Genomic DNA, 57,671 nt, shown 5'->3' on the forward strand with positions numbered 1-57,671 from the left:
TGCAAAAGCGATATAGACATTGAGGAGTTTGTAAAAGCCTTCCATATTATATTTGGCGGACAAACCTATTACAGCAATAAAATACAGAAATCTTTAAAAGACCGCACATTAAACAATTTTAACCTGGACAACTACGACAGGCAAATTTTAATGCGCATGACCGAAGGTATACCGGCCAGCAAAATACCTAACTATGTACCGCTTTCGTTACCGGTTATAGAACGCCGTATAGCCCATGTTAAGAGCCTTATATTAAAAGCAGGCGACGAAGACAACGACGAGGCTCTTGCCGAGGCCGTTAAAAAGCTTGGTATATTATAAGGTATAAATATAACCAGACGAATGGTCGCGGTCAGCACCTGTTACACTACTTAGCACATTAACTTCATTACGTAAGCGCAGTACACCAAGTAGCGCAAATATAAGTGCCTCCTTATATTGTATGGTTTTATCATCCGGGATAACAATTTCCACTTCTGGCAAAAGGTTACGCATACTTTCTATAAGATAAGTATTGTAAGCCCCACCACCGGTTACAAGCATCTTTACGTTAGCCGATTTCCGCTTATGCAACACAAATGCTACCTGGCGCGCTATATGCCTCGTAAACGTGCGCAGCTTATCCTCGGTTTGTATATTATATTCCTCCATTAACGGAAGTATTGTGCTCTTTACATACTCGAAGCCTAACGATTTAGGATAAGGCAGCGCGTAGTACGGCAGCGCATCGAGCCTGTCCAGTAGCACGGGGTTAATCCTGCCGCCACGCGCTATACTGCCGCCCGCGTCGTAGGGATAACCCAGCCGGTTTGCATAGTGGTTAAGCACTGTATTTACAGCACATATATCAAATGCAATCCTATTACCGCCTTCTTCAAAAGAAATATTACTAAAACCACCCAGGTTAAGGCAGTACTCATAATCCGAAAACAGCAATCGGTCACCTATAGGTACTAAGGGCGCACCCTGGCCTCCTAACGCCACATCCTGAACCCTAAAGTTACACACCACCGGCACGTTTATAAGCGTTGCCAGTTCGGGCAGGTTACCTACTTGTAGTGTAATGCCGTTATGTGGTTGGTGCAGCACCGTATGACCATGAGAACAAATCGCATCTAAGCCGGAAATAGAATGACTCGCTATAAAATCGCTAATCATTTTACCCAGCAGGGCGGTGTACTCTTCGTTTAACTGTTGCAGTTGGGTTTCAGAAAAATCTACGGCGTTTTTAAAGCGCTCTACCCACTCTTTAGTATAGGGTATGGTATCGGCTTCATAGATTTCATAATCCCATACCCCATTATTTTCGGCAAGTTCAAAGCGGGCTATATCGGCGCCATCCAGCGATGTACCCGACATAACTCCTAAAACGTTGTAGTTTTTCTTAGTCATGGGCTAAAATTACTCCTTTTTTTTGAAAGATTACCATTAAATGACTACATTTGGAGGTAATCAAACAAAAAAGCATTTTAATAATTATGGACTTTCAACTTACTGAAGAACATTTAATGATACAGCAAGCTGCGCGTGATTTTGCACAGCAGGAATTACTTCCGGGCGTTATAGAACGCGACGAAAAGCAGCAGTTTCCGTACGAGCAGATTAAAAAAATGGGCGAACTGGGCTTTATGGGAATGATGGTAGACCCTAAATATGGAGGAAGCGGCCTGGACACTATATCGTATGTACTGGCCATGGAAGAAATCAGTAAAATAGATGCTTCTGCCTCTGTAGTTATGTCTGTAAACAACTCCCTTGTATGCTGGGGGCTTCAAACCTTTGGTACAGAAGAACAGAAACAAAAATACCTTACCCGCCTTGCTACCGGCGAAATCATTGGTGCATTTTGCCTTAGCGAACCAGAAGCCGGCAGCGATGCTACTTCTCAAAAAACAACCGCTATAGACAAAGGCGACCACTACCTGCTAAACGGTACCAAAAACTGGATTACAAATGGTGGCACTGCAGATGTATACCTTGTAATAGCGCAAACGCATACAGAACTAAAACATAAAGGAATTAATGCGCTGATTGTAGAAAAAGGTATGCCGGGCTTTGAGATAGGCGCTAAAGAACAAAAACTGGGTATTCGCGGTAGCGATACACACTCCTTAATGTTTACCGATGTAAAGGTACCTAAGGAAAACAGGATTGGAGAAGATGGCTTCGGGTTTAAGTTTGCCATGAAAACACTTGCAGGCGGACGCATAGGCATTGCGTCCCAGGCACTGGGTATAGCATCAGGAGCGTATGAGCTTGCTCTTAAATACAGTAAAGAGCGCAAAGCATTTGGCAAGCCAATTTGCGAACACCAGGCCATAGCCTTTAAACTTGCCGATATGGCCGTAAACATAGAGGCATCGCGCCATCTTTGTTTAAAGGCTGCTTGGGATAAAGATAATGGGCATAATTACGACCTTAGTGGTGCCATGGCAAAACTATTTGCCAGTCAAACTGCAATGGACACCACAATTGAAGCCGTGCAAATTCACGGCGGCAACGGTTACGTAAAAGAATATCACGTAGAGCGCCTTATGCGCGATGCCAAAATCACGCAGATTTACGAAGGAACATCTGAAATACAAAAAATAGTTATATCGAGAGACATCCTGAAAGACTAAGCAAAATTTAAATAAAATGGGCGGTATTATTACCGCCCATTTTATTTTTAAAGAAGATTTTATTTACAAAAATATTTTTTAGTACACATAATCCTATACCGCACAGCAACTTACGGATACTCAAAAATAGATATTAATTAAATATTCAGATTATGTTTGCCTTTTAGCGGTTAAAGTACGTAGTACATCGAAAAAATAACGAAATATTCAGTACATAAATACCCTATTTTTATCTTTACTACAACAAAACAGGAAAATAGCTGTTAATCTTGCGTTTCGGGAGCAAAAATTGCTCAAGAAAAAGCTCTGGGGAAATAATTGAAAAATTATGGGCTGCAAGGAAAACCGTTTAACTGTTTTTTACGTACTAACGTACAAGTGTAATCCAACAAAAATTAAAGACCATGAACGTAATCGGGCAAAGAATTAAAAAACTTAGGGAAGAAAAAGGCATCACTCAGGAAGCTATGGCTACACAACTGGATGTTACACAAAGTAACTACGGACGCCTTGAAAAAGATGACAGAAGGCTTAACGTGGTAAAACTGCTTAAAATAGCCCGCATACTTGATGTTAACCTTATGTATCTGTTTAACGGTATTGCAGAAACCAGTGCACAAACCGCAGAAATGAGTATTAACCAAACCAATAAAGAGGTTTATGACATTTTAGTGGAAAGCCTTCGCTCTGAAATACAACATCTTAAAGAAGAGGTTAACTTTTTAAGGGTTATTGTTCGCAGCTAAAAAACTACTTTCATGCGGCGCTGCCATACTTTTATAAAGCTTATTTCGTTTTACTATAATTAAACGTTTTAAATTTTTAGTACCTTTATCTGGGTATGGTACAAAAGCCAAAATCTATAAAATATAAAGTAATAACAGGCTACCTGCTGCTTTCGGCGGTAGCCGTTATTTCTGTTTGGTTTGTTTATAACGAAATCAGGCACATTACCGCTAACACACGCCTTTCTGACGAAAACGCCAAGATAATACAGGTTAGTAACACCATTGCAGCACTGTATTCCAGCGAAGCCATAGGACGAAATGCCATACTTACGGCAGAAAAAAAAGAACTGGAAAAATACTACACGCTTACCGACAGTATTTTAAATGAAATCCAGAAGCTAAAAACTACAGCCGACGTACCGCTTAAAAAAAAGCTTAACCGCGTAAAGCAACTTATATCGCGAAAGCGCAACAGTATAACCGAAATTTACAACTTTCGCCAGGAGCACCCGGATGACGAATATTACACCAATTCGCTTGCCGGCCTAAAAACGGCAAAAGACTCGGTGTGGCGCAATACAAAGCCAGTTAAGAGCAACAAAAAAGACAACTGGGAAAAACTGGCGCAAGACCTCCTTGCCCCTACGCAATACGACTCTTTAAGTAAACTGGTGAGCGAAGACACCATTACCATAGCGTACGAGCGTATGCTTTCGTCATTACGGCAAAAAAACCTTAACAAAAACTCGGAGCTTTACAAAAAAGAGCAAAAAATGCTACAGGAAAACCGTATTATTTCGGATGAAATAAGGGTTATCCTTACCGCTATAGAAAAAGAGTTTGTAAAAAAAACCTATCAGGATATATACGAAACTACAAATGCGCTAAACAAAACAGTAAATAAGCTGGCATGGGTAGGTGCAGGTACATTTTTGTTATTGATTATATTGGCGTGGGTAATCATACGCGACCTGGGCATAAACCAGCGCTACCGTAAAGAACTGGAGCTGCTTAATGCCGAAAACGAGGAACTGCTGCGCACCAAGGGAATGCTCATGGCTACTGTAACGCACGACCTTCAAACACCGCTGGGCAGTATATTGGGATTTCAGGAGTTGCTTAGAAACTCAGGTGTAAATCCTCAGCAGAAAGAATACCTGAATAACATTAAGGAATCAGCCGGGTATATTGTAAAGCTGGTAAACGACCTCTTAGACTTCGCTAAATTAGAAAACAACCGCATTTCTATAGAGGAAGTACCTACCGCAATTAAAAACACCATAGAGAGCACCTGTAGCAGCCTGCTGCCCTTAGCCGAGCAGAAAGGTATAGAGCTATGGTGGGATATAGACGAAAACCTGGATGAAGGCTGTGTAACCGATCCGTACAGGATAAAGCAGGTACTTACAAATCTTATAAGTAATGCTATTAAATTTACGAACGACGGCTCTGTACAGGTAACCGCAAAACGAACCGATGAGCACGTTGTACTCTCTGTAATAGATACCGGTATAGGCATTGCAAAAGACAAACACGCTGCTGTGTTTAAAGAATTTACGCAGGCGCATGATGGTATTGAGAAAAAATTTGGTGGTACTGGGCTCGGCCTTACCATAAGCAAGCGTATTGTAGAACTTTTAAACGGCACCATAACGCTTGAAAGCGAGGAAGGCAATGGCACCATATTTACCATAACACTGCCGTGGGTTCCTTGTGAGCTTATTCCTGAAGATGAGATAGATACCGGGGATAGCCAGATAAACATTGCGGGGCAGAAAATCCTGGTGGTAGATGATGACACCACCCAGCTCAGGCTTATGAAAGAGCTACTGGAACGCGCCGGCACCCATGTTGTTACAGAAGCAAATAGCCTTACAGCACTGAAACTTATAAATGAACAGCGTTTTGACTGTATTATAACTGACCTGCAAATGCCGGTTTTAGATGGTTTCGGGCTTGTGGAGGAAATACGCCAAAATAGTGATGCTGCTGTAAACAAGCTACCTGTAATTGCACTATCGGGCAGGCGCGACCTGGATGATAACGCCTTTACCAGTAGAGGATTTACCGCAAGGCTTAATAAACCTGTAAATGTATATCAGCTTATAAAAGCTATAGGAGGTCAAGAAGCAAAAGCCACATCACCTGAAGTAAATGCAACCACAATAGCACCTAAACTGTACGACCTACGCAGCCTGGCACCATTTACGCAAAATGACCCTGCCTCTTTAAAACTCATAATAGATACATTTATAGAAAGTACTGCAGACAACTGCACAGAGCTAATGGCCGCTGCACGCGAAAATGATTTGGAAAGGCTGGGGTTAATTGCACATAAAATGATTCCTATGCTGCTGCAAATGGAAGTACAAAGTATTGCTGAGTTACTAAGCCCTCTTGAAGAAAAGAACATACTAGTGGAAACTTCAGAAATGATAAAATACTGTACAGATATAGAACAGCGTTTAAGCACTTTGTGCAACGCACTGCACAAAGAAGTGGCTGTGTAACCTATAAGTCTATATTATATAGCTTAAGCTTATTATAGAGCGTTTTCCTGTCTATATCCAGTAATTTAGCAGCTTTACTCTTATTGTAGTTGGTTTGTTCCAATGCTTTTTTAATAGCGTCTTCCTCAGTAAACTTGTTGTATATGATTTCCGGCTGTCCGCTTTCTTTTTCATTGCGCATTTCCACAGGAAGCACGGTTAGAGAAATGCTACCCGACTGCTCCAACAGCACCGACCGCTTAATTATATTCTTCATTTCCCGAAGGTTGCCGGGCCAACTGTACGTCATAAACAAATCCTCCACTTCGGCAGAAAAACCACGTATATTTTTTTCAAGCTCTGCATTTGCCAACGCAAGGAAATGATTAGCAAAACGCATAATATCATCTTTCCTTTCGGATAGCTTTGGCACCCTGATACAAAACTCATTTAACCGGTGGTAAAGGTCTTCCCTAAAATCCCCACGTTTCACTGCTTCGTATAAATCTTCATTTGTAGCTGCTACTACTCGTATATCCACCTCTACCTCATGGTTACTGCCCACGGGTTTTATCTTTCTTTCCTGTAAAGCACGCAACAACTGCACCTGTACTTCATAAGAAAGGTTACCCACTTCGTCTAAAAATAAAGTACCGCCGTTAGCCGCTACAAAATGGCCTGTTTTATCGTTTACCGCCCCGGTAAAAGATCCTTTTAAATGCCCAAAGAATTCACTTGAAGCAAGCTCTTTGGGAATCGCGCCGCAATCTACCGGGATATAAGGCTTATTGGCACGTTTACTCTTATCGTGTATGGAGCGCGCTATATGTTCTTTACCGGTACCGCTATCTCCTATTATTAGCACAGACATACCAGTAGGCGCCACCAAACCAATATGCTGCTGTAACTGTACCGAAACGGGGCTTCCGCCGGTAACAAAGCCTGCATTGTCTAAAGGCAAAGCAGGGCTTACTGTATCTTGCTTAACAGCTGATTTAAGGGGTTGCTCAGCAGTTTTAGCAGTAGCCTTATTTATCAGGTGTAGAATTTCGTCCGGATTTATGGGTTTGCCAACATAGTCAAAGGCACCCAGTTTCATGGCATTTACCGCGGCTTTAATATCTGTGTAACCGGTCATTAAAATCACAGCGGCATCAAGTCCTTTTTCACGAATAAAGCGTAATATCTGCATACCATCTGAATCCGGCAGGCGAATATCTGTAAGCACTACATCAAACCTGCCCTCATCAAGCGCTTGCTTTGCTGCCGCGCCCGTAAACGCGTTTACAACCTCAAAACCTTTTTTTTGCAGAAAGGTTTTAAGCATTACACAAAATGCGGTATCATCATCTACTACAAGTATCTTCGCGCTCATGAAACGTATTAAGGATATTATTTACAAATGTAAGGCAAAACAAGCAGCTGAGATGTTAATAAAAAACAAAAGGGAGCACCTTGTGCTCCCTATCGCCGAAGAATAAAATTCTTCAAATCACCTTACTATATCTAAAATCTTTATTTCTGTTCTTTAACAAACTCAGCGTTTGCGTTGTAATAAACCGTAACGGCAGACTTGCCATCGGCAAGCATAAGTTTGTACTCCTTATCTGTAGAAACAAACGCCTGTGTTACCGAAAAACCGGGATACTTTTCAGTAATCTCCTGCAGTATGGCTACCGGCACTTCTTTCACATCTATCTTGCTGTAGGTTTTCTCCTGAAAAGATACCACAACGGCTTCAGACACATTCATACCGTAAACCATTCCACCTATCGTGCCTCCAAATATCATTATTGCTAAAACAACTTTCTTCATAGCTACTGGTTTTGATGTTTAGTATAATGAAAAGAATGTGCCAAAGACTGTAATAACACACAAACAGCAATAAAATACTGATTATTAAGCCTAAATTAAAAATTTAAAAAGTTCAGAATAAAACAAAAAGTGTAGAACCGCCACATTTATAGTGTGGCAATTCTACACTTTTCTACATTTCTTCAGTGGAAAGGAAGTTATCTTATGAGCGAAAAATGTCCTTTAAAAATACGTTCATCTTGACGTACGACTACAAACCAATAATCGGTAGAGGGCAGTGGATGTCCGTTTAGTGTACCATCCCACCCTTCACTTTGCGATGGGAAACCTGTAATAAGCTTTCCGAAGCGGTCATAAATATATACCTGTAAATTTGGCTCCAACGATGAGAACCTTATGCGCCACTTTTCGTTATAACCGTCGCCATTCGGGGTAAAAAACTTAGGATAATTAAGCAACGCCACGACCCGCTTTGTAGCGTTACAAGCCTGCCTGTCCCGTACATATACCGTGTAAATTCCGGTAGGCAAACCTTCAAAGGTGTTGCTTTCCTGATACGTAATGTCGTCTATAGAATACACATACATATCTGGGAACGCCGTTAACACTGTAAAGCCATTGTCCTCCACAGTCCAGTCAAAAATTTCTATGGACTGAATCTCAGGCGGAGCTACCGGCAATACTGTAATGGTTTTAGTATCTGTACATCCGGCAGCGGTTACTGTAACGGTATAATCTCCCGGCTGTGTAACAACAATTTCAGGAGTAGTTTGCTTACCGGGCTCCCATAAGTAGCTGCCAAAGCCAAGTCCCGCACTTAGAGTAAGCGTACCCATATCGTCGCACAAATACTGTTTTTCATCAACGGTTAAAACCGGCACATTTGCCTCCCAAACATTAAACGAAACAATATCCGGACAAAGGTTTATATATACCTGATTCATTTTTGCAAAAAGCATTTGCGGATTTGCATCGGGTACAAAAGCAGCCGGATTACTTATTGCATTTGTACCAGCTTCTGCGTCTTCCCTTGTTTTATAATACGTAATGCTGTACTGGCTGGCGATGGCACCATTAAGAATAGTGGTATTTTGCTGTGTAAGATTTAAGGGCTGCGTAAGTGGTGAGCCGGCAGGTACACAAAGGTTGATATCAGGAGGAACCGCGGCGTTTACCACATCGGGTAAATCAGCAACGTCTACAACCTTATATTTAAACTGCCCGCAGATATTTTCTACCTTAAACTTATAACTCCCCAATGGCAGATTAGTAAAGACAGGGTTAGAGCCATTGTCATAGATAACAGTACGATTATCGACAGGGTCTACTATAGAATAGTGAAGGGGCGCAAGGCCGGATGCCTCAACATATACATCGTCCAGATGGCCTGAACAGCGAAGCGCATAAATGTTATCAATTTCCACCCCATACTGATATTCAAACGGATCGCCTAGCTGCTTTATACAATTTTTGGTAGCCGAACCGGAACCATATGTTTTAAAATATTTAAGGACACGAAACACCCCAAAGTACTCAAAATTATAATTTGTTTGATTGTTAGTTAAAGGTAAAGCATTTGCAGCAGAAGGGACATCTCCCTCCACGTATGCAGTACCGTCTGAAGGATTTACCCAGGTGCCGGGTGCAGCAGGATTTTCCATTTGTAGCCAGTACGTGGGCGTAGCAGAAACTGTATCAGGATCTGAAACAGTTATATTAAAAGAATTGCATAGCGGTACGTAGGTAAACAAACCAGAAACGAGGTTATTTGCTGTTACGGTGTGGTTTACTGTAGTAGTTAACCCGCAAGCGTCTACTCCGGTAAAAGTATAGTCACCCTCGGGCAGTGCATCCACATACAAATATCCGTTTTGCCTTGCAATGGAAGCCGTAACGTCATACGGTAAACTGTGGTTGAATGAAGACGGGGCAACCGTTATCTCAGCGCTTACTAAAACGCCATTCGGACTCTTTACTTCTACACTTCCAAAGCCGGGCTCACAGTCCGGTAGTCCTTTGGCAGAAATAGCACCTGGAGTAAACGCAGGCACATAGCCTGTTACATCCACATATCTTACACCGCAGTTATCTATCAATTCTAATTTATATCCACCAATAGGAAGATTGGTTATAAACAAATTACCGTTAGTATTAATATATGAACTTACGTCTGCCGGAATGGCTTGCGCGTACTCGGGCGGCGCAAGCACAATCGTGGCTTGCACAATAGTTCTACCAGGTATAATGACAGACAAACTACCAAAATCTGAAAAACACCCATTGTTACGGGTAGCAACACCGGGTTTGGGCTTAGTATTTAATACGGTAACACTAGACACGGCGCTTGATCTGTTACACGCATCTGTAATAAATGCACTGTAAACCCCTTCCGGGACAGGATTTTCCGGGCCACCAAAACTTACTGTGTCCGACGTAAATGGGCCGGGGTAAGTTCCATTAAATGTTAATGGATCAAACCCCAAAGGAAAACCTGTAAACGTAATAGTATAAGGCGGTGCAAAACCAGAAGCATTTGCTTTAAGATAGAAAGTTCCGCAAGGCGTAGGCACAGCAACTAAAGACACCACCGGGTTAGGGTTTACACTGTTCCCTGTACTGTTATAAGGTGTTCCGCAGCCATTAACCACAGAAACATCATACGTGTAGGAGACGCCCGGGGTGTAAGGAAATGTATTTGTAAGCTGAATATTCTGTAAATCTCCCGAAGTGTAGTTTTGATCAATAATTACGTCGGCAGAACCATCTGACGCGTGCAATGTAAAACGAACCGAAAGGGGGTATGTAGCTATGGTACCCGACGGATACACCAAATCATTTACTAAAGTGAATGTAGAACAGTCTGCACTGCTGGTTGCTCCTAAAGTGGGAGCGGAAACAACGGGTGGCTGAGCATTAAATTGGGCTGTAAAACTCTTTGATACTGCCTGTCCGCAGCCATCGTAAACCCTAAATATATAATCACCATCTACCAAACCTGTAAAAACACTCGAAGTTTGCAAAGGAGCGGTAACAGGCCCTGAAAAAATTTCGTACCCTGTAGCTATTCCGCTGGTGACCAAAACATTTATTTGATTTAAATTATTGCAATCCTGTGCCTGTACCTGTAAGGTAAATTCAGGTGTGGGAGGAGATAGGTCTTGTACCGTTGTGGTATGGCTTACAGTAGTTTCCACCCCATTAACCACTACACTGGCAATAATCGTATACTCGCCCCCTACTAAATTATCCTGGGTAAGTTCAGTCCCTGTGCGCACCGGAACAGAAAGGTTAGGCATTAAATACACATAATACGTTACCGTTGCATCTGCCGGAACGTTTGAAGGCGAAAAGGTTACTGAACCTGTACCAGAACATGTTTGATCTGTAGTGGTTATACCAAAATCAAAACTGCCTACTTGTGAAAAGCAAACAACAGGCAAAAAAAGGCAGAACCAAACTAAAAAACGAAACATATAGTAATGTTTATAAATGTATATAAAACGCTGACTAATAAACAATATGAAAACGGGAGCAATGTACCAAATGTTATTTGAAACAAAAAATTAACACAAATAAAAAAGCCAACCTTAAGGTTGGCTTTTTAAATAACTAGAACTATTAGTAGTTCCACATATCTTGTTCGAAGTTACGAATAGTTTCTTTTACTCGCTCTGCTTCTAAAAGTTGCATTTGTGATTTACCGGTAAGATACTCATTGATACTACGGTCACCGTAAACGTTAGCCATACGCGTGATTGTAGATGAGAACCTCCTTGAATTAAGTAAGTGGTCAAATGTTATAGGCATAGAAGCGTTCTTTTCGTTAAATGCTTTTGCTTTGTGCAGCACATCACGAGCAGAAGGATAGTATACCCAGAACAAAGGAAGTGCAGCAGAAGCACCACCATCTTCAGCACCACCTGAAGAAGCACGCAGTTTAGTACGGGCATCTACAGCAACAGGAGCTAAAGCAAGGATACGATACTTCATTTCACCCTGACGCTTGTCAAAATACCAAACACCCATTACCTCATAAGAGATAATATCGCTTGGCTGAATTTTGGCAGTATCAAAGTGCTCTTCAGTAAGCTTACCAGTAGCCTTAAGGTCGCTTATAATATACTCCTCAGATTTTCCTTTGTACTTTTTAAGACCGCTAAACTTATTTAGTATTCCAATACCGTTAGAGTTAATTTCACTAACATAGAAGTTAGACTTTACCTCTTCAGGCGTTTTCTTGGTAACAAAATAAGAATCCCCGTAGATCTCTTTAATCTTACCAGACTCAATAGCCTCGATCAGTACTACGAATAAAGATTTCCTGTCTGCACCTAGATTTCCTGCCTCCCCATTATCTTCCACCGGAAAATACATAGGAAAGTTAATCCTTTGCGTAAGGTCAATGGTTTCCCATACTTTCTTAGAGTATAGCATATCCCTGTCACCTACATATCCGTAAGGAAGTGGATTATCGTTATCAAGAGAATCCTGAGCGGCAGTTTTCTTGCCTATCTCCTGAGGAACTTTAGCGTTAAGCAGGTTAGACTGCCCGTAAGAAGCGATTCCTAATAGAAGGAACGACGCACACGCGAAAAACTTTTTATTAATCATAATCAAAATCTCAGCTTTACAATCTAAAAAATTACTGAACTTCCCAAACGAAGTTTCCTGAATCCGGCACACGGTAATTACCTGCACCGTCTACACTTACTTTGATGTTACCTACAGTGATGATATCACCACGCTTAGCGCGGGCAATAGCAGCACGGGCAGCACCATCAAATTTGTTACCCTGCACAAGAAGCCTTGGGCTACCTGGTACAGAAATTTCAAATGATTTTACAGTGGTGTTAATATCAAACACAAAACCTTGGAATACCACACCTACAGTAGATGAAGCAAGGTCGTCTTTGTTACCTTTAGCACTGTTGATTTTACCTCTAAGTGAAGGTGTTGGAGCAGGGATATCCCTGATTACAAACTTCCTCTTGTCTGTAGCTGTGCTACCATCAGGAAGTTTTGCAGTAACCGTAACAACAACATCGTCACCAGGAACTGAAGTAACTACCCAGTTGTACTGGCCAGGCTTAGAACCTTTAACAAGACCAGGAGCCGAAGCGGTAACATTATTATCAGATACACCAGCAAATGAAATAGTCATCGGGTTTGTAACACCACGGTACACAGAGTTCATTTTATCTGCAGAAATTGTAGCAGAGTTTGGCCTAGGCACAACAACGTAAGAACCTTTAAAGTCAAGTGGAACAGGTTTTCCATCTTCAGTAAATACAAACTTACCGTTGATATCATGCTCACCTACACCAGCAGCACTAAAATTAAGTGTAGCCTGACCGTTTTCAATTTTACCAGGACCTTGGAAGCTGGTGGGTTTTGTATTCTCATCATAGCGACCAAGAACTACTTTACCTGTTACTTTTTCACCTTCAAAATAAGCATTCTTATCAAGGACAACAAGTGCTGTATAGTTTTTCATAGAAGCCGCTTCAACCGCTGCTTTACCAAGAGCAGAACTGTAAATAGATGCCTCAATAGACTTTACATCATTCTGCATAGCAGAAAGTTTTGTAAGAGACGCTATCGCAGGGAATCCTTTGTAGTTATAATCAAGGTAATCCTTCATTGCGCCATCTTTAGCTTTCACTTTATCCGTATTAAACTTGTTTTCAAGTTCTTTCACAGTACCCGCGTATTTCTTATCTCCTTTCAGCAATGCAATCATCGCATTTCTGTAACCTTCAATTTTAGCAACTACCTCTTTACCTTTTGCAGAGTAACCATCACCAGAAAACCAAGCCTCATCAATTTTATCTCCTTTATCCATTTGTTCAAAAGGAAGCTTACCATCCTCTTTTTCGATATCTTTGGTGATATCGTTTTTAAGAGATTCTATGTAAGCATAAAAATCAGCCGACTGAGTTTTGATTTTAGTAGCTAGCTCTAAAGCCTTTCCATATTGATCTGGCGCATCAGCAGCCTTAGCAGAAAGCGCCTGATAAAGACCGTTATTATTTTCTGTAGCGCCTTTGTTAGACTCTTCAAATTTTTCGTTCATAAGACCGAAAGCGGAAAGTACCTCTTTCGACATATTTAAGGCCATCATAGCGATGAAAACCAGATACATCAGGTTCACCATCTTTTGCCTTGGGGTTAATTTACCTCCTGCCATTTCTAATTAGTCTTTCTTTTTGTTGTTAAAAGTTATATCTAAATTTTACTAATTAGCTATGTAATTAGGCCCTGTTACCCATTGCAGAAAGCATTCCACCGTATACACTGTTAAGCTGAGCGATGTTCTTAGTCATTGCAGACATTTCTTCCTGTAGTTTAGTAGCGTTCTCAGCGATATCCCTGTTAGCTGCAGCATTACGCTCTGCGCTCTCAAGCTGAACTTTGTAAAGACTGTTAAGAGCTTCCATTTGAGAAGCGGCAGCAGTCATCTCTTCGCTGTATTTTTTAGTTGAAGCAACTGCATCAACAGTAGGCGCTATACCTTTAGCAGCAGATTCGAAATTTTTGATGCTGTTACCAAGGCTAGACATAAGCTCACCATCAATTTTAGCTTCTTTAAGCAGGTTATCAAGTTTTTGAGAAAGAAGACCAGAAGCTTCAGCAGGGTTTTCCTTTTTAACTTCTTTTTTCTTCGCCTCACCGCCAGCTAGTTCAGGATATACAAGAGACCAGTCTAGTTCTTTGTGAACAGGCTCAAATGCAGACATTGCAAAGATGAAAGCTTCAGTACCAAGACCAGCAATAAGCATTTCGCTCGCACCTGGCCAGTGCATTAGTTTAAATAGTGCTCCAATGATTACAACAGCCGCTCCAAGACCGTACGCCATGTTCATTACTCTTTGTGGTAGTGCCATAATAAATAATTTTAGTTTTTAGTTAAGTTAATTAGTTAAATATTCAAATTAATAGTTTAATGGTAACTTTTTTAATTACTGCCTTGTCGCTGTACTTTCTGTGCCAAGGAAATCCTGAACAGTCCTGAAACCTATGTAACTCCTTGCAGAATCCCTGTATTCCCAGTCACGTGTACTGTTTTGCAGGAAGTAAGCAACATCTTTCCAAGAACCACCACGCACTACTTTACGTTGGTTTTTCTGATCATTAACGTTAGGGTTCATTGTACTTACATAATCGTAAGAGTTGGCATCGTAAGACGAATCTGTCCACTCTGCTACATTACCCGCCATATTGTATAGGTTGAAATCGTTAGGATCAAAAGATTTCGCTTCTACAGTATAAAGTGCACCGTCTGCAGCATAATCTCCCCTGTTTGGCTTAAAGTTAGCAAGGAAACAACCTGTGTCATTTTTAGCGTAAGGACCACCCCAAGGGAATGTAGCCGATTGAAGACCACCTCTTGAAGCATACTCCCACTCAGCTTCGGTTGGAAGCCTGAACTTGGTTACATGGTGCTTCTTTCTTTCTTTTTGGTAGGTGTTTTTATTAATAGTTCTCCACTCACAGAAAGCTTTAGCCTGCCTCCAGGTTACACCTACTACAGGGTACTCACCGTAAGCCTCGTGCCAAAAATACGTTTCGTGCATTGGCTCGTTATATGAATAAGCAAAGTCTTTTATCCACACAGTTGTATCAGGATAAATTGCCACCTTTTCAGGAACAAGATATTTACTTCTCTTTGTTCTTGTACTATTTGTACTCTTATCTTTAGCAGCAGCCTCAATATCTAGCCACTTGTAACTAAATACAAGCTTAGAAACATCAATAGTCCTTAACCCGTTATAAGACTCTGACTCCGGCAGATACATAGAATCCATAACCTCCACATAATACTCATCCGGGTATTTTTGAGGATCTTTAATAAGCTTGGCTTTATGATTAAGCTTACGACCAGCATACGGATCATTAGGATCAGCCTCAGCCTCTCTTTTTTCCTGCATATACTTATCGTAAGGACTTTGCTCCTTACCTTCTGCAGCCTGATCTTTAAAAGCATACTCACCTATGCCTTTACCACCGCCTGGCTTTTGCCCCTGCTCATCTGCAAGTATAGCAAGTCTTGTCCTGATTGTAGAGTCTTTAACCCACTCCACAAACTGTCTGTACTCACTATTTGTAATTTCTGTTTCGTCCATGTAAAAAGAACGAACAGTAACGGTTTTAGTTGGCGCATCCTGGATGTTAGCTAAATCGTCATCAGACTTACCCATGATGTAAGCGCCACCCGGAACCAAGGTCATACCGTAAGGCTTCTCAGAGTCCCACTTTTTGCCTTTAACGCCTACCAGCTCCCCACGGTCACTAGAACCACAGCTAATTAGTAAAGATAAAGTTGCTGTTAATGCAATGAACTTCTTCATAAATTCGGGTTATTAATGTATTCTATTTTTAAGGGCGTAAACCTATTTATATTTTTTCAAAAAAACAATTTTTTTACTAAAAAAACCTTTCCCGCGCTAAACAATTGACAAGATGCGCAAAAATAACAGTGATTTGTAATAAAACCGTTAAATTACATTCTTTCTTTGCGCTTTCCACAATCTTTCAGGATACTCATTATTGCAAGCTGCTAAGTAATCCTGGTAACTACATGGTAATAACGCAGGTATTTTAACTTTATTATTAGCAATATTGTTGCTAAAAACATCAATCCACCACCTATCTGTCTTATCACTTTTATAAAAAACCACATCTTCATCATCAAACGCAACAATATATTTGGTGTAATTTTCCCGGCTGCCAAACGGAAATTCATTAGAACGGAAGTTAACCCCCTCTGTAAAATACCATAGTACCTGAGCCACCAGCACTGACTCCTGACGCGTATCGTTATGGTTAAACACACCAAACGACGAAACTTTGTCGCTTATACCACTGTAGCGTGCTAAAGTACAAATTTCTTTGCCATCAAAACCATTTGGCATAAATTTAACAATATTTCCCGAATCGCCTGATTTTACAACACCCATATCTATACCTACAAAGTCGGCATCACGGAACACGGGTTCAGACACCGTAATATCTTTACACACCTCTCCAAGCCTGTAGGCATCAAAATATAGTTTCTCTATAAGATCAATTTCTTCCTGTGGATTAAAGTAGGTTTGGTAGCCCACATTACTGTAATTAAACAAGTTGTGCGGCTCTTCTATAATCATTCGGGTTACATAAGAAGTTGCAGACATGGCTTCATTTTCTTTCCCGAAATCAAACTTAGCATCTACGGTAACGTAATTTACCATTTGCTCAAGCTTGTCATAGCCACGGTACACGGCATAAGCCATATCCTGAGAACCACCAATAAACACAGGAATTACTCCCTGCTTTATAAGCTGCTCGGTTACTTTTTTTATTACAAAGTATGTATCCTGCACTGACTCTCCTGCATGAATATCGCCCAGATCGGCCATATTAAGGTGCCAGTTGCCGGGAAACAGCCCGTAGAATTCTTTGCGTATATAATTAAGGTGTACATGCGGGCGCAACTCATCGCCCTGCCCCCTGTTATCCAGTATACCTACAAATGCTATCTTTACTTCTTCCAGCTCCGGAATACCATCTTCAGCGCTGTGCACCGTAATTTTTTTTCCTAATGCCTGTACGGACAGCTCCTCGCGAAAGGCAAGGACATTTTCATTTACCGGTTGTAAAAACTCAAATCCCATCCGTTAGTATTATTTCTTTTTAGCTGTAGTTGTTTTTTTTGTGGTAGTGGCTTTTTTAGCCATTGTACTTTTAGCTGCTGTTTTCTTAGCCGGCGCTTTTTCGGCAATCATGGTCTGCACCTGTTCTAAGGTAAGCGCAGCAGCATCTACATCTTTATTAAGCTCTATTTTTACTTTACCTTTCAGGATAACCGAGCGGCCCCAGCGTGCTTTTTCAACACGAATCCCTTCAGACTCCCAGTTATGAACTACCTTATCCTGATCTTTTTGCAGTTTATCTTCAATAAGGTTTACAATATCGTGCTGGCTTAGGTTATCAAAATTGTACTTTTTACTTACGTTTATAAAAATACCATTCCATTTTATAAATGGCCCGAAACGCCCTACCCCCTTTTGTACCGGGTGGCCTTCGTATTCGCCGATAGGCGCATCAGCTTGCTGCTTCTCTCCTATTAATTCTTTTGCCCTTTCTAAGGTTACATCTAGCGGATCCTCGCCTTTTGGCAATGAAATAAAGGTTTTACCAAAACGCACGTACGGACCAAAACGGCCGTTGTTCACCTCTACTTCTTCACCTTGGTGGTTACCCAGTATTTTTGGCAGGGCAAAAAGACCAAGAGCTTCCTCTAAAGATATGGTGCCAATATTTTGCTCAGGAAGCAGGCTTGCAAATTGCTTTTCCTCATCCTCTGCATCGCCTATTTGCGCCATTGGGCCAAATTTACCCAAACGCACACTTACCGGTTTTCCTGATTTAGGATCAGTACCCAATATACGTTCGCCCGACTCACGTTCGGCATTTTTCTCCACATCTTTAACTGTAGGATGGAAATGACTGTAAAAATCCTCCATCATCTGCGTCCAGTCCTCGTTACCAGATGCTATGGCATCAAAATCTTCCTCTACCTTAGCGGTAAAGTTATAATCCATTATACCATCAAAGTGGTTAACCAGGAAATCATTTACAATGGTACCTATATCGGTTGGTACCAGCTTACCTTTATCTGAACCTACGTTCTCTGAAAGTAATTCCTGCTTAATACCACCGGCTCTTAAAGTAAGCTGTGCATACTCACGGCGTTGCCCTTCAAAGTTACCTTTCTCTACATAGTTCCTGCTAATGATGGTACTAATAGTAGGCGCATAAGTAGACGGACGGCCTATACCAAGCTCTTCCAGCTTTTTAACCAAAGATGCTTCGGTATAGCGGGCAGGCGGCCTGCTGAAACGCTCTGTAGCTGTTATATAATTGTTCTGTAGCCTTTCGCCTACGCGAAGTGCCGGCAGCATGCCTTCCTGTTCTGTTTCCTCATCATCGTTTCCTTCCAGGTACACCTTTAGGAAACCTTCAAACATAAGCACCTCGCCCGATGCAGTGAATTGTTCTTTATGATTGTCGGCATCAATTTTTACATTGGTACGTTCCAGTTGGGCATCACTCATCTGCGAAGCCAGTGTACGTTTCCATATCAGGTCGTAAAGACGGGCCTGATCGCGGTCTATGTTTACACCGTGCAATGACATATCTGTAGGGCGTATGGCTTCGTGAGCCTCCTGCGCCCCTTTACTTTTAGTACTGTAATTGCGTGGGCGGCTAAATTCTTTACCATACGAACGGATAATTTCTGCCTCGGCAGCAGCCATAGCATCGTTGCTAAGGTTAACGCTGTCAGTTCTCATATAAGTAATAAGTCCCGCTTCGTAAAGCCTTTGCGCCAGCATCATGGTTACCCCTACCGGGAAGTACAACTTACGCGCTGCTTCCTGCTGCAGGGTAGATGTTGTAAATGGCGCCGCCGGAGATTTCTTTGCCGGCTTGGTTTCCAGGTCAGCAACTTTGTACGCCGACCCGATATTTTTATTCAGGAAATCCTGGGCCTCCTGTTTTGTAGTAAAGTTTTTAGGCAATTTGGCTTTAAACACCTTACCCGCTTCATTAGAAAACTCTGCGGTAATACTGTACGATGCCTCTGCTTTAAAGTTTTGTATTTCGCGCTCACGCTCTACAATAAGGCGCACCGAAACCGACTGTACACGTCCTGCCGAAAGCCCGCTTTTTACTTTTTTCCAAAGCACCGGAGAGAGTTCGTAGCCCACAAGCCTGTCCAGCACCCGGCGAGCCTGCTGTGCATTTACCAGGTTGTAGTTAATGCCACGCGGATTGTCTATGGCTTTTAGTATGGCGGTCTTGGTAATTTCATGAAAAACAATACGCTTGGTTTTCTTCTGGTCCAATTTTAATTCTTCCGCCAGGTGCCACGCTATTGCCTCACCCTCGCGGTCTTCATCGGAAGCCAGCCAAACGGTTTCTGCCGATTTAGAAAGATCCCTGAGTTTTTTAACCAAAGCCTTTTTATCAGGCGAAACTTCATACTTTGGTTTAAAGCCATGCTCCACGTCTACACCTATTTCCCTGCTGGGAAGATCGGCTATATGGCCGTAGCTGCTCTCTACCTGAAAGTCTTTACCTAAAAATTTTTCTATGGTTTTAGCCTTCGCAGGCGACTCAACAATCACTAAATTCTTTGCCATACAACATTTGTTTGGGGGCAAAAGTATATGATTTTTTTAAATATACTGTTTTAATGCTTTTAAAATATAGGTTTTTGCCAGCCGCATAAAGCGCATACATATTATATATGTATAGACAATTATATTTTTTTGAACCGAAACCCTGCCAAGTTGACAGCATATTGAATTTTATCTATATCTTTGCCCATTCAATACAGAAGATACACGCAGTGTTTTTATGGAAAAGATTATAGAAGAGAACAAACAAGGCCAAAGCCTTGTACTGGAGCAAAAGGAAGGAAACGCCAAAAAATTGTTTATAGAAAGCTACGGCTGCCAGATGAATTTTTCTGACAGCGAAATTGTAGCTTCCATTTTGGCCAATGAAGGCTATAATACAACGCAAAACCTGGAAGAAGCAGACCTTGTACTTGTTAACACATGCTCTATACGCGATAAGGCAGAGCAAACCGTGCGCAAAAGGCTGGAAAAGTATAACGCTGTAAAGAAAATTAATCCAGGAATGAAGGTAGGCGTACTGGGCTGTATGGCAGAGCGCCTTAAAAGCCAGTTCCTGGAAGAAGAGCAAATTGTAGACATGGTGGTGGGCCCCGATGCTTACAAAGACCTGCCAAACCTGCTTAAGGAGGTAGAAGAAGGCCGTGATGCCGTAAACGTAATACTGAGTAAGGAAGAAACTTATGGCGACATAGCACCCGTAAGGCTAAACAGTAACGGCGTTACCGCATTTGTATCTATAACACGCGGATGCGATAACATGTGCACATTCTGTGTGGTACCATTTACCCGTGGGCGCGAACGCAGCCGCGAACCGCAAAGCATAATGGAAGAAATCCAGCACCTTTGGGATAACGGCTTTAAGGAAGTTACGCTCCTTGGCCAAAACGTAGACAGCTACCTGTGGTACGGCGGAGGGCTTAAAAAAGATTTTGAAAAAGCTACCGAAATGCAAAAAGCTACCGCGGTAGATTTTGCCCAATTATTGGATATGGTGGCTGTAGCATTCCCTAAAATGCGTTTTCGCTTTAGCACCTCTAACCCGCAGGATATGCACCTGGAGGTAATAGAGGTTATGGCAAAACACCATAATATATGTAAGTACATTCACCTGCCGGTACAAAGCGGCAGCACCCGTATACTTAAAGAAATGAACCGCCAGCACACCCGCGAAGAATACATGGCACTGGTAGATAACATTTACCGCATTATCCCGGACATTTCACTTTCGCAGGACATGATAGCCGGTTTCCCTACAGAGACAGAGGAAGACCACCAGGACACCCTGAGCCTTATGGAGCACTGTAAGTACGACTTCGGGTTTATGTTTGCCTATTCTGAGCGCCCGGGAACACTGGCCGCCCGTAAAATGGAAGACGATGTACCTAACGAAGTGAAAAACCGCAGGCTTACGGAAATAATAAACCTGCAGCAAAAAATGGCCCTGGAACGCACACAACGCTTTGTAGGCCAGGTAGTAGAAGTACTCGTGGAGAAAACATCTAAGCGTAGCGATGCGCACTGGAGCGGGCGCAATTCTCAAAACACAACCGTTGTATTCCCGAAAGGCGATTACAAACCGGGCGATTTTGTAAACGTGTTAACCTATGAATGCACTACCTCTACCCTTATAGGCGATGCCATAGGGTACAGCGAAATGCAATAGTTTTTTTTAGCCACGAATTACACTAATTTCTCTAATTATATATGGATTTAATTCAAAAGGAAGAGTATTATAAAATCGTTGGCATTTGCATGGAAGTCCACAGGCACTTAGGTGGAGGACTACTTGAAATCGTTTACAAGGATGCATTGGAATATGAGTTTAGGAAAAACAACATTCCTTTTGCACGAGAGAAAGAATATTTTATCCATTATAAAGACACGGTACTACCCCATAAGTTTTATGCCGATTTTGTAGTATACGACGATATAATTTTAGAAGTAAAAGCCGTTACAGGTATTGTTGATATCCATATAGCCCAAACACTGAATTATGTGCGCCTGATTAATGGGCAACTAGGGATTATTGCCAATTTTAACAGTAGGTCTCTGGAGCACAGAAGAATTGTCAGATAAAGATCCGAATTTAAGAAATTCGTGTAATTCGTGGCAAAACAACAAACAAACAAATGAATGGAAAGTGTACAAGCCATAAAACAACGATTTGAAATTATAGGGAATGACCCTAAGCTAAACCGCGCGGTAGAAAAAGCCATTCAGGTGGCCCCTACCGATATTTCGGTACTGGTTACCGGGGAGAGCGGTGTAGGTAAGGAGAGCATCCCGAAAATTATACATGCCCTTTCGCACCGCAAACACGGCAAATACATAGCCGTAAACTGCGGGGCCATACCAGAGGGCACCATAGACAGCGAACTCTTCGGTCACGAAAAAGGCGCCTTTACCGGGGCAACTGCTACCCGCGAGGGATATTTTGAGGTAGCCGACGGTGGTACCATTTTCCTGGACGAGGTAGGCGAACTTCCCCTTACCACTCAGGTACGTTTACTGCGTGTTTTGGAGAATGGTGAGTTTATTAAAGTCGGGTCCAGCCAGGTACAAAAAACCAACGTGCGCATAGTAGCGGCTACCAACGTTCAAATGTTTGACGCCATACAAAAAGGTAAGTTTCGCGAAGATTTGTACTACAGGCTCAGCACGGTAGAAATTACCCTGCCTCCCCTACGCGATCGTAAAGATGACATTCATTTGCTGTTCCGTAAGTTTGCATCGGATTTTGCGCACAAGTACAAAATGCCGCCTATAAAACTGGAAGACGATGCAGTAGATGTACTTACAAAATACCGCTGGAGCGGAAATATCAGGCAGTTGCGCAATGCAGCAGAACAAATTTCCGTTTTAGAAACAAACCGTAATATTAACGGACGCACACTGGCCTCTTACCTGCCCGATAGCGTGGTGACGAACCTGCCGGCATTAGTACCCGATAAAAAACCGGAAAGTGATTTTACAAACGAGCGCGAAATTCTGTATAAAATACTCTTTGACATGCGCGCCGATATAACCGACCTGAAAAAGCTGACCATGGAGCTGATGCAAAATGGCAACACCAGCAAAGTACAGGAAAACAACAAAGGCCTTATTCAGCGTATATACGGCCAGGAAGGCGGGCGCAGCGATTTCGAGCAGTTTTCGCATCACCCAGAGGTGTATTCGCCGCAGCCTGCTGTAAGCCGCGCAGAACCTATAATAGATCATCATGATGATGAAGATGATGATTACGACGGTAATTATCTATATGCCGATACCGTAGAGGAGGAAGAAACGCTTCGGCTTGATGAAAAGGAAATAGAACTGATAAAAAAAGCCCTGGAACGAAACAAAGGCAAGCGCAAGGCGGCCGCCGATGAGCTCGGCATTTCTGAACGGACACTATACCGAAAAATAAAACAATATGACTTATAAGTCTTTTTTAAGAATATTAAAAACAGCACCTGTAGTAGGACTATCATTACTACTAAACGGTTGCGGATTTTACTCATTTACCGGAGCTAAAGTAGACCCTTCTGTAAAAAGCTTCCAGGTTAACTATTTCCAAAATACTGCTGAAGTGATAGAGCCGGGTATTGAGCGTCAGTTTACGCAAAGATTACAGAATCTTATACAGAACCAGACTAACCTGAGCCTTACTAATGCCGGGGGCGACCTGGTATACGAAGGTGAAATTACCGAGTTCAGGGTTTCACCCATGGCAGCTACTGCCAGCCAGCGTGCCGCACAAAACAGGCTTACCATACGCGTTATGGTAAGGTATACGAACAAAAAGAAAGAAGCAGATAACTTTGAAAAATCATTCAGCTTTTACCATGACTACGGTGCAAACGAACTGCTTACCGGCAGCGTGCTTACCGCCGCGCTGGATGACATATTCGAACGTATAACCCAGGACATATTTAACGAGTCGCTGGCTAAATGGTAATTCATTGGTCGGCTGTACTCACTATGGGTAGATAACGACTTGCCTAACTAAAAACTGCAACTGCAACTGAAAACTAAAGTTTGACAACAAAAGACTATACATATCTGCTTAATAAGCCGCACACGTTAAACGAGCGGCACACTGCGGAACTGGAACGTATCCTGTCGGAGTTTCCGTACCTGCAAAGCGCGCGCGCTGTTTACCTTAAGGGGTTGTATAATAACGACAGTTTCAGGTATAATAACGAACTGAAGAAAACGGCTGCGTACACCACAGACCGTACCATATTGTTTGAGTTTATAACCTCAAATGAATTCCGCAGTATAGACAGCACATTGCTGCAAGAGCGGGAAAACGCAGTTGCCACCATTGAGGTAGCGGCAGAAATTGAGACACCCCCTACGGCTGAAACCGGGGATGCAGCACCACAGCTTAAAGCAGAAGACACCGGCCTTTCGAGAATTGAGAAGCTGGAACGTTCTATAAAAATGCTGATCAAAGAGCCGGAATTGGCAAGTAGCACCCCTGATGAAATTCAGGAGGCTACCGCGAGCGAAAGCATTACCGCGCCAGCCGATGTGGAAACTGTTGCTAACACTGAACCTGAAAATGGGCAGCAACAAGGATCAGAATCACCTACTGCTGTAGCAGAACCACTGGGAAGCCCGCTAAAATTTGACCAAAGCGAAACCCATTCGTTTGCCGAATGGCTGCAACTTTCGAGATTAAAGCCCATAGAGCGCAACGAACCCCAGGCGGTCAAGACACCTGAGGTAAATGAGCTTTCAGATACTGAAAAACAAGACGCTGAGCAAACAGCTGCAAACGCAGGGCTAAACAAAAAACTGGATATAATAGACCGGTTTATAGAGACTAACCCTAAAATAGCCCCGGTTAAAACAGATAAATCGGCTTGGGAAAACCTTACCCGAAAAACTACTGACACCCCGGGAATAATGACCGAAACACTGGCAAGGGTATACTTGGAACAAAAAAAATATGCTAAAGCCATACAGGCTTATGAAATTTTAATTTTGAAATATCCGGAAAAAAGTGTTTTCTTTGCAGACCGTATTTTAGAAATAAAAGATTTACAACAAAATAACAATTAGAAAAGAGATGATCGATTTCACTATTTTTTTAGTACTTATTACCATAGTTAGTTTTCTGCTGGTTATTGCAGTTATGGTTCAAAACCCTAAAGGCGGAGGCCTTTCTTCAGCAATTGGTGGCCCTCAGATTATGGGTGGTGTACAAAAAACCACAGATTTCCTGGACAAAAGTACCTGGACTCTTGCCACAGTACTTGTAGCGTTAATCATCTTTTCTAGCTTAAGTTTCAGGACCAGTACTTCAGGCAGCGACATTATAGATGAAAGCGCTGTACCTGCTGCTCCGGCTCCGGCTGCTAACGGTGCTGCTGCCCCGGCTAACGGTGCCGCAACTACACCGGCTGCTCCGGCTGCACAACCCCAGAAATAATACATTCTGTAAAAAATAATATATTAAAATGCCAGCTCCTGACAAGCTGGCATTTTTTTATGGAAAAATTGACAGTTTTTATAATTGGCACAGTTTCTGAAAATCATAGACCGACTAAAAAACTTTATTTAAAAATAACAAACAAAAAATAAGAACACGTATGGCTTTAAACGTTAAACCGCTTTCAAACCGCGTTCTGGTAGAACCGGTAGCTGCTGAAACACAAACAGCTTCAGGTCTTTTTATACCTGACACTGCCAAAGAAAAACCTTCTAAAGGTGTTGTTGTGGCCGTGGGTAACGGTTCAAAAGACTATGAAATGACCGTAAAAGTAGGCGACACTGTACTGTATGGAAAATATGCCGGTACAGAGCTAAAATTTGAAGGTAAAGATTATCTTATCATGAAAGAAGACGAAATCTTCGCTATCATCTAAGGATTGTTTAATTGTTTGACAAAAACCATAAAAGAATAACTAAAAATGGCTAAAGAAATAAAATTTGACATTGAAGCACGCGACGGGTTAAAACGCGGTGTTGATGCGCTTGCAAATGCTGTAAAAGTAACACTAGGGCCAAAAGGCCGTAACGTAATCATTAGCAAATCTTTTGGCGGACCTACTGTAACTAAAGACGGTGTATCTGTAGCTAAAGAAATTGAGCTTAAAGACACCCTTGAAAACATGGGTGCACAAATGGTTAAAGAAGTAGCCAGCAAAACAAATGACCTTGCGGGTGATGGTACTACTACTGCTACCGTTCTTGCTCAGGCTATTGTAAAAGAGGGCCTTAAAAACGTAGCAGCCGGTGCTAACCCTATGGATCTTAAGCGTGGTATAGACAAGGCTGTTAACGCTATTGTAGGCGAACTGGCTAACCAAAGCAAAGAAGTAGGCAGCACATCGGAAAAAATTAAGCAGGTAGCTTCTATCTCTGCAAACAACGACGAAAGCGTAGGCGAACTTATAGCCACCGCGTTTGGCAAAGTAGGTAAAGAAGGCGTTATTACTGTAGAGGAAGCTAAAGGTACAGATACTTACGTAGATGTAGTAGAAGGTATGCAGTTTGACCGTGGTTACCTATCAGCTTACTTTGTAACCAATTCAGAAAAAATGGAGGCAGAACTAGACAGGCCTTATATTTTACTATACGATAAAAAAGTTTCGTCAATGAAAGACCTGCTTCCGGTACTTGAGCCGGTAGCACAAAGCGGAAAGCCGCTTCTTATCATTGCCGAAGATGTAGATGGCGAAGCTCTTGCTACCCTTGTAGTAAACAAACTACGTGGTGCGCTTAAAATTGCTGCTGTTAAAGCTCCTGGATTTGGGGACCGCAGGAAAGCACTTCTAGAAGATATTGCTATACTTACAGGCGGTACTGTAATTGCTGAAGAGCAAGGATACACACTTGAAAACGCTACACTTGACATGCTGGGTACAGCCGAAAAAGTAGTTATAGACAAAGACAATACTACAATTGTAAATGGTGCCGGTACCGAAGATAACATTAAAGGCCGCGTAAACCAGATTAAAGCCCAAATAGAGTCTACAACAAGCGACTACGACAGGGAAAAACTACAGGAACGCCTTGCCAAGCTTGCCGGTGGGGTAGCCGTACTATACGTAGGTGCTGCCAGCGAAGTGGAAATGAAAGAGAAAAAAGACCGCGTAGACGATGCGCTTCACGCTACGCGCGCTGCTGTAGAAGAAGGTATTGTAGCAGGTGGTGGTGTAGCCCTGCTACGCGCTAAAAAAGTACTTGGTAACATTAACGCAGAAAATGCAGATGAGGCTACAGGTATACAAATTGTATCTCGTGCTGTAGAGGCTCCGCTACGTACCATTGTAGAAAATGCAGGCCTTGAAGGCAGTGTAGTAGTGGCAAAAGTAGCTGAAGGCGAAGGCGACTTTGGTTACAACGCTAAAACTGACGAGTATGTAGATATGCTTGCTGCAGGTATTATTGACCCTAAGAAAGTAACCCGTGTAGCGCTTGAAAACGCTGCTTCGGTTGCCGGAATGATACTTACTACAGAGTGTGCTCTTATAGAAGTTAAAGAAGAAAACGCCGGCGGCGGTATGCCAATGGGCGGCGGTATGCCGGGCATGATGTAATATTGTGCTTGTTTAAACATAAAAACCGGGCTGCTTATTAAAGCAGCCCGGTTTTGTTTTATAATATTTTATATTAACGTCCAAAGCTTTCGTAATAGTCTTCGGCGTACTGCTCCATGCGTTTAAGCAGGGCAATGTTCTTTTTCTCCAAAGCAGACAATTGCTTATCTACATTGTTAGAAACCGGAACATACCAGTCGGTCATTTCAAAGAAAGAGCGAAGATTACTTCGTTTAAAAGAGTAACCATGGCGCGCAAAAACGGTATTCCTTAAAATCTCTAAATCTAACTTCCGCAGGTTTTTCAGCATTTCTTCTGTAAGCACCTGCGTAGAGGCATTGTACTTAAATACCTCATCTGAAGCTGACCTGTAGATTTCTTCCACAACCTTTTCTTCATTTCCCTCATCATCCTTGTAAATGGTATCATGCTGTTTGCCTTCTGTCCAGTCTACAAGTTCGGTATCTGAATCAATCATATAGTTTGGGCTATACTTAAAGTGCTTCTGCACAAGCTCTATCTTCTTTACCATTACTCGGATTTCATCTCCCGCGTAAGGCTTCCAGTACCCTCTAAGGGTATCATTTTTTAGCTGAAGCTCATATAGGCCCGCATCGTCCATAGTCCCGGGCTCGCGAAGGTTAAAAATCAACTTTCGGTTACCTGGTGTGCAAGTGCCTTCAATGGGTTTTACGTCGCCTCCCACTATGCTTATGCCGTACACTTTATCGTTTACAATACGGTTTATTTTAAGGCTTATGGTAAGCCCCTCCTCACCTACTTTAGTGGTGTCGCCTTCGGCTATACTTTCATAATCATCACTCCTATACCCTGTCCAGTAGCCATAAAGCGGCTTATACGGTTCATTATTAATTTCATGGTAGGCAATCATTTCCGGCTTTCGGAGCTTTTTTTCTTCCTTGCAAGCCACCAAGGCAAGCATCGCTATGACAAGCAAAAGCATTTTTTTCATTTGGCTGCTATTTGTTTGGTTTTATAATATATAATCAGTTCGGCAATAATAAGATTAGGTACCCACCCCATCCAGGCTATGATTTTATAGGTATCCATAGGCGGAAGGTGCAGTAAAGTTACAATAATTACCTTCCACATACGCAGCGTAACTGCCGATAGCGTTAGGGCGTAACTCCGTATCATATAGTGCTTATGGGCTATAATGTTTTGCTGTAATATGCTTTTCATGGCCATAAATGTGCTCGCCCACCATATAATGCTTAAAATAACAAACGAAGCTATGGCGGTGTTCCCTCCGTTAGCATGCATACCCATGTAAAGCCCGCTGGGCGCAGAAAACAAAAGTATAAGGCTTACATACATGTAGCCCAAAATACGATGGATATGTTTTTTAATTTTCCCGGCAACGGTAAAAAACTGTATAAAGCCAAAAAGCAAAATAAAAATGCTGGTATAAACATGGGTGTAAAACACGTACCGATACCACGGCAGGGTAGTAACCTCGGTTTGTTTTATCATAAGAAAAGCTACGTTAGTGCTGTACGGAATGTATTCCAAAGTAAGACGTAGCATAAGCCAGAAAAAATAAAAAAAAAGCACGGCAAGGATAATGTACCCTATGCTCTGCTTCTTTGATATATTGATTAAAAATGGTTTTGGCATACGCCAAAAATACACTTTTTACCCCATGAGAAATTCTGCAAACCCTATTTTATTATGCACAAAAGAGGCTATGAGACCATTTGTTATATATGGCAAAAAAAAACTCCCAGGCCTTTAGGAAGCCAGGAGTTTTTGGAACCAACTAATTAAAAAAACACTTGTGCTGTATAAACAGCTATTTAAAAAACTTGAGAAAATTACAGACTTTAAAAACATCCCGGCGTTGCGGCCCCGGGATACTTGTAAAAAACCAACCAATTAAAAAAACACCCTGATAATTCACAGGAAGACTGCCGCAACAGCCGCAATTAAATAATTTGACTATATGAAAGATTACTCTAATGAAAAAAGGAATACCGACAGGCAAAACAGGCATGCCCATGCGCCGGTATTCCGGGCAATTAACAACTTTATTTTATGTAACCACAAACGTGCATAATCAGCACCGCTGGGGAAACAGTAAAAGTGACAGAAAAATAGAAATGATTAAATAACAAGAATTTGATTAGTATGCAGGTAGCATAACTAACGTATTGTATACTATAACAAATAGGATTTCCAGTTGCAGTACAAATCGTACAAATGGAATGACGCTATTGTATACGCTATGCCTTTAGGGCTGGTATTTTCTATTTGATATACGGTAGTAGCATGTGGTAATTGTATTGAAAAATCAGGTAATACTGCAAAATCAACATCATCTGCGTCGTTATCATCCTGAACATCAAATACAGAAACTACAGCACCTGTATGCTTTCCTCCTATACAGGTCTTTGTTTTGCTGTGTGAAGCCGCTTTTAATACCAACACATTTGCAGTAAAACCTTTAGCAAACGCGCTAAAACAAAAAAACAGCATCAGCAACAGTGCCATTGCACCTTTGCCTTGTATCGCTATTTTTTTTTGTACTGCTCATAGTGATTGATTTACAACGTCCAAATTACTACATTTAGAGATACGTTTTACAACTTTTTTCTTAAGAAAAAGCCCCGAATCTTAAGAAACGAGGCTGTGTAAAAAGTAGTTAGCTGCGCTTGTACTGGCAGCAGCTGTGCAGTTTATTATACGCATCATCTGTAGCCTTAACCTTGTCTGTATCGTGGCCACTTTTTGCAACGGCTTCCCTTACCTGGTCTGTAGTGCATTTGTTTTCATCTATAATTATGTGCAGGGTTTGGTCATCTTCATGCCATTCGGCAGATTTTACCCCTTTAACCGTATAAGCCGCTTTTTCTATGCGATGCTTGCATTGGTCGCAGTTGCCCTTAACCTCTACATCGTGTTTGGCATTTTTGCTTTTCTTTTCCTGTGCCTGCAGGGTAACTCCGGCAAACACCACTAATAATACTAAAAGGAACTTTTTCATGGTTGTTATTTTTATTATGTGTTTAAAAAATTATTTGATCTTAAATCGTAAGCCCGCGTAATACATTTGCCCGAAAACAGGCCCGTATACTAAAGTAGTATCAAAATACGGCCCAAAAGCATCGTCTGCGGCTACAATAGCGTTGGCTTGTTTGTAGTTGGTAACATTTTCGCCGCCGGCATACATTTCAAACGTGCTGCTAAACGTGCGTGTTACCTGAAAATTAACCGTACCGAACGATGGCGCATAGTCACCGCGCTGGTAGGCTACAGGATTACTGCCTGTATATGGCAGGCGCTGTTTACCCAGTAGGTTATAAGTAGCATCAAACTTCCACTGCCTGCCTTTTTCTTTAATATGCGTTTCATAGGCTATGTTAGTAAAAAAGCGGTGCTTTGCCTGTAAGGGTTTTTCAAACCTGCCCGATGTATAATCGGTTTGTATATCATAATACTTATAGGCTGTACGGACATTAAAATGATGCGTAATCTCGTAATTAAGATCTACCTGAAGGCTGTTTGCAAAACTGCTGCCTTTGAGGTTGTAAAATGACACGAATTGCGGGCTTGCAAACACATCAACCACTACTTGGTTTTGGAAATCAGTACGATAAAAATCCACCGCAAACTCCGCGTTTTTGCCAAATAAAGTAAAACCCTGAACAAAACTGGCGCCGTAATTCCATGCGATTTCCGGGTTTAACCCATAGAGCTTTCCTCCCTCTGCCGCAACCGTAAATACACGCGAAGAGCCAAAGTACTGTTGGTTTTCGGCAAAGATGTTGGCAGCCCTTTTACCCCTTCCGGCAGACAGGCGAAGGGTTCCCTTTTCCCACGGATTGTACTTAAGGTGTAGCCTTGGTGTAGCAAATGCGCCTAAACGGTTATGATAATCAAACCTGCCACCTAATACAAGGCTAAAATTATTTGCATTATCGTAGGTATATTCAAAAAAAGCACCGGCAGAATTGTCTACACGGTCGAAGTTTCCGCCAAACCTATTAGCGTATATAAACGCAAACTCATTATACTTATCGTAGGTAGCACTAATACCGGTAGAAAACTTGTTCATAGTATTGTCTATAATAGAGCTGAAAATAAGATTGGCATAGCCGCTTTTCTGGTCAATATCGTACTGGCTAAGACCAAAGTACGAAGCCTGTTTATGGTAGTTAAATGAGGTTTGCAACCCTATGCTCTGGTACGGCATATCAGGCCATACATAGCCCAGTTTTGCCGAAGCATCTACCTTATCAGTATTAATTTCACTACCCCAGTGGTGTGTGCTGCCCTTATCCCTTTCTGGGTCAAAACTTACCATACCCGCCTGCTTTTCATCGCGCATGTAACGCAGGTTAATGAAGCTAACCCAACCTTTTTCGGCATCGTGGTACTGCCAGCGGTTCATTACATTTACCTGCTTACCCAACGGGTTATCCAGGAAATGATCGTGATTCATGTCGTATTTCCCTACACGAGTGTTACCATGCACAAACAGCAACGTGTTCCACTTGTCCGACACTTTTTGTTTAATGTGAGCATTAAGTTCGTACCGGCCTCCCATACCTGCATAAAGGTTGAGGAAAAACGGTTCGCTTTTTTCCGGCTTAATTAGCTCGTAGTTAATTTGCCCCGAAATACTCTCGTACCCGTTAATCACCGGCCCGGCACCTTTAGTTACCTGAATACTCTCTACCCAGGTTCCCGGCACAAAAGTAAGCCCGTATGCCTGGCCCGCACCGCGTATCGATGGCAGGTTTTCTTCAGATATAAGCAGGTACGGACTGGTAAGCCCCAGCATTTTTATTTGGCGCGTGCCGGTTAACGCATCGCTAAAGTTTACATCTACCGATGGATTGGTTTCAAAGCTCTCTGCTATGTTACAGCAGGCGGCCTTAAGCAACTCCTTGCTTCCCATGGTACTGGTGTTTACCGCAGTGGCCTGGTTACGCCGTAAGCTTGAGAGGGTTTTATCTACAGTTACCTCACCGAGTTGCTGTGCGCTGTCGGGTGTCATTTTATGGTTTATTACCTGCGGTGTGTGTACATGTAGAGTATCGGTTTTAAAGCCAATGTAACTTATAACCAGCATCATATTTCCCTTAGAAAACGGAATGGAAAACGCTCCGGTATCGTTTGTAGAGGTTGCAATGGTAGTATTGAGCCAAAACACATTAGCTCCGGGTAGCGGCTGGTTCTTTTCATCGAGCACCTTGCCGGTTACGGTTTCCTGGGCGCTTACAGTATACCAGCCAAGGAAACATAACATCAAAAAGATTTTATGCATAAAAAATGAATTTCAATAGTAAATGATACAATTTGCCCAATAAAGGTTGGACATCAACGTAAAAACTATGAAATTCAGGCGTAGAAGATGTATTGGCAATAGAGTTTGTAACGCGGCGGCGCGTGGGTTTCCACATAAAATGCAGGTGCATTTTGCGGAACACGGTTTACAGCTACACGAGCCGGTGCAGGGTTACTGTAGAGTTCAGACACATAAAAAACACCCAAATCCAACTGTAGGGATTTTACAAGGGTCTTATCTGAATTATCCTGAATTTTTAGCACATTGTGCTTACAGCAACTTTTCTTAGCAACCTTAACCGCCTTGGCGCAACACATTTTTTTATGTTGCTGCTTCGGTATACTGCAATGCTCTTTTGCCTTATAGCTTAACGAAACCGATGATACCCTGCCGTGGCAGTAATGCACATTTAGTACCAACCCTATATTGGCAAACAATATAAGGGCAGACAATAATGTACTTATGTATCTTTTAAGTTTCACGGTTACAAAGGTATAAAATAAACAATGTGCAGAAGCTGGCAGCGGCTATAAATTATTGTTTCAGGTATTTTTGGTAATAAAATGCAGGTACGAATAGCAGCAACGGTAATGGCTGCATAAGGAACCTGCGTATGTAAAAAATCAGTTTAAAGGATGGCACATCGGCTTGCAGCACTATATATAATAATAATGCCAGTACTACAAAAAGCAGAGCATACAACACCGATGTGAGTTTGATAATTGCCTTATCTTTAAACATTACCCAAAGTATGGCTAATGACAAAACGGTATTTAGCACGTACCTGAAAAAGTAATACGCAAACAGCCTGAAGCCATCATACGCCGGCAGCGCCTGCTTATCGGCTACGGTTTTGTGGTAAAATGTTATAAACGGGTCATAGAACAACTGTTGCTGAAACATTCGCACAGCCAAAAGCAGCACTATTAATGCTACTATAAGCATCCAGCTTACAACACTAAGCTGTAGTTTTTTTTGCATTGGTATAAATTTTTAGCACCCAAAACACCCACAACACAAAAACCACCCCGTAAATAAATGCCGGGAAAAGAATATCGTGCAGAAAGTTCCAGTATTGCGGGTAGTAGTAACCTGCCTTGGCTATAAGTGCAATACGAAATATATTAAGGACATGGATTATAACGAGCCCCGATACAATATATAACACGGTACGCTTTACATCTACATAAAATGCCACAATAAACGCGGCAAACAATATCATAACACTTACTGCATTACAGCCTTCTACCACACGGGCTATGTATTTGCCGTTTACGTAAAGCTTATCGGCAGCATCGCGGGAGTGCGGAGCGGTATGAGAAGCATCTCCCAGCCAGCACACCATTACAGACGACTCACGCGCTACCTCATGGGTAATGCCATCGGTTTGCATTTCGGCAGGATTAAACTGCGACAGATATAGCCAGTAAATACCTGAAAGCACTATGTATGACAGCGCAAACCTGAGCAGGAACATTAAAAATGGCTTATTATCTTGCACTATACCCATACCCTGTTTTTTTAACAAAAATATATAAATACACTATGGTTTACTAAGTACCTTTGCATAAATTTTTGATTTAAGATTTATGACATTTGAAGAACTTCAGCCAAAAGTAACCGACATACTGCACCACGACAATATACTTCGTGAAGACAGACTGCTACAACTGTGCCATTTGCTTCGCGACAACATAGATTATTATGACTGGGTAGGCTTTTACTTCCGCAACGGAGATAAGGAAGAACTTATACTGGGCCCCTATGCCGGCGAACCTACAGACCATACTGTAATACCATTTGGTAAAGGTATATGCGGACAGGTAGCGGTAAGCAATAAAAACTTTGTAGTGCCAGATGTAACTGCACAAGACAACTACATAGCCTGCAGCATTACTGTAAAAAGTGAAATTGTAGTGCCATTATTTGTAAACGGTAACAACATAGGCCAGATAGACATAGACAGTAACGTACTGGATGCTTTTAACGAAGCAGACGAGCGCTTCCTTGAATTTGTAAACGCAGAGGTGGCGAAACTATATAAGTCATAACGTCGGAAGTCTTAAAGTTTTGAAGTCTTAAATATGAAACTTAATAAATTTTTAAGCTTTAAGCATCTGGACTTTACGACTTTAAAAACTTTTGCCTTTCGACTTTTATTTTAAAAAAAATAACTTACCTTTGCACGCAAATCGGGATACACCCGAATACATAATAATCATTTTAATAATATTAGCATGTACTTAACTAAAGAAGTTAAAGCGGAAATTTTCGCAAAACACGGCCAAAGCGCTACTAACACTGGTAGCACTGAAGGTCAGATCGCGCTTTTCACATTCAGGATCAACCACCTTACAGGTCACCTTAAGGCAAACCGTCATGACTACAACACTGAGCGTTCGCTTGTAAAGCTTGTAGGTAAAAGAAGGAGCCTTCTTGACTACCTGAAAAAGAAAGACATCAACAAATATCGTGAGCTTCTGAAAGAACTTAATATCAGGAAATAATCGAATGAGAAGAGGTGCCCGCGCGCCTCTTTTTGTTTTATAGAAATTTAAGAAAAAGTTTTGGTTTTTCATTGGGTACTAAACAACTACACAACAACACAACAAACAACAACCCATTGTTTAATCAAAAGAAATGCAACGTATGATTCCAAACGTTATTACGGAAACTATTGATTTAGGAGACGGACGCACCATCTCCATCGAAACGGGCAAACTTGCAAAACAGGCCGACGGTTCTGTTGTAATACGCATGGGCAATGCTATGCTGCTGGGTACAGTAGTAGCAGCTAAAACTGCCAACCCCGGAGTAGACTTTTTACCGCTTACGGTAGACTACCGCGAAAAATTTGCCGCTGCAGGGCGTTTCCCTGGTGGTTTCTTTAAGCGCGAAGCCAGGCCAAGCGATGCAGAGGTACTTACCATGCGCCTTGTAGACAGGGTACTGCGCCCGCTTTTCCCGGACGACTACCACTGCGAAACTCAGGTAATGATACAGCTGATGAGCCACGACGAGGAAGTAATGCCTGATGCACTTGCCGGTCTTGCAGCCTCAGCTGCACTTGCAGTATCTGACGTACCTTTTTACACACTTATTTCTGAAGTACGTGTGGGCCGCGTAAACGGCGAATTTATCATTAACCCAAGCAAAGCACAGCTTGCAGAGAGCGACATCGACATGATGATTGGTGCCAGCGCTGACTCTGTAGCCATGGTTGAGGGTGAAATGAAAGAAATATCTGAAGCCGAAATGGTGGAAGCTATTAAATTTGCCCACGAAGCCATTAAAAAACAAATTGAAGTTCAGGAAAAACTTCGTGCAGCGGTAAACAAAGGTTTCCGCGAGTATGAGCCTGAAGCTACTGACGACGAGGTTAAAGCTAAAGTATACGAACTTTGCTACGATAAGTACTTTGCTATAGCACAGGAAAGTTCTGCAAAGAGCGAGCGTTCTGAAAAATTCAGCGCTGTTAAGGAAGAAGTTCTTGCTGCTTTTACCGAAGAAGAAATTCTTGAAAAAAGCGAGCTTATAAAGAAATACCTTTACAAAGCACAGAAAGAGGCAGTACGCAATGTAATCCTAGACCTGGGCATACGCCTTGATGGCCGTAAGACTACAGAGATACGCCCTATCTGGTCTGAAATAGACTACCTGCCTTCTGCACACGGTTCAGCAGTATTTACCCGTGGGGAAACTCAGGCACTTGCCACAGTAACCCTGGGTACATCTCGCGAAGCTAACGTTATAGACCTTCCGTCTGAACAAGGCGAAGAGCGTTTTTACCTGCACTACAACTTCCCTCCTTTCTCTACAGGCGAAGCTAAGCCGCTAAGAGGAACCTCAAGGCGTGAAGTAGGTCATGGTAACCTTGCACAACGTGCGCTTAAGAACATGATATCTGAAGAGAACCCGTACACTGTACGTGTGGTTTCTGAAGTGCTTGAATCTAACGGATCTTCATCTATGGCTACAGTATGTGCCGGTACACTTGCGCTTATGGATGCGGGTGTAAAAATGAAGAAACCGGTATCTGGTATTGCTATGGGTCTTATTTCAGACGACGCTACCGGACGCTGGGCAGTACTTAGCGACATCCTTGGTGACGAAGACCACCTGGGTGACATGGACTTTAAAGTAACCGGAACGGCAGATGGTATTACCGCTTGCCAGATGGATATTAAAATTGAAGGCCTTCGCTACGATATTATGGAGAAAGCCCTTGAACAGGCTAAAGAAGGACGCCTTCACATCCTTGGCAAACTTACAGAAGTAATTGCTGAGCCACGTGAAACTGTGAAACGCCACGCTCCTAAGATTATAATGACTACCATCCCTGGACAGTACATTGGCGCCCTTATCGGCCCTGGTGGTAAGGTTATACAGGAACTTCAAAAAGCTTCAGGTACAACTATCGTTATTAACGAGGTTAACGAGCAGGGAGAAGTTGAAATCCTTGGTACAAGCCCTGAAGGAATTGAAATGGTTCTTAGAAAAATCGACTCTATCGTATTTAAGCCGGTTGTAGGCGAAACATACGAAGTGAAGGTTATAAAACTTCTTGATTTTGGTGCTGTAGTAGAATATCTTGCTGCACCGGGTAACGAAGTACTGCTACACGTAAGCGAGCTTGCATGGGAGCGTACTGAAAACGTAACCGATGTAGTAAATATGGGCGATGTATTTAATGTAAAATACATAGGCATAGACCCTAAAACCAAGAAGGAAAAAGTATCTCGCAAGGCATTGCTTCCTAAGCCGGAAGGCTACAAGGAGCGTGCTCCGCGCGAAGACCGTGGCCCACGCGAAGGTGGTGACCGTGGTGGCTTCCGTAACGACCGTGGCCCACGCGACAACCGTGGTAACGGCAGGGACGACCGTAACTCTCGCGACCGTGGCCCACGCCAAGAACGCAGGGACGACCGCCCACGCGAAGACAAGGGTAACGATACCCCACAAGAATAAGGATTTACTTAAGGTTAATTTTTATATTCAAATAAGGAACCTGCTACATTTTGTGGCAGGTTTTTTTGTTTACAAAACCACATTCAGCGTAACACCTCATGGCATTTAAACTTAATTACCAACTACAGTAGTTTGCTAAAAATCCCCATATATGGGTATTTTCTCCAAAACATTATACCCTTAGTTTTGCAACAATACATAAAACAAATGCCTTAAAAAACAATGATACACCAGTGCAACCGTCCATCATTGCAAAGACATTAAGAGAGGAAGTACATTAACAGTAATAGGTGTTAATGTAAGGGCAAAACCAAGAACCAAAACAAAAAGGCGTGTTTCGTAACAGAAACACGCCTTTTCTTTTATCTAATAATCAGGCAAGTTACCCCTGCACAATTAATTCTTTAATCAGTGTGCGTACTTTAGGCTCGGCTTTAGCAGCAGCTTCAAGTACTTCGGCATGGCTTACGCTGCCCACGCCATCGCTGTCGCCTATATCAGTAATTACAGATACCCCAAAGCAATCCATACCCATGTGGCGTGCAACAATTACCTCGGGCACTGTGCTCATACCCACACAGTCGGCGCCAAGTATTTTAACCATACGGTATTCGGCAAGGGTTTCAAACGTAGGCCCCTGTAACCCCAGGTAAATACCGTCTTTTACATCTATCCCCTGCGTTACCGCTATTTCTTTGGCTTTGCTTATAAGAGCGAGGTTATACGGTTCGCTCATATTAAGAAACCTTGGGCCAAAACGCTCATCATTTTTGCCACGAAGCGGATGTTCGGGCATTAGATTAATATGGTCGTATAAAATCACGATATCACCTACATGATAAAATGGATTTACCCCACCCGAAGCGTTACTTACCACCAGGGTTTCTACACCCAGATACTTCATAACGCGCACCGGGAACGTAACCTGTTGCATGGTGTAACCCTCATAGTAATGAAAACGCCCTTGCATGGCTACTACGGCATTACCGCCTATCTTTCCGAAAATAAGCCTGCCGGCATGCCCTTCTACTGTACTAACGGGGAAATTAGGCAACTCATTATACGGTATCGAATGTTCTATTTCTATATCATCGGCAAAACCGCCCAGTCCGGAGCCGAGTATTACCCCAAACCGGGGCGTAAAGCCGGTACGTTTTTTAATGTAGTCTACTGTTTCTTGTACTTCGTTCCACATAGTTTAAAATGGTTTTATCAAAATCATCACTACCGTTAACAAAACGGCTCATTATGGGCAGGTAAAATAGCCTGTCTTGAGGTACCCTGCCGTTAAGGCGCATATAATCTTTTTCGGTAGTAACAATAGGTTTGGTTTCAGAAAGCTGTATAAGTTCTTTAATTTCTGTTTCGGTAAAGTCATGATGGTCCGGATAGGTTTTAACTACATCGCCTTCCTGGTGTAAATGCTTATAAAACGGTTCCGGCTTAGCAATACCGGCTACCAGCACTTTTGGTTGCGATTTAATTTCGGCTGCAGTAGTAGTAGTGCTTTGGCTATAGACCAAATCATCGTAAGCAATGCAGCTAAAGAAAACTTTTTGACCACTTTCCGGATTGAGCCTTTTTTTAATAGCGTCCTGCTCCTCAGCAGAAATATTTGGCGGGCACTTAGTAACCACTATAACCCCGGCACGTTTTGCCCCCGCACGGCTTTCGCGCAGGTTACCCGCAGGCAGTATAAAATCATCAGCATATATGTCGCCATAAGCGGTGAGCAGTATATAAAAACCTGCCTTTACCTTACGGTGTTGGTAGGCATCGTCTAATAGTATTACATCAGGAACCGGTGAAAGCTTCAGCAGATTAGTAATACCCTCTACCCTGTTAGCATCTACGGCTACGTTAATATGCTGCTTAAATTTGGTATAAAACTGAAACGGCTCATCGCCCAGCATGTGGGCGTCAGCGTTTTCATCGGCTAAGATATATCCGTTTGTTTTCCTGCCATAGCCACGGCTTAGCACCGCAACATTATAGAGCGGAGACAGTAACCGGATAAGGTATTCGGTTTGCGGGGTTTTGCCGGTGCCACCCGTACTGAGGTTACCTACGGCAATAACAGGCACACTAAACCGCACAGACGAAAATATACCCTTGTTATAAAAAACATTACGTACAGCGGTAACCAATCCGTAGAGGACTGAAAACGGGAGTAGTAACAATCGTAGCTTTTTCATAAAAACGCAAAAAATATCCGGCCGTAAAATGCCGGAAACCTATACAAATATAATGGTTTTAGCAGGTACATTTACTGCTGTTAACCGTAAAGTACCTTTTTTACAACATTAGAAATGCAAAGTAATGCAAATTAAACACCTTAAAAGATGACGTATGTCATAGTACCTCCATTAGCCGCTACACTACATGTTTAGGCTATCTGTAAGAAATTGGCACTTTAATCATTACACCATTATTCAAACCAGAAAAAAGCTAAACTTTTAACGGAAAGATTTGGATATAAACATGCTTTTTTATTCTTTTGCTGTTCACAAAACTAATGTGTAGTAAAAAATGAAAAAAATTATACTTTCCCTGGCTGCACTGGGAGCCCTTACACTTGTTTCATGCTCAGAGGAAAACAAATTCCCTACCGTAGCCTATACAGGATGCCAGGTATGTGAAGTGGCAGGCGTAAACCCTGAAAAACCCGAAGATTACGAAATATGTGTTTCTAAAGAAACCGTAAAAGTGGGAGAAAATTCGGTAACTGCAGACATTGTTTACGTAGACGGCGCCAGAACAGGCCTTTCACCGGAAGAGTATTTTTCACTTTACTGCGATAATCAATACAACAGTTCCGGTAGCGGAGGATCTGGAGGCGGCACCGGTACAAACTGCGTTACCTGCGCAGCATATACCAGCAATGGAGTAACCTTACCGGCGCAACAGGTTTGCCGTGGCACTAATGGCAATGCCATTGTAGACGGAATAGACTCTCAGGCTACTTACGAAACATTTATAGCCGCACAGGCTGCACTAAGCAGGGCGTGCCAATAATATACCGTGTAACATACACAAATTAAAAACTGCTTTCGGGCAGTTTTTTTGTTTTGTACCTTTACCAATAATTCGCATCCATGAAAATAAAAACCCTTACCACTATACTCCAAAAAATGGCACCACTGGCTTACGCCGAAGATTTTGATAACGTGGGCCTGCTTACCGGCAATACCGAAACCGAGGTCACCGGTGTGCTGTTTTGCCACGATGCGCTGGAGAGCGTAATAGATGAGGCCATAAGCACACAGTGTAATGTTGTGGTATGTTTTCATCCTATATTGTTTTCGGGTTTAAAAAAAATAACCGGTAAAAACTATGTGGAGCGCGCTGTAATTAAGGCAATAAGAAATGATGTTGCCATATATGCCGTACACACGGCATTAGACAACCACCGAAACGGGGTAAACAAAATTTTTGCCGATGCGTTAGGGCTTCAAAACACAAAAATATTAGTACCAAAAGAAGGCTTTATACGCAAGCTGGTTACCTATACCGTTGCAGATAATCATTTACAACTGCGCAACGCATTATTCGCTGCCGGCGCAGGTAACATAGGTAATTATGAAAACTGCAGCTTTAACAGTAACGGGCTGGGCACCTATCAGGGCAACGAGTATAGCAACCCCGAAATAGGCGAACGTGGTGAATTTATGGAAGCCAACGAAGTTAAAATAGAAGTCACATTTGAGAAACACCTGGAAGGTACCATACTAAAAGCGCTTTTTGAAAACCACATATATGAAGAGGTTGCTTATGAGGTATACACGCTTAACAACCTACACCAGAATATAGGCTTAGGCATGATTGGTGAATTACCGGAAGCCCTGCCGGAAACAGTATTTTTACAGCACGTAAAAACTACCATGAAAACCGGCGGCATACGACACAGCGCGCTGTTAGGCAAAGAAATAAAAAAGGTAGCTGTACTGGGTGGCGCAGGGAGCTTTGCCATAAAAAATGCTATAGCAGCCGGAGCTGATGCTTACCTTACAGCCGACCTGAAGTACCACCAGTTTTATGAAGCAGAAGGAAAATTACTGCTTGCCGATATAGGACACTACGAAAGCGAGCGCTACACGGCACAGTATATGGCCGACTTTCTAAAAGCAAATAGTAACGGCCTTACCATTTTGGTTAGCACCGTAGACACAAACCCTGTAAAGTATTTTTGAGAAAATATAGAACGCACATAATTTAGAAAAAATCCTCTTTCAAAACCGAAAAAAATTTATAATTTTGCAATCATTTTATCGGAAGAAGTAAAACTCAGATTTTAAGTACGTATACATATGGCTAACATTAAGGAATTAAGCGTTGAAGAAAAGTTAAGGGCACTTTACGACCTGCAATTAATCGACTCTAGGATTGACGAAATCAGGAATGTAAGAGGTGAACTACCACTAGAAGTGGAAGACCTTGAAGATGAAGTGGCAGGGCTTAGTACCAGGCTTGAGAAACTTAAGGGCGACCTTGAGAGCATTGAGGAGCAAATCAAAGGCAAAAAAGCAGCCATTGAAGATCATAAAGCAGCCATAAAAAAATACACTGAACAACAAAAAAATGTGCGTAATAACCGCGAGTTCAACTCTCTTACTAAAGAAGTTGAGTTCCAGGAGCTTGAAATCCAACTTGCCGAAAAGCATATTAAGGAAATGAAAGCCTCTATAGAGCACAAAAAAGAAACCATAGCGCAAAGCCAGGAAAAACTGGATGCGAAACAAACGCACCTGGACCACAAAAAATCAGAGCTTGACGCTATTATGGCTGAAACTGAAAAAGAAGAAAACTTCCTTTTTGAAAAATCTAACGAATACCGCGCTCTTATAGAGCAAAGGCTACTTACTGCTTACGACAGGATTCGTGGCAGCGTACGTAACGGCCTTGCAGTGGTATCTATAGAAAGGGGTGCCAGCGCAGGTTCATTCTTTACCATTCCGCCACAAACGCAAATGGAAATTGCTGCACGCAAAAAAATACTTACAGACGAGCACAGTGGCCGTATTCTTGTAGACAGCTCCCTTGCCGATGAAGAAAGGGAAAAAATGGAGCAACTTTTTGCAAGCATCTAAAACATAATATAAAGCCTCCTTTCGGAGGCTTTTCTTTTTTTACCGTATGTCACCCATTGTTACAAAAATCGTTGCAAAACTCCTGGGGCTGAGCATTAATCTGCTTAGCTACATAGCACCTGTACGCGCTACCGCACTGGCTTACCGTTACTTTAGCAAACCACTATACGGTAAACTCAATCGCAGTGAGCTACCCGGCATTTTGCGCGAAGCACAACTGGAAACTGTACTGCACAATGGCAACAGCTTTCAGTCGTACATTTGGCACGGTAACGAAATTAAAGTACTGCTTGTACACGGATGGGAGAGCAATGCCAGCCGCTGGAAACTGCTTATAAGCTACCTGCGCAAGGCGGGCTGCACCATTATAGCACTCGATGCCCCGGGACACGGCCTTACATCGGGTAACGAGTACACCATACCTAAGTATGCCGAATATGTAAATGTTATGGTACAAAAGTACCATCCGCAGTATATTGTAGGGCATTCGCTTGGCGGGGCTACTACGTTGTTTTTTCAGGCGCACTACCCTAACCCTTTTGTAGAAAAACTGGTTATATTGGGCGCCCCTAGCGAACTAAATATAGTACTGAACAACTACCGTAAAACACTGGGGCTAAACAAACGCATCTTTAAAAATCTGAAAACCTATTGTACCGAGCGTTTTGGGTTAAACCCAATGGATTTTTCGGCAGCGGCATTTGCCCGTAAAATTGATGTACCCGGGCTTATTGTACACGACCGCGAAGACGAAACCGTAGCCTTTACCGAAGGCCAACGCATAGCAGAAGCTTATACCAATGCCAAATTTATAGCGACCAAAGGCATGGGGCACCGCCTGCACGACGATGCACTGTACAAGCGTATCTATACTTTTCTGTTTGAAGAAGACGATATGGCTAATGAGGAAATAGCATAACGATTTTAAAACCTACCCTAAACCATGCACAAACCCGTAAGCACCTCGGTAATGAAAAGTGTTTTTCTGCGTAACGGTGGAGAAACAGACAAAACCCGCATCGTAGTAAACAACCTGTTACAATACAAAGTCCCGGTCGAACCTACAGAAGATGAAACAATCGTACTTGAATACTTTGAGTCGGTTAACGAATGGGCTATAATTACCAACCAACAATTGGTTTTCAACACCCATTCAGGAATTACCTGTATACCATTTACAGATCTAGAATGGCTTGTTGGCGACATTGAGGGAAAACTTTCGGGTGTTGCAACAACAAAGTTAAAAATGCGCCATCTTATACTCCAACTGCATAACGGGGATGAAAAACTCCTTACAACAGAAGGAGGTCCACCATTTTGGGGTATTTATAGTATGCTGCAATTCGCCATACGAAACAGCCACAGTACTAGTCAGAAAAATCAATAAACATTTCCTTACCTTTGCGCCATGGAACAGGAATTAAAGCGACTGAATAAGTTTATTTCGGAAACCGGGTACTGCTCACGCCGCGAGGCCGACAAGCTCATAGAAGAAGGACGTGTTACCCTAAACGGTGTAGTACCGGAAATGGGCACCAAGGTTAGCCCTGATGATGAAGTACGCGTAGACGGTAAGCTGATTTCTGAAAAACGCGGCAAGCAAATTTACCTGGCGTTCCATAAGCCGGTGGGTATTGAATGTACTACCAATCTTGACGTTAAAAACAATATCGTTGATTATATTAACTACCCGTCGCGTATTTTCCCTATCGGCAGGCTGGATAAAGCCAGTGAAGGGCTAATATTAATGACCAATGATGGCGATATTGTAAACAAAATTCTTCGTGCCCGTAATAACCACGAAAAAGAATACATAGTTACAGTTAATAAGCCCATTACAGACCGTTTTATTCAACGTATGGGGAATGGCGTACCGATACTGGATACCATTACCCGTAAGTGCCTTGTAGAACAGGTAAGCAAGTATGTTTTCAGGATAATACTTACCCAGGGTCTTAACCGCCAGATACGCCGTATGTGCGAATATCTGGGCTACGAGGTTACGGCACTAAAACGCATACGCATCATTAATATTTCTTTAGATGTACCGGTGGGGCGTTACCGCGAACTTACCGCAGCGGAAATGAATGAAATGAACCGCCTTATAGAGCCATCGAGCAAAACTGAGGAAGCGAGCTTACCAAAACCTGAAAGCCCTAGAAATACCCCGCCTAAAAAACCTTCTGGCACTCCGAGAAGTAATTCGGGTAAGGGTACAATAAAGCGTTCTGATAATAACCGTGGTAGTAATGCAAAACCTTTTAGCAGGGATAGCAAACCTGGTGCTCCCCGAAAGGACGGATTTAAAGGGAATGGTAATTTTAGAAAAAAAGACTAACTAAAGGCTCAGCATATCCTTAAACAAAACAGACTGCCTGCGCGAAATTTCTACCTCCATACCGTTTTGCATTATGGCGGCCAGTTTTCCGTTAAGGGCATTTTCTACACTTTTTATAAATTGCAGGTTAATGATTTGCTGGCGGTTGGCCCGGAAAAACAAATGCTGCGGCAGGCGTTCTTCTACCTGGTTAAGGGATTTGTATATAAGCGGACGGTTACCGTTAAAGTACACACGGGTATAGTTTCCCACAATTTCGCACAACTGAATATCGGCTACACGCACCAGCCAGCACTTTTCGCCTTCTTTTATAAAAATCTGGCTTTGTTCTGTAAGCAAGCCCTGCGGGCTTTGAAGCACCTGTAATTTGGCTTTTACCTTTTCTACCGCATCGGCAAATCGCTTGTCATTAATGGGTTTTAAAAGGTAGTCCAGCGCATTGTATTCAAAAGAACGTATGGCATACTCGTCAAAAGCCGTTGTAAACACCACCATAGGCACCTCATCGAGCATTTCAAGTAACTGAAAGCCGTCTTTACCCGGCATATTAATATCCAGGAAAATGAGTTGGGGCACCAGCTTTTTAATCAGCTCATAGCCTTGGTCGGCATTTTCGGCCTCAGCTATTACTTCAATTTCAGGGTGCTGTTTTATCAGCTCGCGCAGTTCATTTCGTGCCAGGCGCGAATCTTCTACAATAATGGTTTTTATCGTTTGGTTCATGCTAATGGTAGTATAATGCAAGCCTCTACAAATCCTTCTTTTTCCTTAAGGGTAAATTTTGCCTTATCGCCAAAAATAAGGAACAAGCGTTTCTTTATATTTTCAAGCCCCAGGCGCGTACCCCCTTTTTCCAGCTCCAGCCTACCCGAATTAAGTACACCTATGTGCAAAAAGTTATCCGGGGTTATAGTAGTAACTAACCGTACCAGTCCGCCTTCGGGTAATTTTCCTATGCCATGCTTCACTGCATTTTCAATCAGCATTTGCACCACCATGGGCGGTATGGGTATATTAAGCGTATCGTGTGCGGCTTCCATGGTAAAGTGCAGCCGCCCTTCAAACTGTATACGGCTTATTTCTATGTAATTTTCTACCGTTTGCAGTTCATCCTTTAAAGGTATGGTATTTACGCCGTTTTTGGTAAGGCTGTAGCGCAGCATCTCGCTAAGGCGGGTTATCATTTCGCGTGCGCGCCCTGTGTCTTCCAATATAAGCCCCCGTATGTTATTAAGGCTGTTAAACATAAAATGCGGGTTTATTTGCCCCTTAAGTGTATTAAGCTGGGAATCGCGCAGATTATTTTCCAGCTGAAGATGTTTTATTTTTTCCTGTTTAAGGTACTGTACCAGTTTTACGGTAACTACGGTAAACATCCATATAAGGTACATGCCGGCAAAATAGGTCATGTTTAATATCCTCATAAACTTTTCGATCTTTATCGGCTTACCAATGATTAACTGGTAAAATGCTGACAGCACCGGCCATAACATTAGTGTATAAGCCACCTGAACTACCACAAAAACAGCAAGCACCCGCGCACCCATAGCACCGCGAAACCGGCTGAAATCAGAATTTTTTTCGATAACCCACAGCAATGGTAAAGACAGAAGATAGGCTAAAAACGCGCAAAATGCAGCCTCTGCAATATAATACGTAATTGCAGTATTTATAGGTACGCCATCGCCGGGGTGTATGCCCGATAGCCTGAAGTAAATTTTATTCACCGTAAGCGTACACAGTATGTATACCAGGAAACCGGTAAGAGCGTAAATATGATATTTCGGTTTTTGTAAAAAAGTCATATACAAAGTAACATAAAGAGGCAGTGTTTTCACTGCCTCCACGTTTTAACTAACAAAAATTATTATACTGGTATGCAATTGCCTTTTAGCGGCTGATGAGGCCGGCAACTACTGTTTTTTGATTGATGACCTTATTATAAGATCTTAGAATAAAGAAACTATAAAATGCACAGTTACTTTAATCACGTGTACTACTACTGCTATCATTTTGTTTAAAATTGGTATGTGGTTAATATTTACAGTTCCAAAAATAAAAACAAAAAACATTCAAAATAAAAATTTATGTTAAACGGTATTTTTTTAGGGCTGAATGGCATTGCGCCAAAAAACCTGCTATGTGTTGCAAAAAACATTTTTTAACTACCTTTGTTTGAATATTGCAATACCGCCTTATGAAAACCGAAAGCATAGAACAGTTTTATACAGATAAGCGCCGCCCCATGCCCGAGGGCATTAACCACATTACCGGGCACTTTAACGTATTTAAGCTGGAGGAGTGCCACCACAGCGGCCCCATACATTATGCACGCAGGGATTACTATAAAGTAACGTTATTAAAAGGCCACAACCGCTACCACTATGCCGATAAAAGCATAGAGGTAAACGGGGTATCGCTCATATTTTTTAATCCGCAGGTGCCTTACACCTGGGAGTACCTGGCACCGGACCCCACTGGTTATTTTTGCATTTTTACCCCGGCGTTTTTTACCGAAAAATCACGTATGGCACTCACCGAACTTCCTATGTTTGCCCCGGGCGGTAAGCCTGCCTACACACTTACTGATGGGCAAACGGAAGAATTCTCCGCGCTGTTTGAAAAAATGCTTGCAGAAATAGAAAGCGACTACCCGTATAAGTACGACCTACTGCACAGCTACTTAACTGAGATGATTCACCTTGCCATGAAAACCGAGGCAAACAACACCATCTACGAGCACCCTAGCGCCAATACCCGCATTACGGCAGTATTTAAGGAACTGCTGGAACGGCAGTTCCCGGTAGAAACACCGTACCATAAAATGAACATGCGCTCTGCGGCAGACTATGCAGATGCCCTTTCGGTGCATGTAAACCACCTGAACCGCGCCATAAAGGCCACCACCGGAAAAACCACCTCTGCCCTTATAGGAGAACGCCTTGCCGATGAGGCTGTGGCTTTATTAAAGCACACCGACTGGAACATAGCCGAGATTAGTAACAGCCTGGGGTTTGAGGAACCCAGCCACTTTAATAACTTCTTTAAAAAACATACCGGCGCCACCCCAAGGCAGTTCCGCATGGTTTGATTTTTGCAATTTTTGGTTTGATTGTCGCTATATATGCGGCTGTTGTGCGCAGTAACTTTGCCCTGTAATTATTTAAAACCACAACAGCATGCAAAATGAAACTAAAAAAACCTGGTTTATAACTGGCGCCTCTAAGGGACTTGGCCTTAGCCTTGTAAGGCAGCTCCTTGCAAAAGGGCAAAATGTAGCAGCTACGTCACGCAGCCTGGCGCAACTTACACATGCAGTGGGAACCCACCCTGGATTTTTGCCGCTTGAAGCTAACCTAGGCGATGATGCCTCTGTAAAAACCGCAGTAGATGCAGCGCATAAACATTTTAGCACTATTGATGTATTGATAAACAATGCAGGTTACGGCATAGGCGGCAGCTTTGAAGAACTTACCGATGCAGAAATCCGCGCTGCTTTTGATGTAAACGTTTTTGGCACCATAAACACCATTCGCCATACCCTGCCCTATATGAGAGCGCAACAAAGCGGGCACATTATTAACATCTCTTCCATTGCGGGATTTTCAGCCGCACTTGGTTGGGCACCGTATGCCGCCACCAAGTTTGCCGTTACCGGTTTAACCGAAGTACTGGCTGAAGACGTTAAGGCCTTTGGCATAAAAGCCATACTCGTGGCACCGGGGGCATTCCGCACCAGTTTCCTTACCGATGATTCACTACGCTTACCCGAAACACCCATAGCCGATTATGAAGAAATCAGGGCGGTACACCAACGCTACCGCAACATGGACGGGCAGCAGGCAGGCGATCCTGAAAAAGCTGCCGAAGTAATGATAGCAGCAGGATTTGAGCCTAACCCACCGGTGCATTTATTTTTAGGAACCGATGCCTACAAAAGGGCAATGGCAAAAATAAACGCAATTACCGCCGAAATTGAAGCCAACAAAGCCACAACCCTTTCTACCGACTATTAATACATAAAACTCCGTTTACAATGAAAAAAACTTGGTTTATTACCGGGGCCAGCCAGGGCCTTGGGCTGGAATTTATTACCCAATTACTACAGGCAGGCCACAACGTAGCCGCTACATCGCGTACGCTTGCCGGACTGGAAAAAGCCGCCGGCGTACACCCTAACCTGCTTTCGCTGGAAGTAGACCTTATCAACGAGGATAGCGTTGCTACTGCTATAAACAGTACCGTTATAAAATTTGGTACCATAGACGTAGTGGTTAACAATGCCGGATACGGCCAGCTTGGCGCATTAGAAGAGCTTACCGATGCAGAGGCCCGCAAAAACTTTGATGTTAATGTTTTTGGTGCGCTAAATGTTATCCGTGCCGTAATGCCGCAACTGCGCAAACAGGGCAGCGGCCACATTATAAACATTGCGTCTATTGCAGGGCTTACAGGTAATTTCCCGGGATGGGGCATTTACTGCGCTACTAAATTTGCCATGGCAGGCTTTACTGAATCACTTGCCGCTGAGGCTGCCGATTTTGGCATTAAAGTTACGTTAGTACTACCCGGCTATTTCCGCACTAACTTCCTGGAAGATTCTTCTTTAGGACTGCCGCAAAACCCTATAGATGCTTACACCACCGTACGCCAAAGCCAGAATGCACATACCGCCGAAATAAATGGCAACCAGGCGGGCGACCCTGTAAAAGGTGTGGCGGCAGTTATAGAAACCGTAGAAGCAGGCAACGCACCGCTGTACCTGTTTCTTGGCGCAGACGCTGTGGGCATGGCCGAACAAAAAATCACGTTGCTTAACTCCGAGACAGAAGCCAACAGGGCACTAAGCATAGGCACCGGGTTTTAAAGAAATTAACGCCAACTGTTTTAGATTATAGTACAAAATCCCCAGTATTGGGGATTTTTTGCAGTTACATGGTACTATATCTTTGCTGCGTTGATTAATTAATAATGTTGCTAAGGCAGCTGTTTAGCCATCATACATTAAAATTTAAAATTATACCCAAAACCAACCAACCCACAAGAAGCGGCAGTAATTTACTACCGCTTTTTTTATACCTGAAAAAGCTAAAAATCCCCATTAATGGGGATTTTATAATTTTATATGCTTGCCTACTTTTGCATCAAAGGGGTATATTATTATCGAAATTAAAGGGGATAATGAAAACGCAACGATGTGCGCTACCCAGTATGCCGTTGCACATTTTGAACAGACGCACACTTAACACACCAACCGTATGTATTTAAGGCAGCAGTACCCTCTGCTGCTTTTTTATTGGCCAATAAAAAAGGCAACCGTTACCGATTGCCTTGTCTTATTATCTTTAATTAAATTATTTCATTCTGCGCATTTCTCTTGCCAGTAGTGTGTTTTTAAGCAGCATGGCTATGGTCATAGGGCCTACACCACCCGGAACCGGGGTTATGAAACTGGCTTTTTTACTCACGTTTTCAAAATCTACGTCGCCTACAATCCTATACCCTTTTTCGGTAGTTTCGTCGGCTACACGGGTAATACCCACGTCTATTACCACTACATCGTCTTTAACCATTTCGGCCTTAAGGTAGTTTGGCACACCAAGTGCTGTAATGATAATATCGGCCTGGGTAGTTATCTGGCTGATATTTTTTGTGTGGCTGTGCGTAAGGGTTACGGTACTGTTACCCGGAAAGCCCTTGCGCCCCATTAAAATGCTCATAGGCCTACCTACAATGTGGCTACGGCCTATAACTACGGTGTGCTTACCGGCAGTCTGCACATTATAACGTTCTAAAAGTTCCAGGATACCAAATGGCGTAGCAGGGATAAAGGTACTCATATCCAGCGCCATTTTACCAAAGTTTTCAGGATGGAAGCCATCCACATCTTTACTCGGGTCTATAGCCATAAGCACCTTTTGCTCATCAATTTGCTTTGGCAACGGAAGCTGCACTATAAAACCGTCAATGTCGTCGTTTTGGTTAAGCTCCTCAATTTTTTTAAGCAGTTCAAGCTCGCTTATGGTAGCAGGCAGTTTTATAAGCGTACTTTCAAAACCTACCTTTTCGCATGATTTTACCTTGCTGCCCACATAGGTAAGGCTGGCGCCATCATTACCTACAAGCACTGCGGCAAGGTGAGGCACCTTTTCGCTACGCTCTCTCATTTTTGCCACCTCTGCGGCAATTTCATTCTTAATGTCTTCAGAAATTTTCTTTCCGTCTAGTAATACCATTATTTGTTTCAGGTTTAAAGTTTCAGGTTCAAAGTTACTTACCCGAACCTTAAAACTCAGTAGTTAGTTATTGTGTGTGTTGTTGTTTATTATTTTGTTTAAAGTTTAAAGTTACTTACTCAACCCTAAACCAAATGGTTTTCCATACAGCTTAGCCATCCGAGTGAGGAACCTTAAACTTTAAACTAAAGAAACCAGCTTCGCTGTTTATTGCATTCCTTTCATACCGCCCATCATGCGCATAAGATTTTTGCCGGCACCGCCCTGCATCATCTTCATCATTTTGCTCATTTGGTCAAATTGTTTCAGGAGTTGGTTTACCTGCTGTATGCTGGTACCGCTACCCTTAGCAATACGGTTTTTACGTTTAGTATCAATAGTGGCAGGCTTGCTGCGCTCTGTTGGGGTCATACTAAATATAATAGCCTCTATGTGTTTAAAAGCGTCGTCTTCAATTTCTACATCTTTAAGGGCTTTACCGGCACCCGGTATCATACCTATCAGGTCTTTCATGTTACCCATTTTCTTAACCTGCTGAATCTGGGTAAGGAAATCGTCAAAACCAAATTCGTTTTTAGCGATTTTCTTTTGTAGCTTACGTGCCTCTTCTTCGTCGTACTGCTCCTGTGCACGCTCTACAAGCGACACCACGTCGCCCATACCAAGAATACGGTCGGCCATACGGCTTGGGTGGAATACGTCTATAGCTTCCATTTTTTCGCCGGTACCAATAAACTTAATAGGCTTATGTACTACCGATTTAATGGTAATGGCTGCACCACCGCGGGTATCACCATCTAGCTTTGTAAGTACCACACCATCAAAATCAAGCCTGTCGTTAAACGCCTTAGCGGTGTTTACAGCATCCTGACCGGTCATGGCATCTACCACAAATAGGGTTTCCTGCGGTTGTATGGCTTTATGAACGTTAGCAATTTCGTTCATCATTTCCTCATCTACAGCAAGGCGGCCCGCCGTATCTACAATAACAACGTTAAAGCCATTAGCCTTAGCATACTTAATAGCGTTTTGGGCAATTTCTACAGCGTTTTTGTTACCTTCTTCGCTGTACACCTCTACGCCTACCTGCTCCCCTACTACGTGTAGCTGGTTGATAGCCGCCGGACGGTAAATATCACACGCTACAAGAAGCGGCTTTTTATTCTTTTTGGTTTTAAGGAAGTTAGCCAGCTTACCAGAGAAAGTAGTTTTACCACTACCCTGAAGGCCACTCATAAGTATTACAGATGGGTTACCGCTAAGGTTAATGCCTTCGGTTTCGCCCCCCATAAGTTCGGTAAGCTCATCCTTAACAATTTTTACCATAAGCTGCCCCGGCTGAAGGGTAGTAAGTACGTTTTCGCCTATGGCTTTATCGCGAACGCGGGTAGTAAAATCTTTAGCTATTTTAAAGTTAACGTCGGCATCCAGTAGTGCGCGGCGTACCTCTTTTAGGGTATCGGCTACGTTTACATCGGTAATTTTGCCGTGCCCTTTTAGTATATGGAACGCCTTATCTAACTTCTCACTTAAATTATCAAACATAATTGCGGTTTCATTTATAGAGGTGCAAATTTAATGATTTGATTTTGAAGTAAACAGTATGTAAATAAAAAAAGGGCGCGTGGGCGGCATATTAGGCTAAAAGCATCTCATTTTTTTGTATCCCAGCATATTTTACAAAAATAAACACTTAACAAACAATTAATTACGTACCTTTACAAAACTACGAATCCGATTTACGGAGGCTAATTTTATCAGTCTAAACTTTTCAGGAAGCTTTTCTTTTAAAAATAACTTTTGCAGGTCTTAAAAAAGAAAATGCCATGGCACATTTTAAAAATATTTACCTGGCCGAAGATGACACAGACGATGTGGAATTTTTTACCGAAGCGTTACACGATATTTGCCCCGGGTGCATCCTTACAGTATCTGGTAATGGAGAAGAACTGCTAAATGCCTTGCAGCACTCGGCTAATAAACCTGATATTATTTTTACCGACGTTAACATGCCCGGCACTAATGGCATAGAGGCGTTGATATCTTTAAAAAACAATTCGGTTTTAAAAAGCATACCTATTATTATCTATTCTACCAGTGCTAACCCAGACTCGGTAAAAAGCGCTTATGATAACGGTGCCAATCACTATTTTACAAAACCATCTAGTTTTAACGCACTTACCGAAAAGCTAAAAATAATTTTATCTGTAAACTGGTCTGGCTTCACCATGCCGGCTGCGCTTTAAACCAAGCAATCATTTTATTCCACAAAAAAACCGGCACTTTTATAAATGCCGGCTTCGCTTAACAACAAGTATATTTTCTTTTTCGCGTATTAAAAGTGGTTTTGCTGTTATTTATATAACAGTATATAAATCAAATACCCTACCTGCACCATAAAAAAAGCCCCACGACGCGCGCAGGGCTTCTTTCATTAAAAACTATCAACTAAGGTTTACTTGGTCTGAAGGAAATAATAACAAACTCAAATCTTCCGAAAGTTAACTTTTTACTTCATAATATCAAAATATTTTTTCAATAAATTTTAACCAACACAAGTATTTATCTCAGGTTTTTTATTAAATATTTGAATATTATTTACTCAATGTAAGATTTTAAGCACGTTTACGTTTTCACACTTCACACTTTCAGGAGGTTAAGAAATTACTGTAAAATACACGCAGACAAGAGGTAGGGAACAACAGTTTTAAATTGTTAATTAGCCATAGCGCGTATGTGGGGGATAAAATTTATTGTTACCTTACCGGCGATTTACCACCACGTTTTTATGAATCAGGAATTTACGGGAAATACCTGCGAGGAAATTACATTTTCGGCGCTTTTTAAGAAGCATGCCAAAACGCTGCGTAATTATTTGTACTACAAATTTGGCGATGCAGACCAGGCCGATGATATTGTACAGGATGCTTTTATAAAGCTTTGGGAAAACTGCAGCAATGTACCGCCCGAAAAAGCACGCGCGTTTTTGTATACCGTAGCCGGCAACACTACCCTGAACCAGATAGCACATAAAAAAGTTGTGGTTAAATATGCTAAAGGAAGTAACGCCTCTGAAAAAGATATACAGAATCCCGAATTTTTACTGGAGGAGGAACAGTTTAAGGCAAAACTTCAACGAGCCATAGACGGCCTTACCGAAGCCCAGCGCACGGCTTTTTTGCTTAACCGTATAGACGGTAAAAAATACCATGAAATTGCCGAAATGCTAAACATAAGTGTAAAGGCTGTAGAAAAAAGGATTCACGGTGCGCTATTGGAACTTAGAAAACAAATTGATACCTTTAGGTAGGGTTTATTAACAGTGAACTGTTTATAACCAATAAAATAACCGGAGATGAACGAGGATGTAACACTGGCAAAGTGGCTAAACAATGAACTTAGCGGTAAGGATCTGGCTGATTTTGAAGCAAGCCCTGAATTTGCCACGTACAATAAAATAAAACAATACAGCGCAGGCATGCTGGCTCCTGAGGCCAACATGGAGCGCGTATATGCAAAAATAAAAGAAGGCACCACGCAGCAACATAAGCCTAAAGTGCGCCAGCTAAACACTTGGATAACAAGGGTGGCTGCCGTTATTGTAATAGCGTTGGGTTTAAGTTTTTATTTCTATGCAGCACATATAACTACACACAACGCTACTGCGGGCAACAGGGCTACTTTTAATCTGCCCGATGCTTCAGTTGTAGTGCTAAATGCAGGTTCTACCGCTGATTATAAAGCATTTAACTGGCAAAATAACCGAAGGCTGGAGCTAAACGGCGAGGCGTATTTTACAGCCGCAAAAGGCAAAACATTTGACGTGGTAACACCTCTGGGCACAGTAACGGTGGTAGGTACAAGATTTGACGTAAAAGCACGTAAAAACAGGCTCGACGTTACCTGCTACGAAGGAAAGGTTAAAGTAACTACACCGGGCGGTACCACTACACTTACCGCAGGGCAACGCATTGCATTTGACGGTACTAACCCCATAAGCCTGCCGGCAGAGGTAAAAACAGAACCGGGATGGGTACTGCACCGCGAGGTAGACTTTTTGGCAGAGCGACCTGAAAATGTACTTGCCGAACTGGAACGTCAGTTTAATGTAAAAATAACCGTAAAAGGAACCCTGCCTTACAAAGGCGGCTACAGTGGCACGCTTCCGGTAAAAAACCTGGAAACCACGCTGGATATGTTTTCGCTTTCGTATGGCCTTACGTATAAAAAGCAGGGCAACCAAATTATACTATCGGCTGAATGACGCAATATGCTAAGTGTTTTATTTTAGTGGCATTGCTTTTTTTTTTGGCTCCTGCATGCCTTGCGCAGCCGGGTAGCGAAAATACGCCCCTGAAAAAAATACTGGCAGATATAGCAAACCAGCATCACGTAAAATTTAACTTCGCAGAATACGACATTGCTTCGCGCAGCCTTTACCCTCCGCAGGTACGCTGGCCGCTAAAGGCTAAACTGGCGTATATAACCAGCCGCACGTCTTTAAAGTTTAAACAGTCCGGGGTATACGTAACCGTGTATTTACCCCAAAAGAACGATATTCCCCTAAAAACGCGCTGCGCTTTTATAACCGATGAAAACGGGCAAATCCTGGAGAATGCTATTGTAACCTTTGGCACCACACAGTTGCTTACCGGGGCCGACGGTTATTTTGAATTCCCTGAAAATATAACCGTACTGCAAATAGAACAGGCAGGCTACCAGCCCGTGCAATATAAGATAACCGACACACGCGGCGACTGTTCTGAAATACGCCTGAACCCAGACGTACACGAATTGCAGGAAGTGGTGGCAGAACGCTACATAGCCACAGGTATATCCTTAAACAAAACGGGAGGGTATAATATTAAGCCCGCAAAATTTGGTATTTTGCCCGGGCTTATAGATGCCGATGTACTTAAGGCCATGCAGCAGCTACCGGGCATCAACAGTTCAGACGAAACCGTAAACAACATTAATGTAAGGGGCGGTACCCACGACCAAAACCTTTTTACGTGGAATGGCATACGGCTGTTCCAGACCGGGCATTTCTTTGGCCTTATCTCTGCACTTAATCCTAACATTGCCCAGAATATAGAAATTTACAAAAACGGTACCCCTGCCATGTATGGGGAGAGCGTATCGAGTAATGTAAATATAACGGCGCATCCCGAAACCATAAACCCTACCAGCGGCAGCGTGGGATTGAACATGATTTCCGCCGACGTATATGCAGCGGTTAAGCTTACACCAGCAAGCGCGGTTACGGTTACCGCCAGGAGATCGTTTACCGATGCGCTGAGCCTGCCTACGTATACTAAATATTCTGACCGTATTTTTCAGAACACGGTGGTAACAGGCCTTAACGATAATAGTCAGCTAGTGTACAAAAACAGTAAGTCGTTTTACTTTTATGATTTTACCGGACAGTATCATTTAATCATTAAAGATAAACACCAGCTTTACGGCGACTTTATTGGCATAAAAAACAACCTTGATTTTACACAGGCTACTTTTATGCCCTATGGGCTGGCGATAAAAAACAGCAACCTTACCCAAACCACCCTGGGAGGCAACCTAATGCTTAAAAGCAAGTGGAGTGCCACACAAAGCTCAGAAATTTCGGGGTACAGCTCTTATTATAATGTAGATGCCCTGAACCAGTCTATAGACGTAAACGGGGCTACGCTGCAGCAAAACGTAATTAACGATGCCGGGCTACGGTTTATTTATAACATAAAGGTGGGGAACCACTACACCCTGCAAGGCGGATATTCTTACAATGACACCCGTATTACCAACCGCGACCGTACCAGCATCCCAGCATCAGAAACCTATACGCGACAGCAACTAAACACCCACGCATTTAGCCTGCAAGCCGACTATGCGCCGAGTGATTCGCCTATTTTTATACAGGGAGGACTTAGGATAAATTATATTCAGCAACTTAAATTACTCTATGCAGAGCCACGGATAAACCTTACTTATAAAGCAGGCGAATCGGTAAAAATACAATTTCAGGCAGAAAGCAAAAGCCAAACGGCACTACAGGTGGTAAGCTTACAGGAAGATTTTTTGGGAATTGAAAAAAGACGCTGGATACTGGCTAACGATGCTTCTGTACCCGTTTTACACAGCAGCCAGGCAGCACTGGGGCTGGTGTTCAGGAAAAGCGGATGGCTGGTATCATGGGATAACTTTTACAAAAAAGTAAGCGGGATTACTACAGAAAGCCAAACGTTTCAAAACCAGTTTGAAAAAGAGACAACCACGGGTTCTTATACCGTAACAGGTACCGAGTTCCTGATACAAAAGCAGTTTAAACAGTTTTACATTTGGTTCAGCTATGCCTATAACCGCA

The 57,671-nt window shown here is 42.5% G+C and carries 53 protein-coding genes (2 of these 53 running past the window's edge); 29 read left to right on the forward strand and 24 right to left on the reverse strand.

Annotated features, from left to right (window positions below; all coding sequences use genetic code 11):
• On the forward strand, window positions 1–321 hold the final stretch of the coding sequence (locus ACLI08_RS11370; RefSeq protein ID WP_411428609.1) for a response regulator transcription factor. The gene continues 339 nt to the left of window position 1, outside the view; 321 of the gene's 660 nt are visible here — the last part of the coding sequence; the start codon falls outside the window, past its left edge; the stop codon is at window positions 319–321.
• On the opposite strand, the gene ACLI08_RS11375 is transcribed toward ACLI08_RS11370, so the two are convergent.
• A complete protein-coding gene (locus ACLI08_RS11375) occupies window positions 316–1,392 on the reverse strand; it encodes an anhydro-N-acetylmuramic acid kinase (protein ID WP_411428610.1) in 1,077 nt (358 codons plus the stop codon). The genes ACLI08_RS11370 and ACLI08_RS11375 overlap by 6 nt on opposite strands.
• An 86-nt stretch (window positions 1,393–1,478) precedes the next feature.
• Here ACLI08_RS11375 and ACLI08_RS11380 point away from each other — a divergent pair, with 86 nt between their 5' ends.
• From ACLI08_RS11380 to ACLI08_RS11390, 3 genes are all read left to right on the forward strand, one after another.
• Window positions 1,479–2,621 carry an acyl-CoA dehydrogenase gene (locus ACLI08_RS11380; RefSeq protein ID WP_411428611.1) on the forward strand — a complete coding sequence of 381 codons (1,143 nt, stop codon included), beginning with the start codon at window positions 1,479–1,481 and terminating at the stop codon, window positions 2,619–2,621.
• 404 nt (window positions 2,622–3,025) lie between these two features.
• Entirely contained in the window at window positions 3,026–3,367 is a 342-nt protein-coding gene (locus ACLI08_RS11385; protein WP_411428612.1) for a helix-turn-helix domain-containing protein, read from the forward strand.
• Window positions 3,368–3,462: 95 nt separating this feature from the next.
• On the forward strand, window positions 3,463–5,859 hold the full coding sequence (locus tag ACLI08_RS11390; RefSeq protein WP_411428613.1) for an ATP-binding protein: 2,397 nt from the start codon (window positions 3,463–3,465) through the stop codon (window positions 5,857–5,859).
• A gap of 1 nt (window position 5,860) precedes the next feature.
• Here ACLI08_RS11390 and ACLI08_RS11395 read toward each other — a convergent pair whose 3' ends face one another.
• From ACLI08_RS11395 to topA, 9 genes are all read right to left on the reverse strand, one after another.
• Window positions 5,861–7,213, reverse strand: coding sequence for a sigma-54-dependent transcriptional regulator (locus ACLI08_RS11395; protein WP_411428614.1), 1,353 nt, complete (start codon window positions 7,211–7,213; stop codon window positions 5,861–5,863).
• A gap of 140 nt (window positions 7,214–7,353) precedes the next feature.
• Entirely contained in the window at window positions 7,354–7,653 is a 300-nt protein-coding gene (locus tag ACLI08_RS11400) for a hypothetical protein (RefSeq protein ID WP_411428615.1), read from the reverse strand.
• A 197-nt stretch (window positions 7,654–7,850) separates the two neighbouring features.
• Window positions 7,851–11,126 (reverse strand): T9SS type B sorting domain-containing protein, encoded by a 3,276-nt coding sequence (locus tag ACLI08_RS11405; protein ID WP_411428616.1) that lies wholly within the window; start codon window positions 11,124–11,126, stop codon window positions 7,851–7,853.
• A 145-nt stretch (window positions 11,127–11,271) separates the two neighbouring features.
• Window positions 11,272–12,264, reverse strand: coding sequence for a gliding motility protein GldN (gene gldN / locus ACLI08_RS11410; RefSeq protein ID WP_411428617.1), 993 nt, complete (start codon window positions 12,262–12,264; stop codon window positions 11,272–11,274).
• Between the two features lie 31 nt (window positions 12,265–12,295).
• A complete protein-coding gene (gene gldM / locus ACLI08_RS11415) occupies window positions 12,296–13,840 on the reverse strand; it encodes a gliding motility protein GldM (protein WP_411428618.1) in 1,545 nt (514 codons plus the stop codon).
• A 64-nt stretch (window positions 13,841–13,904) separates the two neighbouring features.
• The gene (gldL, locus tag ACLI08_RS11420) at window positions 13,905–14,537 is read right to left on the reverse strand and encodes a gliding motility protein GldL (RefSeq protein ID WP_411428619.1); all 633 of its coding nucleotides are present in this window, start codon (window positions 14,535–14,537) and stop codon (window positions 13,905–13,907) included.
• A 75-nt stretch (window positions 14,538–14,612) separates the two neighbouring features.
• Entirely contained in the window at window positions 14,613–16,001 is a 1,389-nt protein-coding gene (gene gldK, locus ACLI08_RS11425) for a gliding motility lipoprotein GldK (protein ID WP_411428620.1), read from the reverse strand.
• 147 nt (window positions 16,002–16,148) lie between these two features.
• Window positions 16,149–17,306 carry a formimidoylglutamase gene (locus ACLI08_RS11430; RefSeq protein ID WP_411428621.1) on the reverse strand — a complete coding sequence of 386 codons (1,158 nt, stop codon included), beginning with the start codon at window positions 17,304–17,306 and terminating at the stop codon, window positions 16,149–16,151.
• Window positions 17,307–17,315: 9 nt separating this feature from the next.
• Window positions 17,316–19,838 (reverse strand): type I DNA topoisomerase, encoded by a 2,523-nt coding sequence (gene topA / locus ACLI08_RS11435; protein WP_411428622.1) that lies wholly within the window; start codon window positions 19,836–19,838, stop codon window positions 17,316–17,318.
• A gap of 217 nt (window positions 19,839–20,055) precedes the next feature.
• Here topA and miaB point away from each other — a divergent pair, with 217 nt between their 5' ends.
• From miaB to groL, 8 genes are all read left to right on the forward strand, one after another.
• Window positions 20,056–21,501, forward strand: coding sequence for a tRNA (N6-isopentenyl adenosine(37)-C2)-methylthiotransferase MiaB (miaB, locus tag ACLI08_RS11440; RefSeq protein ID WP_411428623.1), 1,446 nt, complete (start codon window positions 20,056–20,058; stop codon window positions 21,499–21,501).
• Window positions 21,502–21,542: 41 nt separating this feature from the next.
• Entirely contained in the window at window positions 21,543–21,914 is a 372-nt protein-coding gene (locus ACLI08_RS11445) for a GxxExxY protein (RefSeq protein WP_411428624.1), read from the forward strand.
• A gap of 57 nt (window positions 21,915–21,971) precedes the next feature.
• On the forward strand, window positions 21,972–23,264 hold the full coding sequence (locus ACLI08_RS11450; protein WP_411428625.1) for a sigma-54 interaction domain-containing protein: 1,293 nt from the start codon (window positions 21,972–21,974) through the stop codon (window positions 23,262–23,264).
• Entirely contained in the window at window positions 23,254–23,778 is a 525-nt protein-coding gene (locus tag ACLI08_RS11455; protein ID WP_411428626.1) for an LptE family protein, read from the forward strand. The genes ACLI08_RS11450 and ACLI08_RS11455 overlap by 11 nt, the downstream gene beginning before the upstream one ends.
• 80 nt (window positions 23,779–23,858) lie before the next feature.
• Window positions 23,859–24,890: a tetratricopeptide repeat protein gene (locus tag ACLI08_RS11460; RefSeq protein ID WP_411428627.1), complete on the forward strand. Its 1,032-nt coding sequence runs from the start codon at window positions 23,859–23,861 to the stop codon at window positions 24,888–24,890.
• A 7-nt stretch (window positions 24,891–24,897) separates the two neighbouring features.
• Entirely contained in the window at window positions 24,898–25,260 is a 363-nt protein-coding gene (secG, locus tag ACLI08_RS11465) for a preprotein translocase subunit SecG (RefSeq protein ID WP_411428628.1), read from the forward strand.
• 160 nt (window positions 25,261–25,420) lie between these two features.
• Window positions 25,421–25,696: a co-chaperone GroES gene (gene groES / locus ACLI08_RS11470; RefSeq protein WP_411428629.1), complete on the forward strand. Its 276-nt coding sequence runs from the start codon at window positions 25,421–25,423 to the stop codon at window positions 25,694–25,696.
• Window positions 25,697–25,741: 45 nt separating this feature from the next.
• Entirely contained in the window at window positions 25,742–27,373 is a 1,632-nt protein-coding gene (gene groL / locus ACLI08_RS11475) for a chaperonin GroEL (RefSeq protein WP_411428630.1), read from the forward strand.
• Between the two features lie 73 nt (window positions 27,374–27,446).
• Here groL and ACLI08_RS11480 read toward each other — a convergent pair whose 3' ends face one another.
• Both ACLI08_RS11480 and ACLI08_RS11485 read right to left on the reverse strand, forming a co-directional pair.
• A complete protein-coding gene (locus ACLI08_RS11480; protein ID WP_411428631.1) occupies window positions 27,447–28,346 on the reverse strand; it encodes a YARHG domain-containing protein in 900 nt (299 codons plus the stop codon).
• Window positions 28,343–29,011: a DUF2306 domain-containing protein gene (locus ACLI08_RS11485; protein ID WP_411428632.1), complete on the reverse strand. Its 669-nt coding sequence runs from the start codon at window positions 29,009–29,011 to the stop codon at window positions 28,343–28,345. The genes ACLI08_RS11480 and ACLI08_RS11485 overlap by 4 nt, the downstream gene beginning before the upstream one ends.
• A 341-nt stretch (window positions 29,012–29,352) precedes the next feature.
• Here ACLI08_RS11485 and ACLI08_RS11490 point away from each other — a divergent pair, with 341 nt between their 5' ends.
• Window positions 29,353–29,505 carry a hypothetical protein gene (locus ACLI08_RS11490; RefSeq protein WP_411428633.1) on the forward strand — a complete coding sequence of 51 codons (153 nt, stop codon included), beginning with the start codon at window positions 29,353–29,355 and terminating at the stop codon, window positions 29,503–29,505.
• 46 nt (window positions 29,506–29,551) lie between these two features.
• Here the strand turns inward: ACLI08_RS11490 and ACLI08_RS11495 are convergent, their stop codons facing one another.
• The 6 genes from ACLI08_RS11495 to xrtF form a co-directional block, all read right to left on the reverse strand.
• Window positions 29,552–29,884: a hypothetical protein gene (locus ACLI08_RS11495; protein ID WP_411428634.1), complete on the reverse strand. Its 333-nt coding sequence runs from the start codon at window positions 29,882–29,884 to the stop codon at window positions 29,552–29,554.
• 151 nt (window positions 29,885–30,035) lie between these two features.
• The gene (locus tag ACLI08_RS11500) at window positions 30,036–30,377 is read right to left on the reverse strand and encodes a heavy-metal-associated domain-containing protein (RefSeq protein WP_411428635.1); all 342 of its coding nucleotides are present in this window, start codon (window positions 30,375–30,377) and stop codon (window positions 30,036–30,038) included.
• 30 nt (window positions 30,378–30,407) lie between these two features.
• Window positions 30,408–32,663 carry a TonB-dependent receptor domain-containing protein gene (locus ACLI08_RS11505; protein WP_411428636.1) on the reverse strand — a complete coding sequence of 752 codons (2,256 nt, stop codon included), beginning with the start codon at window positions 32,661–32,663 and terminating at the stop codon, window positions 30,408–30,410.
• 74 nt (window positions 32,664–32,737) lie between these two features.
• Window positions 32,738–33,166, reverse strand: coding sequence for an HYC_CC_PP family protein (locus tag ACLI08_RS11510; protein WP_411428637.1), 429 nt, complete (start codon window positions 33,164–33,166; stop codon window positions 32,738–32,740).
• A 52-nt stretch (window positions 33,167–33,218) separates the two neighbouring features.
• Window positions 33,219–33,665 (reverse strand): exosortase F system-associated membrane protein, encoded by a 447-nt coding sequence (locus tag ACLI08_RS11515; protein ID WP_411428638.1) that lies wholly within the window; start codon window positions 33,663–33,665, stop codon window positions 33,219–33,221.
• Window positions 33,643–34,194 carry an exosortase family protein XrtF gene (xrtF, locus tag ACLI08_RS11520; RefSeq protein WP_411428639.1) on the reverse strand — a complete coding sequence of 184 codons (552 nt, stop codon included), beginning with the start codon at window positions 34,192–34,194 and terminating at the stop codon, window positions 33,643–33,645. The genes ACLI08_RS11515 and xrtF overlap by 23 nt, the downstream gene beginning before the upstream one ends.
• 79 nt (window positions 34,195–34,273) lie before the next feature.
• On the opposite strand from xrtF, the gene ACLI08_RS11525 reads away from it, so the two are divergent.
• The 3 genes from ACLI08_RS11525 to ACLI08_RS11535 all read left to right on the forward strand — a co-directional run bounded on the left by ACLI08_RS11525 (window position 34,274) and on the right by ACLI08_RS11535 (window position 37,652).
• Window positions 34,274–34,735 (forward strand): GAF domain-containing protein, encoded by a 462-nt coding sequence (locus ACLI08_RS11525; RefSeq protein WP_411428640.1) that lies wholly within the window; start codon window positions 34,274–34,276, stop codon window positions 34,733–34,735.
• Window positions 34,736–34,921: 186 nt separating this feature from the next.
• Complete coding sequence (rpsO, locus tag ACLI08_RS11530) at window positions 34,922–35,191, forward strand: 30S ribosomal protein S15 (RefSeq protein ID WP_411428641.1); 270 nt, start codon at window positions 34,922–34,924, stop codon at window positions 35,189–35,191.
• A 142-nt stretch (window positions 35,192–35,333) separates the two neighbouring features.
• The gene (locus tag ACLI08_RS11535; RefSeq protein WP_411428642.1) at window positions 35,334–37,652 is read left to right on the forward strand and encodes a polyribonucleotide nucleotidyltransferase; all 2,319 of its coding nucleotides are present in this window, start codon (window positions 35,334–35,336) and stop codon (window positions 37,650–37,652) included.
• Between the two features lie 382 nt (window positions 37,653–38,034).
• Here the strand turns inward: ACLI08_RS11535 and ACLI08_RS11540 are convergent, their stop codons facing one another.
• Both ACLI08_RS11540 and lpxK read right to left on the reverse strand, forming a co-directional pair.
• Entirely contained in the window at window positions 38,035–38,847 is an 813-nt protein-coding gene (locus ACLI08_RS11540; RefSeq protein ID WP_411428643.1) for a purine-nucleoside phosphorylase, read from the reverse strand.
• Window positions 38,810–39,847: a tetraacyldisaccharide 4'-kinase gene (lpxK, locus tag ACLI08_RS11545; protein WP_411428644.1), complete on the reverse strand. Its 1,038-nt coding sequence runs from the start codon at window positions 39,845–39,847 to the stop codon at window positions 38,810–38,812. The genes ACLI08_RS11540 and lpxK overlap by 38 nt, the downstream gene beginning before the upstream one ends.
• Before the next feature lie 334 nt (window positions 39,848–40,181).
• On the opposite strand from lpxK, the gene ACLI08_RS11550 reads away from it, so the two are divergent.
• From ACLI08_RS11550 to rluF, 6 genes are all read left to right on the forward strand, one after another.
• On the forward strand, window positions 40,182–40,667 hold the full coding sequence (locus ACLI08_RS11550) for a hypothetical protein (protein ID WP_411428645.1): 486 nt from the start codon (window positions 40,182–40,184) through the stop codon (window positions 40,665–40,667).
• Window positions 40,668–40,747: 80 nt separating this feature from the next.
• The gene (locus ACLI08_RS11555; RefSeq protein ID WP_411428646.1) at window positions 40,748–41,842 is read left to right on the forward strand and encodes a Nif3-like dinuclear metal center hexameric protein; all 1,095 of its coding nucleotides are present in this window, start codon (window positions 40,748–40,750) and stop codon (window positions 41,840–41,842) included.
• A 117-nt stretch (window positions 41,843–41,959) separates the two neighbouring features.
• Window positions 41,960–42,739 carry a zinc ribbon domain-containing protein gene (locus ACLI08_RS11560; RefSeq protein ID WP_411428647.1) on the forward strand — a complete coding sequence of 260 codons (780 nt, stop codon included), beginning with the start codon at window positions 41,960–41,962 and terminating at the stop codon, window positions 42,737–42,739.
• 46 nt (window positions 42,740–42,785) lie between these two features.
• Window positions 42,786–43,658: an alpha/beta hydrolase gene (locus ACLI08_RS11565; protein ID WP_411428648.1), complete on the forward strand. Its 873-nt coding sequence runs from the start codon at window positions 42,786–42,788 to the stop codon at window positions 43,656–43,658.
• A gap of 24 nt (window positions 43,659–43,682) precedes the next feature.
• The gene (locus ACLI08_RS11570) at window positions 43,683–44,126 is read left to right on the forward strand and encodes a hypothetical protein (protein WP_411428649.1); all 444 of its coding nucleotides are present in this window, start codon (window positions 43,683–43,685) and stop codon (window positions 44,124–44,126) included.
• Between the two features lie 21 nt (window positions 44,127–44,147).
• A complete protein-coding gene (gene rluF / locus ACLI08_RS11575; RefSeq protein WP_411428650.1) occupies window positions 44,148–45,077 on the forward strand; it encodes a 23S rRNA pseudouridine(2604) synthase RluF in 930 nt (309 codons plus the stop codon).
• Here the strand turns inward: rluF and ACLI08_RS11580 are convergent, their stop codons facing one another.
• Together ACLI08_RS11580 and ACLI08_RS11585 are read right to left on the reverse strand one after the other, a co-directional pair.
• Window positions 45,078–45,800: a LytR/AlgR family response regulator transcription factor gene (locus ACLI08_RS11580; protein WP_411428651.1), complete on the reverse strand. Its 723-nt coding sequence runs from the start codon at window positions 45,798–45,800 to the stop codon at window positions 45,078–45,080.
• Window positions 45,797–46,915 (reverse strand): sensor histidine kinase, encoded by a 1,119-nt coding sequence (locus ACLI08_RS11585; RefSeq protein WP_411428652.1) that lies wholly within the window; start codon window positions 46,913–46,915, stop codon window positions 45,797–45,799. Before ACLI08_RS11585 ends, ACLI08_RS11580 begins: the two co-directional genes overlap by 4 nt.
• A 359-nt stretch (window positions 46,916–47,274) precedes the next feature.
• On the opposite strand from ACLI08_RS11585, the gene ACLI08_RS11590 reads away from it, so the two are divergent.
• From ACLI08_RS11590 to ACLI08_RS11600, 3 genes are all read left to right on the forward strand, one after another.
• On the forward strand, window positions 47,275–48,168 hold the full coding sequence (locus tag ACLI08_RS11590; protein ID WP_411428653.1) for a helix-turn-helix domain-containing protein: 894 nt from the start codon (window positions 47,275–47,277) through the stop codon (window positions 48,166–48,168).
• An 88-nt stretch (window positions 48,169–48,256) separates the two neighbouring features.
• A complete protein-coding gene (locus tag ACLI08_RS11595) occupies window positions 48,257–49,093 on the forward strand; it encodes an SDR family NAD(P)-dependent oxidoreductase (protein ID WP_411428654.1) in 837 nt (278 codons plus the stop codon).
• Between the two features lie 20 nt (window positions 49,094–49,113).
• On the forward strand, window positions 49,114–49,944 hold the full coding sequence (locus ACLI08_RS11600; RefSeq protein ID WP_411428655.1) for an SDR family NAD(P)-dependent oxidoreductase: 831 nt from the start codon (window positions 49,114–49,116) through the stop codon (window positions 49,942–49,944).
• A 487-nt stretch (window positions 49,945–50,431) separates the two neighbouring features.
• On the opposite strand, the gene ACLI08_RS11605 is transcribed toward ACLI08_RS11600, so the two are convergent.
• The gene (locus ACLI08_RS11605) at window positions 50,432–51,313 is read right to left on the reverse strand and encodes a bifunctional 5,10-methylenetetrahydrofolate dehydrogenase/5,10-methenyltetrahydrofolate cyclohydrolase (protein ID WP_411428656.1); all 882 of its coding nucleotides are present in this window, start codon (window positions 51,311–51,313) and stop codon (window positions 50,432–50,434) included.
• A gap of 207 nt (window positions 51,314–51,520) precedes the next feature.
• On the reverse strand, window positions 51,521–52,858 hold the full coding sequence (gene ffh / locus ACLI08_RS11610) for a signal recognition particle protein (protein WP_411428657.1): 1,338 nt from the start codon (window positions 52,856–52,858) through the stop codon (window positions 51,521–51,523).
• 281 nt (window positions 52,859–53,139) lie between these two features.
• Between ffh and ACLI08_RS11615 the strand changes: the two genes are divergently transcribed.
• The 4 genes from ACLI08_RS11615 to ACLI08_RS11630 form a co-directional block, all read left to right on the forward strand.
• A complete protein-coding gene (locus ACLI08_RS11615) occupies window positions 53,140–53,559 on the forward strand; it encodes a response regulator (protein ID WP_411428658.1) in 420 nt (139 codons plus the stop codon).
• Window positions 53,560–54,101: 542 nt separating this feature from the next.
• Entirely contained in the window at window positions 54,102–54,623 is a 522-nt protein-coding gene (locus ACLI08_RS11620) for an RNA polymerase sigma factor (protein WP_411428659.1), read from the forward strand.
• 45 nt (window positions 54,624–54,668) lie between these two features.
• Window positions 54,669–55,577 carry a FecR family protein gene (locus ACLI08_RS11625; protein WP_411428660.1) on the forward strand — a complete coding sequence of 303 codons (909 nt, stop codon included), beginning with the start codon at window positions 54,669–54,671 and terminating at the stop codon, window positions 55,575–55,577.
• On the forward strand, window positions 55,574–57,671 hold the 5' portion of the coding sequence (locus ACLI08_RS11630) for a TonB-dependent receptor plug domain-containing protein (RefSeq protein ID WP_411428661.1). 446 nt of this gene lie beyond the right edge of the window; the window shows 2,098 of its 2,544 coding nt (coding positions 1–2,098); it begins with the start codon at window positions 55,574–55,576; its stop codon lies beyond the right edge, outside the window. The genes ACLI08_RS11625 and ACLI08_RS11630 overlap by 4 nt, the downstream gene beginning before the upstream one ends.

The organism is Flavobacterium sp. RNTU_13, assembly GCF_046614455.1.
Lineage (GTDB): Bacteria > Bacteroidota > Bacteroidia > Flavobacteriales > Flavobacteriaceae > Flavobacterium.

Excerpts from the sequence above, each read along its gene's own strand:
- ACLI08_RS11375 (WP_411428610.1), bottom strand. The coding sequence starts at position 1,392 with ATGACTAAGAAAAACTACAACGTTTTAGGAGTTATGTCGGGTACATCG.
- ACLI08_RS11380 (WP_411428611.1), top strand. The coding sequence starts at position 1,479 with ATGGACTTTCAACTTACTGAAGAACATTTAATGATACAGCAAGCTGCG.
- ACLI08_RS11385 (WP_411428612.1), top strand. The coding sequence starts at position 3,026 with ATGAACGTAATCGGGCAAAGAATTAAAAAACTTAGGGAAGAAAAAGGC.
- ACLI08_RS11390 (WP_411428613.1), top strand. The coding sequence starts at position 3,463 with ATGGTACAAAAGCCAAAATCTATAAAATATAAAGTAATAACAGGCTAC.
- ACLI08_RS11395 (WP_411428614.1), bottom strand. The coding sequence starts at position 7,213 with ATGAGCGCGAAGATACTTGTAGTAGATGATGATACCGCATTTTGTGTA.
- ACLI08_RS11400 (WP_411428615.1), bottom strand. The coding sequence starts at position 7,653 with ATGAAGAAAGTTGTTTTAGCAATAATGATATTTGGAGGCACGATAGGT.
- ACLI08_RS11405 (WP_411428616.1), bottom strand. The coding sequence starts at position 11,126 with ATGTTTCGTTTTTTAGTTTGGTTCTGCCTTTTTTTGCCTGTTGTTTGC.
- gldN (WP_411428617.1), bottom strand. The coding sequence starts at position 12,264 with ATGATTAATAAAAAGTTTTTCGCGTGTGCGTCGTTCCTTCTATTAGGA.
- gldM (WP_411428618.1), bottom strand. The coding sequence starts at position 13,840 with ATGGCAGGAGGTAAATTAACCCCAAGGCAAAAGATGGTGAACCTGATG.
- gldL (WP_411428619.1), bottom strand. The coding sequence starts at position 14,537 with ATGGCACTACCACAAAGAGTAATGAACATGGCGTACGGTCTTGGAGCG.
- gldK (WP_411428620.1), bottom strand. The coding sequence starts at position 16,001 with ATGAAGAAGTTCATTGCATTAACAGCAACTTTATCTTTACTAATTAGC.
- ACLI08_RS11430 (WP_411428621.1), bottom strand. The coding sequence starts at position 17,306 with ATGGGATTTGAGTTTTTACAACCGGTAAATGAAAATGTCCTTGCCTTT.
- topA (WP_411428622.1), bottom strand. The coding sequence starts at position 19,838 with ATGGCAAAGAATTTAGTGATTGTTGAGTCGCCTGCGAAGGCTAAAACC.
- miaB (WP_411428623.1), top strand. The coding sequence starts at position 20,056 with ATGGAAAAGATTATAGAAGAGAACAAACAAGGCCAAAGCCTTGTACTG.
- ACLI08_RS11445 (WP_411428624.1), top strand. The coding sequence starts at position 21,543 with ATGGATTTAATTCAAAAGGAAGAGTATTATAAAATCGTTGGCATTTGC.
- ACLI08_RS11450 (WP_411428625.1), top strand. The coding sequence starts at position 21,972 with ATGGAAAGTGTACAAGCCATAAAACAACGATTTGAAATTATAGGGAAT.
- ACLI08_RS11455 (WP_411428626.1), top strand. The coding sequence starts at position 23,254 with ATGACTTATAAGTCTTTTTTAAGAATATTAAAAACAGCACCTGTAGTA.
- secG (WP_411428628.1), top strand. The coding sequence starts at position 24,898 with ATGATCGATTTCACTATTTTTTTAGTACTTATTACCATAGTTAGTTTT.
- groES (WP_411428629.1), top strand. The coding sequence starts at position 25,421 with ATGGCTTTAAACGTTAAACCGCTTTCAAACCGCGTTCTGGTAGAACCG.
- groL (WP_411428630.1), top strand. The coding sequence starts at position 25,742 with ATGGCTAAAGAAATAAAATTTGACATTGAAGCACGCGACGGGTTAAAA.
- ACLI08_RS11480 (WP_411428631.1), bottom strand. The coding sequence starts at position 28,346 with ATGAAAAAAATGCTTTTGCTTGTCATAGCGATGCTTGCCTTGGTGGCT.
- ACLI08_RS11485 (WP_411428632.1), bottom strand. The coding sequence starts at position 29,011 with ATGCCAAAACCATTTTTAATCAATATATCAAAGAAGCAGAGCATAGGG.
- ACLI08_RS11490 (WP_411428633.1), top strand. The coding sequence starts at position 29,353 with ATGAAAAAAGGAATACCGACAGGCAAAACAGGCATGCCCATGCGCCGG.
- ACLI08_RS11495 (WP_411428634.1), bottom strand. The coding sequence starts at position 29,884 with ATGGCACTGTTGCTGATGCTGTTTTTTTGTTTTAGCGCGTTTGCTAAA.
- ACLI08_RS11500 (WP_411428635.1), bottom strand. The coding sequence starts at position 30,377 with ATGAAAAAGTTCCTTTTAGTATTATTAGTGGTGTTTGCCGGAGTTACC.
- ACLI08_RS11505 (WP_411428636.1), bottom strand. The coding sequence starts at position 32,663 with ATGCATAAAATCTTTTTGATGTTATGTTTCCTTGGCTGGTATACTGTA.
- ACLI08_RS11515 (WP_411428638.1), bottom strand. The coding sequence starts at position 33,665 with ATGCAAAAAAAACTACAGCTTAGTGTTGTAAGCTGGATGCTTATAGTA.
- xrtF (WP_411428639.1), bottom strand. The coding sequence starts at position 34,194 with ATGGGTATAGTGCAAGATAATAAGCCATTTTTAATGTTCCTGCTCAGG.
- ACLI08_RS11525 (WP_411428640.1), top strand. The coding sequence starts at position 34,274 with ATGACATTTGAAGAACTTCAGCCAAAAGTAACCGACATACTGCACCAC.
- rpsO (WP_411428641.1), top strand. The coding sequence starts at position 34,922 with ATGTACTTAACTAAAGAAGTTAAAGCGGAAATTTTCGCAAAACACGGC.
- ACLI08_RS11535 (WP_411428642.1), top strand. The coding sequence starts at position 35,334 with ATGATTCCAAACGTTATTACGGAAACTATTGATTTAGGAGACGGACGC.
- ACLI08_RS11540 (WP_411428643.1), bottom strand. The coding sequence starts at position 38,847 with ATGTGGAACGAAGTACAAGAAACAGTAGACTACATTAAAAAACGTACC.
- lpxK (WP_411428644.1), bottom strand. The coding sequence starts at position 39,847 with ATGAAAAAGCTACGATTGTTACTACTCCCGTTTTCAGTCCTCTACGGA.
- ACLI08_RS11550 (WP_411428645.1), top strand. The coding sequence starts at position 40,182 with ATGAAAAAAATTATACTTTCCCTGGCTGCACTGGGAGCCCTTACACTT.
- ACLI08_RS11555 (WP_411428646.1), top strand. The coding sequence starts at position 40,748 with ATGAAAATAAAAACCCTTACCACTATACTCCAAAAAATGGCACCACTG.
- ACLI08_RS11560 (WP_411428647.1), top strand. The coding sequence starts at position 41,960 with ATGGCTAACATTAAGGAATTAAGCGTTGAAGAAAAGTTAAGGGCACTT.
- ACLI08_RS11565 (WP_411428648.1), top strand. The coding sequence starts at position 42,786 with ATGTCACCCATTGTTACAAAAATCGTTGCAAAACTCCTGGGGCTGAGC.
- ACLI08_RS11570 (WP_411428649.1), top strand. The coding sequence starts at position 43,683 with ATGCACAAACCCGTAAGCACCTCGGTAATGAAAAGTGTTTTTCTGCGT.
- rluF (WP_411428650.1), top strand. The coding sequence starts at position 44,148 with ATGGAACAGGAATTAAAGCGACTGAATAAGTTTATTTCGGAAACCGGG.
- ACLI08_RS11580 (WP_411428651.1), bottom strand. The coding sequence starts at position 45,800 with ATGAACCAAACGATAAAAACCATTATTGTAGAAGATTCGCGCCTGGCA.
- ACLI08_RS11590 (WP_411428653.1), top strand. The coding sequence starts at position 47,275 with ATGAAAACCGAAAGCATAGAACAGTTTTATACAGATAAGCGCCGCCCC.
- ACLI08_RS11595 (WP_411428654.1), top strand. The coding sequence starts at position 48,257 with ATGCAAAATGAAACTAAAAAAACCTGGTTTATAACTGGCGCCTCTAAG.
- ACLI08_RS11600 (WP_411428655.1), top strand. The coding sequence starts at position 49,114 with ATGAAAAAAACTTGGTTTATTACCGGGGCCAGCCAGGGCCTTGGGCTG.
- ACLI08_RS11605 (WP_411428656.1), bottom strand. The coding sequence starts at position 51,313 with ATGGTATTACTAGACGGAAAGAAAATTTCTGAAGACATTAAGAATGAA.
- ffh (WP_411428657.1), bottom strand. The coding sequence starts at position 52,858 with ATGTTTGATAATTTAAGTGAGAAGTTAGATAAGGCGTTCCATATACTA.
- ACLI08_RS11615 (WP_411428658.1), top strand. The coding sequence starts at position 53,140 with ATGGCACATTTTAAAAATATTTACCTGGCCGAAGATGACACAGACGAT.
- ACLI08_RS11620 (WP_411428659.1), top strand. The coding sequence starts at position 54,102 with ATGAATCAGGAATTTACGGGAAATACCTGCGAGGAAATTACATTTTCG.
- ACLI08_RS11625 (WP_411428660.1), top strand. The coding sequence starts at position 54,669 with ATGAACGAGGATGTAACACTGGCAAAGTGGCTAAACAATGAACTTAGC.